The organism is Grylomicrobium aquisgranense (assembly GCF_033971865.1).
Taxonomy (GTDB): Bacteria; Bacillota_I; Bacilli_A; order Erysipelotrichales; family Erysipelotrichaceae; genus Bulleidia; species Bulleidia massiliensis.
Genome location: NZ_JALBUR010000012.1, coordinates 1 through 57,671 on the forward strand (window position 1 = coordinate 1; position 57,671 = coordinate 57,671).

Annotated in this window: 58 protein-coding genes (1 of these 58 running past the window's edge); 47 read left to right on the forward strand and 11 right to left on the reverse strand. The window is 45.8% G+C overall.

Going from position 1 to position 57,671, the window contains the following annotated elements:
• Window positions 1-180: 180 nt before the first annotated feature.
• Window positions 181-1,224, reverse strand: a complete 1,044-nt coding sequence (locus MOZ60_RS06045; protein ID WP_370595988.1) for a C40 family peptidase — start codon at window positions 1,222-1,224, stop codon at window positions 181-183.
• Window positions 1,225-1,438: 214 nt separating this feature from the next.
• On the reverse strand, window positions 1,439-2,563 hold the full coding sequence (locus MOZ60_RS06050; protein ID WP_370595989.1) for a C40 family peptidase: 1,125 nt from the start codon (window positions 2,561-2,563) through the stop codon (window positions 1,439-1,441).
• Between the two features lie 205 nt (window positions 2,564-2,768).
• On the opposite strand from MOZ60_RS06050, the gene dtd reads away from it, so the two are divergent.
• From dtd to MOZ60_RS06105, 11 genes are all read left to right on the forward strand, one after another.
• On the forward strand, window positions 2,769-3,215 hold the full coding sequence (dtd, locus tag MOZ60_RS06055; protein WP_277010100.1) for a D-aminoacyl-tRNA deacylase: 447 nt from the start codon (window positions 2,769-2,771) through the stop codon (window positions 3,213-3,215).
• Window positions 3,216-3,239: 24 nt separating this feature from the next.
• Window positions 3,240-4,103: a bifunctional 5,10-methylenetetrahydrofolate dehydrogenase/5,10-methenyltetrahydrofolate cyclohydrolase gene (locus MOZ60_RS06060; protein WP_370595990.1), complete on the forward strand. Its 864-nt coding sequence runs from the start codon at window positions 3,240-3,242 to the stop codon at window positions 4,101-4,103.
• A 4-nt stretch (window positions 4,104-4,107) separates the two neighbouring features.
• Window positions 4,108-4,311 carry a DUF951 domain-containing protein gene (locus MOZ60_RS06065; RefSeq protein ID WP_108774831.1) on the forward strand — a complete coding sequence of 68 codons (204 nt, stop codon included), beginning with the start codon at window positions 4,108-4,110 and terminating at the stop codon, window positions 4,309-4,311.
• Window positions 4,312-4,314: 3 nt separating this feature from the next.
• Window positions 4,315-5,415 carry a redox-regulated ATPase YchF gene (gene ychF, locus MOZ60_RS06070; RefSeq protein ID WP_370595991.1) on the forward strand — a complete coding sequence of 367 codons (1,101 nt, stop codon included), beginning with the start codon at window positions 4,315-4,317 and terminating at the stop codon, window positions 5,413-5,415.
• 127 nt (window positions 5,416-5,542) lie between these two features.
• The gene (locus MOZ60_RS06075) at window positions 5,543-6,097 is read left to right on the forward strand and encodes a TetR/AcrR family transcriptional regulator (protein WP_370595992.1); all 555 of its coding nucleotides are present in this window, start codon (window positions 5,543-5,545) and stop codon (window positions 6,095-6,097) included.
• Window positions 6,081-6,746, forward strand: coding sequence for a hypothetical protein (locus MOZ60_RS06080; protein ID WP_370595993.1), 666 nt, complete (start codon window positions 6,081-6,083; stop codon window positions 6,744-6,746). The genes MOZ60_RS06075 and MOZ60_RS06080 overlap by 17 nt, the downstream gene beginning before the upstream one ends.
• 72 nt (window positions 6,747-6,818) lie before the next feature.
• Entirely contained in the window at window positions 6,819-7,142 is a 324-nt protein-coding gene (locus MOZ60_RS06085) for a cyclic-di-AMP receptor (RefSeq protein WP_108774835.1), read from the forward strand.
• A gap of 35 nt (window positions 7,143-7,177) precedes the next feature.
• The gene (locus tag MOZ60_RS06090; RefSeq protein WP_370596032.1) at window positions 7,178-7,684 is read left to right on the forward strand and encodes a GNAT family N-acetyltransferase; all 507 of its coding nucleotides are present in this window, start codon (window positions 7,178-7,180) and stop codon (window positions 7,682-7,684) included.
• 47 nt (window positions 7,685-7,731) lie between these two features.
• Window positions 7,732-8,502, forward strand: a complete 771-nt coding sequence (locus MOZ60_RS06095; protein WP_370595994.1) for a hypothetical protein — start codon at window positions 7,732-7,734, stop codon at window positions 8,500-8,502.
• Window positions 8,503-8,752: 250 nt separating this feature from the next.
• Window positions 8,753-9,814, forward strand: coding sequence for a benzoate/H(+) symporter BenE family transporter (locus tag MOZ60_RS06100; RefSeq protein ID WP_108774839.1), 1,062 nt, complete (start codon window positions 8,753-8,755; stop codon window positions 9,812-9,814).
• Window positions 9,815-9,822: 8 nt separating this feature from the next.
• Entirely contained in the window at window positions 9,823-10,401 is a 579-nt protein-coding gene (locus MOZ60_RS06105; RefSeq protein ID WP_370595995.1) for a phosphoribosyltransferase family protein, read from the forward strand.
• A gap of 153 nt (window positions 10,402-10,554) precedes the next feature.
• Here MOZ60_RS06105 and lnu(C) read toward each other — a convergent pair whose 3' ends face one another.
• Together lnu(C) and MOZ60_RS06115 are read right to left on the reverse strand one after the other, a co-directional pair.
• Window positions 10,555-11,049, reverse strand: coding sequence for a lincosamide nucleotidyltransferase Lnu(C) (gene lnu(C) / locus MOZ60_RS06110; protein ID WP_019543803.1), 495 nt, complete (start codon window positions 11,047-11,049; stop codon window positions 10,555-10,557).
• 23 nt (window positions 11,050-11,072) lie between these two features.
• On the reverse strand, window positions 11,073-12,110 hold the full coding sequence (locus MOZ60_RS06115) for an IS1595-like element ISSag10 family transposase (RefSeq protein ID WP_002837184.1): 1,038 nt from the start codon (window positions 12,108-12,110) through the stop codon (window positions 11,073-11,075).
• 513 nt (window positions 12,111-12,623) lie between these two features.
• On the opposite strand from MOZ60_RS06115, the gene MOZ60_RS06120 reads away from it, so the two are divergent.
• Both MOZ60_RS06120 and MOZ60_RS06125 read left to right on the forward strand, forming a co-directional pair.
• The gene (locus MOZ60_RS06120) at window positions 12,624-13,868 is read left to right on the forward strand and encodes a transglutaminase domain-containing protein (protein WP_370595996.1); all 1,245 of its coding nucleotides are present in this window, start codon (window positions 12,624-12,626) and stop codon (window positions 13,866-13,868) included.
• Between the two features lie 14 nt (window positions 13,869-13,882).
• Entirely contained in the window at window positions 13,883-14,392 is a 510-nt protein-coding gene (locus tag MOZ60_RS06125; protein WP_370595997.1) for a hypothetical protein, read from the forward strand.
• Between the two features lie 19 nt (window positions 14,393-14,411).
• On the opposite strand, the gene MOZ60_RS06130 is transcribed toward MOZ60_RS06125, so the two are convergent.
• The 3 genes from MOZ60_RS06130 to MOZ60_RS06140 all read right to left on the reverse strand — a co-directional run bounded on the left by MOZ60_RS06130 (window position 14,412) and on the right by MOZ60_RS06140 (window position 18,802).
• Window positions 14,412-15,503 (reverse strand): DHHW family protein, encoded by a 1,092-nt coding sequence (locus MOZ60_RS06130; protein WP_370595998.1) that lies wholly within the window; start codon window positions 15,501-15,503, stop codon window positions 14,412-14,414.
• Window positions 15,504-15,514: 11 nt separating this feature from the next.
• Entirely contained in the window at window positions 15,515-16,903 is a 1,389-nt protein-coding gene (locus MOZ60_RS06135) for an MBOAT family O-acyltransferase (protein ID WP_370595999.1), read from the reverse strand.
• A 714-nt stretch (window positions 16,904-17,617) separates the two neighbouring features.
• Window positions 17,618-18,802, reverse strand: coding sequence for a CCA tRNA nucleotidyltransferase (locus tag MOZ60_RS06140; RefSeq protein ID WP_370596000.1), 1,185 nt, complete (start codon window positions 18,800-18,802; stop codon window positions 17,618-17,620).
• A 63-nt stretch (window positions 18,803-18,865) separates the two neighbouring features.
• On the opposite strand from MOZ60_RS06140, the gene ispF reads away from it, so the two are divergent.
• The 6 genes from ispF (at window position 18,866) to MOZ60_RS06170 (ending at window position 24,270) form a co-directional block, all read left to right on the forward strand.
• Window positions 18,866-19,342, forward strand: a complete 477-nt coding sequence (ispF, locus tag MOZ60_RS06145; RefSeq protein WP_277654891.1) for a 2-C-methyl-D-erythritol 2,4-cyclodiphosphate synthase — start codon at window positions 18,866-18,868, stop codon at window positions 19,340-19,342.
• A complete protein-coding gene (locus tag MOZ60_RS06150) occupies window positions 19,343-20,557 on the forward strand; it encodes an HD domain-containing protein (protein ID WP_370596001.1) in 1,215 nt (404 codons plus the stop codon).
• 87 nt (window positions 20,558-20,644) lie between these two features.
• The gene (locus MOZ60_RS06155; protein WP_370596002.1) at window positions 20,645-21,028 is read left to right on the forward strand and encodes a hypothetical protein; all 384 of its coding nucleotides are present in this window, start codon (window positions 20,645-20,647) and stop codon (window positions 21,026-21,028) included.
• A 93-nt stretch (window positions 21,029-21,121) separates the two neighbouring features.
• Complete coding sequence (rpoE, locus tag MOZ60_RS06160; RefSeq protein ID WP_108774845.1) at window positions 21,122-21,469, forward strand: DNA-directed RNA polymerase subunit delta; 348 nt, start codon at window positions 21,122-21,124, stop codon at window positions 21,467-21,469.
• A gap of 111 nt (window positions 21,470-21,580) precedes the next feature.
• A complete protein-coding gene (gene fba / locus MOZ60_RS06165) occupies window positions 21,581-22,450 on the forward strand; it encodes a class II fructose-1,6-bisphosphate aldolase (RefSeq protein ID WP_108774846.1) in 870 nt (289 codons plus the stop codon).
• A 410-nt stretch (window positions 22,451-22,860) separates the two neighbouring features.
• Window positions 22,861-24,270 carry a PTS sugar transporter subunit IIC gene (locus MOZ60_RS06170; protein WP_370596003.1) on the forward strand — a complete coding sequence of 470 codons (1,410 nt, stop codon included), beginning with the start codon at window positions 22,861-22,863 and terminating at the stop codon, window positions 24,268-24,270.
• 122 nt (window positions 24,271-24,392) lie between these two features.
• Here the strand turns inward: MOZ60_RS06170 and MOZ60_RS06175 are convergent, their stop codons facing one another.
• From MOZ60_RS06175 to MOZ60_RS06185, 3 genes are all read right to left on the reverse strand, one after another.
• On the reverse strand, window positions 24,393-25,190 hold the full coding sequence (locus MOZ60_RS06175) for a LytTR family transcriptional regulator DNA-binding domain-containing protein (protein WP_370596004.1): 798 nt from the start codon (window positions 25,188-25,190) through the stop codon (window positions 24,393-24,395).
• A 319-nt stretch (window positions 25,191-25,509) separates the two neighbouring features.
• A complete protein-coding gene (locus tag MOZ60_RS06180; protein ID WP_370596005.1) occupies window positions 25,510-25,812 on the reverse strand; it encodes a nucleotidyl transferase AbiEii/AbiGii toxin family protein in 303 nt (100 codons plus the stop codon).
• Window positions 25,796-26,437, reverse strand: coding sequence for a DUF6088 family protein (locus tag MOZ60_RS06185; RefSeq protein ID WP_370596006.1), 642 nt, complete (start codon window positions 26,435-26,437; stop codon window positions 25,796-25,798). The genes MOZ60_RS06180 and MOZ60_RS06185 overlap by 17 nt, the downstream gene beginning before the upstream one ends.
• Before the next feature lie 609 nt (window positions 26,438-27,046).
• Here MOZ60_RS06185 and MOZ60_RS06190 point away from each other — a divergent pair.
• The 21 genes from MOZ60_RS06190 (at window position 27,047) to MOZ60_RS06290 (ending at window position 50,757) form a co-directional block, all read left to right on the forward strand.
• A complete protein-coding gene (locus MOZ60_RS06190) occupies window positions 27,047-27,352 on the forward strand; it encodes a hypothetical protein (protein WP_108774853.1) in 306 nt (101 codons plus the stop codon).
• Between the two features lie 95 nt (window positions 27,353-27,447).
• Window positions 27,448-28,302 (forward strand): MurR/RpiR family transcriptional regulator, encoded by an 855-nt coding sequence (locus tag MOZ60_RS06195; RefSeq protein ID WP_370596007.1) that lies wholly within the window; start codon window positions 27,448-27,450, stop codon window positions 28,300-28,302.
• A 52-nt stretch (window positions 28,303-28,354) separates the two neighbouring features.
• The gene (murA, locus tag MOZ60_RS06200; protein WP_370596008.1) at window positions 28,355-29,632 is read left to right on the forward strand and encodes a UDP-N-acetylglucosamine 1-carboxyvinyltransferase; all 1,278 of its coding nucleotides are present in this window, start codon (window positions 28,355-28,357) and stop codon (window positions 29,630-29,632) included.
• A gap of 87 nt (window positions 29,633-29,719) precedes the next feature.
• Window positions 29,720-29,923 (forward strand): 50S ribosomal protein L31, encoded by a 204-nt coding sequence (gene rpmE / locus MOZ60_RS06205; RefSeq protein WP_108774856.1) that lies wholly within the window; start codon window positions 29,720-29,722, stop codon window positions 29,921-29,923.
• A 113-nt stretch (window positions 29,924-30,036) separates the two neighbouring features.
• Window positions 30,037-31,233, forward strand: coding sequence for an RNA polymerase sigma factor RpoD (gene rpoD / locus MOZ60_RS06210; RefSeq protein ID WP_370596009.1), 1,197 nt, complete (start codon window positions 30,037-30,039; stop codon window positions 31,231-31,233).
• Window positions 31,234-31,250: 17 nt separating this feature from the next.
• Complete coding sequence (prfA, locus tag MOZ60_RS06215) at window positions 31,251-32,333, forward strand: peptide chain release factor 1 (RefSeq protein ID WP_277645627.1); 1,083 nt, start codon at window positions 31,251-31,253, stop codon at window positions 32,331-32,333.
• Window positions 32,330-33,181: a peptide chain release factor N(5)-glutamine methyltransferase gene (gene prmC, locus MOZ60_RS06220; RefSeq protein ID WP_370596010.1), complete on the forward strand. Its 852-nt coding sequence runs from the start codon at window positions 32,330-32,332 to the stop codon at window positions 33,179-33,181. The genes prfA and prmC overlap by 4 nt, the downstream gene beginning before the upstream one ends.
• A 50-nt stretch (window positions 33,182-33,231) precedes the next feature.
• Complete coding sequence (locus tag MOZ60_RS06225; protein ID WP_370596011.1) at window positions 33,232-34,233, forward strand: hypothetical protein; 1,002 nt, start codon at window positions 33,232-33,234, stop codon at window positions 34,231-34,233.
• A gap of 15 nt (window positions 34,234-34,248) precedes the next feature.
• A complete protein-coding gene (gene glf / locus MOZ60_RS06230; protein WP_370596012.1) occupies window positions 34,249-35,370 on the forward strand; it encodes a UDP-galactopyranose mutase in 1,122 nt (373 codons plus the stop codon).
• Between the two features lie 521 nt (window positions 35,371-35,891).
• Entirely contained in the window at window positions 35,892-36,308 is a 417-nt protein-coding gene (gene tnpA, locus MOZ60_RS06235) for an IS200/IS605 family transposase (protein WP_370596013.1), read from the forward strand.
• Window positions 36,309-36,327: 19 nt separating this feature from the next.
• A complete protein-coding gene (locus tag MOZ60_RS06240) occupies window positions 36,328-37,521 on the forward strand; it encodes an RNA-guided endonuclease TnpB family protein (RefSeq protein WP_370596014.1) in 1,194 nt (397 codons plus the stop codon).
• Between the two features lie 235 nt (window positions 37,522-37,756).
• A complete protein-coding gene (locus tag MOZ60_RS06245; RefSeq protein ID WP_370596015.1) occupies window positions 37,757-38,956 on the forward strand; it encodes an ATP-binding protein in 1,200 nt (399 codons plus the stop codon).
• Window positions 38,957-39,069: 113 nt separating this feature from the next.
• Window positions 39,070-39,303: a DUF1653 domain-containing protein gene (locus MOZ60_RS06250; RefSeq protein WP_370596016.1), complete on the forward strand. Its 234-nt coding sequence runs from the start codon at window positions 39,070-39,072 to the stop codon at window positions 39,301-39,303.
• Window positions 39,296-40,477 (forward strand): MerR family transcriptional regulator, encoded by a 1,182-nt coding sequence (locus MOZ60_RS06255; RefSeq protein ID WP_370596017.1) that lies wholly within the window; start codon window positions 39,296-39,298, stop codon window positions 40,475-40,477. Before MOZ60_RS06250 ends, MOZ60_RS06255 begins: the two co-directional genes overlap by 8 nt.
• Window positions 40,478-40,542: 65 nt before the next feature.
• Window positions 40,543-41,454: a glucose-1-phosphate thymidylyltransferase RfbA gene (gene rfbA, locus MOZ60_RS06260; RefSeq protein ID WP_370596018.1), complete on the forward strand. Its 912-nt coding sequence runs from the start codon at window positions 40,543-40,545 to the stop codon at window positions 41,452-41,454.
• A gap of 3 nt (window positions 41,455-41,457) precedes the next feature.
• Window positions 41,458-42,489 carry a dTDP-glucose 4,6-dehydratase gene (rfbB, locus tag MOZ60_RS06265; RefSeq protein ID WP_370596019.1) on the forward strand — a complete coding sequence of 344 codons (1,032 nt, stop codon included), beginning with the start codon at window positions 41,458-41,460 and terminating at the stop codon, window positions 42,487-42,489.
• Window positions 42,486-43,409, forward strand: coding sequence for a dTDP-4-dehydrorhamnose reductase (gene rfbD, locus MOZ60_RS06270; RefSeq protein WP_370596020.1), 924 nt, complete (start codon window positions 42,486-42,488; stop codon window positions 43,407-43,409). Before rfbB ends, rfbD begins: the two co-directional genes overlap by 4 nt.
• A gap of 1 nt (window position 43,410) precedes the next feature.
• Window positions 43,411-44,019: a dTDP-4-dehydrorhamnose 3,5-epimerase gene (gene rfbC / locus MOZ60_RS06275; RefSeq protein ID WP_277007098.1), complete on the forward strand. Its 609-nt coding sequence runs from the start codon at window positions 43,411-43,413 to the stop codon at window positions 44,017-44,019.
• Window positions 44,020-44,138: 119 nt separating this feature from the next.
• Window positions 44,139-44,987, forward strand: a complete 849-nt coding sequence (locus MOZ60_RS06280; protein ID WP_370596021.1) for a hypothetical protein — start codon at window positions 44,139-44,141, stop codon at window positions 44,985-44,987.
• Between the two features lie 252 nt (window positions 44,988-45,239).
• Window positions 45,240-48,857 (forward strand): CAP domain-containing protein, encoded by a 3,618-nt coding sequence (locus MOZ60_RS06285; RefSeq protein WP_370596022.1) that lies wholly within the window; start codon window positions 45,240-45,242, stop codon window positions 48,855-48,857.
• Between the two features lie 502 nt (window positions 48,858-49,359).
• A complete protein-coding gene (locus tag MOZ60_RS06290) occupies window positions 49,360-50,757 on the forward strand; it encodes an RNA-binding domain-containing protein (RefSeq protein WP_370596023.1) in 1,398 nt (465 codons plus the stop codon).
• A 34-nt stretch (window positions 50,758-50,791) separates the two neighbouring features.
• Here the strand turns inward: MOZ60_RS06290 and MOZ60_RS06295 are convergent, their stop codons facing one another.
• Window positions 50,792-52,000 (reverse strand): HipA domain-containing protein, encoded by a 1,209-nt coding sequence (locus MOZ60_RS06295; RefSeq protein WP_370596024.1) that lies wholly within the window; start codon window positions 51,998-52,000, stop codon window positions 50,792-50,794.
• 131 nt (window positions 52,001-52,131) lie between these two features.
• On the opposite strand from MOZ60_RS06295, the gene MOZ60_RS06300 reads away from it, so the two are divergent.
• The 7 genes from MOZ60_RS06300 to MOZ60_RS06330 form a co-directional block, all read left to right on the forward strand.
• Window positions 52,132-52,302 (forward strand): hypothetical protein, encoded by a 171-nt coding sequence (locus MOZ60_RS06300; RefSeq protein ID WP_331348275.1) that lies wholly within the window; start codon window positions 52,132-52,134, stop codon window positions 52,300-52,302.
• A gap of 59 nt (window positions 52,303-52,361) precedes the next feature.
• Window positions 52,362-52,757, forward strand: coding sequence for a hypothetical protein (locus MOZ60_RS06305; protein WP_331348276.1), 396 nt, complete (start codon window positions 52,362-52,364; stop codon window positions 52,755-52,757).
• On the forward strand, window positions 52,747-53,484 hold the full coding sequence (locus MOZ60_RS06310; protein ID WP_370596025.1) for a DUF6036 family nucleotidyltransferase: 738 nt from the start codon (window positions 52,747-52,749) through the stop codon (window positions 53,482-53,484). Before MOZ60_RS06305 ends, MOZ60_RS06310 begins: the two co-directional genes overlap by 11 nt.
• A 259-nt stretch (window positions 53,485-53,743) precedes the next feature.
• Entirely contained in the window at window positions 53,744-55,261 is a 1,518-nt protein-coding gene (locus tag MOZ60_RS06315; RefSeq protein WP_370596026.1) for an MBOAT family O-acyltransferase, read from the forward strand.
• The gene (locus MOZ60_RS06320; RefSeq protein ID WP_370596027.1) at window positions 55,248-56,249 is read left to right on the forward strand and encodes a hypothetical protein; all 1,002 of its coding nucleotides are present in this window, start codon (window positions 55,248-55,250) and stop codon (window positions 56,247-56,249) included. The genes MOZ60_RS06315 and MOZ60_RS06320 overlap by 14 nt, the downstream gene beginning before the upstream one ends.
• Before the next feature lie 452 nt (window positions 56,250-56,701).
• Window positions 56,702-56,866, forward strand: coding sequence for a hypothetical protein (locus tag MOZ60_RS06325; protein ID WP_370596028.1), 165 nt, complete (start codon window positions 56,702-56,704; stop codon window positions 56,864-56,866).
• A 227-nt stretch (window positions 56,867-57,093) separates the two neighbouring features.
• Window positions 57,094-57,671 carry the 5' portion of an ATP-binding protein gene (locus MOZ60_RS06330; protein WP_370596029.1) on the forward strand. It continues 718 nt past the right edge of the window, so only the first 578 of its 1,296 coding nucleotides appear in the window; it begins with the start codon at window positions 57,094-57,096; the stop codon falls past the right edge of the window.

Here is a 57,671-nt window from a genome sequence, read left to right on the forward strand (position 1 = left end):
ATGCTAGCTACTGCTTTCGCTCTGGGTTATTCACCCTCGGCTGGTAGTTCACTTCGCTTGGCGACAAATACCCGCGGCCTGCCTCTATTGCAGGCTAGATGTGTGCCATGCCCGACACACTATGAAAAAGAGTATGTCCTGCTGCGGGACATACTCTTTTAATCTGCTGTGTGTGAATGATCAGCTGACTCTGTGGATCTGCATGTTGCCATTGGAGATCGCATACATGCTGCACTCCTTGACGCCATTGGAAGGATCCATGGCGTTGACGACCATGCCGTTGCCAACATAGATGGCAGAATGGCCGTTCCATGTGACAAGATCTCCCGGCTGGGCATCCGCTGCGGACACAAGCGTACCAGAATTTTCCTGACCATAGGATGTTCTTGGCAGGGAAATGCCGAACTGGCTGTAGACATACTGGGTGAAACCGGAGCAGTCAAAGCCGGTTGCCGGTGAGGTGCCGCCCCAGACGTATCTGGATCCGATCAGTGACGTGGCGAATTCTACGATGGAATTGCCGGAGCCTGTATTGACGGTTGTGGAGCTGCTGCTGATCAAAGAGGCAATCTGCTGTGCCTGCAGCTGGGCAGCTGCAGCAGCCTGTGCTTCGGCTTCTTCCTGTGCTTTGCGGGCAGCTTCATCCGCGGCCTGTTTTGCAGCTTCTTGGGCAGCGGCTTCTTCCTCAGCCCGGACAACCTCCACTGGCTTTTTCACCGTGACATCATAGGACACTTCGGAACTGTTTCCGGAAGTATCATAGAACGTCATGGTGCACGTGTATGTGCCTTCAGTATTGATATCTACGTTATCGGTTTCCTTGATGGCAGGCAGCTTGCCGCCGGTAGAGGAAACATAGCCGATGTTATCGCCATAGTTGAAGGCAGTGCCAAGATCCAGTGTGATGGACGGCTGTTTCAAAATGACCTGGGGCCCACTGGGAGAGACCATTTTGACTGCGGCATATTCGGTAAAGTCATAGCCGACAGTGGAATCACTGCTGCGTACCAGTGATACAGAAATGTTGACTTTCTGGATGCCTGGTTTTGTGCGGTCGAAGGTGTCGGTATAGATCGAAGAAGCGTCCATATTGATGTTGTTCAGGTTGACGGCGGCATCATAGCCGGCTCTTTCTTCGATCACTTTCTGTTTCAGGGTGGCCAGAGGATTCTGGTCATTCATATCAATTTCAAAGATGCGCAGGCTGGCGGTGTCTGTACTCACGGTTCCTGTGCTGGAATTATCAGCGTAAACCGGTGAGAAATTGAGAAGCAGGCAAACAGTGCCAGCTGCGGCTGCGAATACTTTTCTTGTTGTCACCATATTTGAAAGTCTAACCGGATCGTCCCTCCATTTCAAGTGAGCTGTGTGAAGGATTGGTGAAGAATAAGCCAAAACAGTCCACAAATACATTTTTACGGACTGTGATGTGATGACATCAGCCAATTCTGTGAATTAACATGTTCCCGTTGGTGATGGCATAGATGGAACATACTGCCACACCCTGGGTTGGATTCATGGCATTGACCATCTGGCCATTGCCAATGTAGATACCGGCATGTCCGTTATAGGTGACAAGATCACCTGGCTGGGCATCAGCTACGGACACAATGGTGCCGGCTGCTTCCTGGCCATAGGACGTTCTTGGCAGGGAGTAGCCAAATGCCGCATAGACATACTGGGTGAAACCGGAGCAGTCAAAGCCGGATGGGGATGAACCGCCATAGACATAGGCACTGCCGGCAAATGACAGGGCATAGTCCGCAATGGAAGAGCCGGTTGGATTGGCTGCCACATTGGCGGATACGGTTGTTGTGGCCATTGCCGCGGCAGCTGCTTCCTGAGCGGCCTGCTGGGCAGCAGCTTCCTCAGCTGCTTTCTGGGCTGCTTCCCGGGCAGCGGCTTCTTCGGCAGCCTTCTTGGCCGCTTCTTCTTCTGCTCTTACAACCTCGGCCGGCTTTTTGACTACCACGCTATAGGACACGGTTGTCTTCTGACCGCGCTCATCAATGGCTGTTACGGTGCAGGTATACGTGCCTTCGGTATTGACGTCCACGTTGTCGGTTTCCTGAATGACTGGCAGGGAACCGCTGGAAGTAGAAAGAATGGCAATATTGTCGGCATAGCTGAAGTTGGACTGGTAGTCTACCCTGACTTCATCCTGCTTCAGGACAACTCTGGGGGCACCGGTTGAAGTAACTGTGACGGCAGCGCTTGTTGTCCAGGCCTGCTGCAGGGTGCTTGTGGTATGCTCAGCGTTTGTGTAGACCGCGGGCTGCAGGGAGATGGAGACTGTCTGCAGGCCGGTGTGGTTCAGGCTGAGGCCTTCGACACTGATGAGGCTGGCAGAAGCGTCAATGTCATCTGCCTTCACAGAACCATTTGCTTTGACATAGCTGTCAATGGCCTGCTGCTTGAGTGTATCCATGGCATTGGCATCATTGATGTCAATGGAATAGACAGCCAGAGACTGTGTGGCTGTTTCATCTGCCGCAAAGACATGCAGCGGTGCTGCAAAGACCATCAGGCCGGCAGCCGCAAAGGGAATAAAAGCCTTTGCCATCCGTTTTTTTGTATTTGTACGCATGGCCGTAGTTAAGCACACAAAAAACATGCCTTGCAACAAAATCTTAAGATTTCACATGCGTCTCACACAATGAAAGCGGATTATCAGGACATACTCGCAGAATTGTCGTATTGCAAATATTCGAAAATCGGCTTGTGCCGATGGGCTTGAAAAAATGGCGTGTAAAGGTGAAAATTGACGCATGAGAACAGTGATACAGAGAGTAAGTGAAGCGTCGGTAACGATCGATGGAAGTGTCCATGGTGCTATTGGCAGAGGGTATATGATTCTGGTTGGCATTGCGGACAGTGATGATGAAGCAGTGATCAACAAGATGGCAGATAAGATTGCCAGACTGAGAATCTTTGAGGATGAAAACGGCAAGATGAACCTGAATCTTGAACAGGTGTCCGGTGCCATTTTGTCCATTTCGCAGTTTACGTTGTATGCGGACTGCCGCAAGGGCAACCGTCCTTCCTTTTCCAAAGCCGGCAGACCGGATCATGCGAAAAAGATGTATCTGTACTTCAATGATGTGATGCGCCGCTATGGCTTTGATGTGCAGGAGGGTATTTTCGGGGCGGATATGAAGGTGAGGCTGCTGAATGACGGTCCGGTGACAATCGTTCTCGATTCCGATACGCTCTGATGTATAATAGGGAACGGTTTGTGTATGGAATGCTGTGAAGGAAAGCTTTTGTATGGCAGTCTGCTGTCAGAGAAGCTGAAAAGACAAATGAAAGAAGAAGTGGAAGGATACCGTGCCAATGGGCTGCGGGTACCCCGTCTGGATACGATTCTGGTCGGGGATGATCCTTCTTCGCTTTCCTATATCCGCGGCAAGAAGAAGGCATGTGAGGTTGTCGGCATTGAGAATGTTGTCCACCATCTGCCGGCTGATATCTCGCAGAAAGGCCTGGAGGATGTCATCTTTGCCTGCAATCACAATGATGCCTGTGATGGCATTCTGTTGCAGATGCCTCTGCCTGATCATCTGGATGCCAATCATGCGATCTTCTGCATTGATGTTGGCAAAGATGTGGATGGTCTGACACCGCTGAATGTCGGCAGGCTGTATGCCGGGGAACCGTGTTTTGCGCCATGTACACCGCTGGGCATCCTGTCTATTCTGGATGCGATGGGATGTGCGATTGATGGTGCCAGGGCGGTTGTGGTCGGCAGATCGCGGCTGGTTGGCAATCCAGTCGCGCGCCTTCTGCAGGACCGCAATGCGACGGTGACCGTCTGCCACAGTCATACCCGCCGTCTGCGGCAGATTACAAAGGAAGCGGATATTCTGGTGGCAGCGGTCGGTGTGCCGCAGATGATTGATCATACGTATATCAAAGAAGGTGCCTGTGTTGTGGATGTGGGCATCAACCGTAGGGAAGACGGTCATTTGTGCGGAGATGTGAATACGGAGGATGTGCTGCCGTATGTGCATATGGTGACGCCGGTGCCAAAGGGTGTGGGGCCGATGACGATCTGTGCCTTGCTGATGAATACGATGCGTTCCTATCGGCTGAAAGTGGGATGATAATATGGAATATGGGCTTAATGATATTGTCGAGATGAAGAAGGAACATCCCTGCCATAAGGCAAAAACATGGAAGATCATCCGCATGGGCGCGGATATCAAGATCAAGTGTCAGGGATGCGGGGCTGTGGTCATGTTTCCGCGGCATGAGTTTGAGAAGAAGCTGAAGAAGGTTGTGGAACACGTTTCTTCAGAAGAAGGAGAGTAAGAGATGGCTTTAACAGCAGGTATTGTCGGACTGCCGAATGTGGGCAAGTCAACGTTGTTCAATGCAATTACAAACAGCCAGGTGCTGGCGGAGAATTATCCATTTGCGACCATTCAGCCGAATGTCGGTGTGGTGGAAGTACCGGATAAGAGAATGGATGACTTTGTTAACATGTTCCATCCGCGCAAGACAATTTATACGACATTTGAATTCACGGATATTGCGGGTCTTGTCAAGGGTGCTTCCAAGGGTGAAGGTCTTGGCAACCAGTTCCTTGCCAACATTCGTCAGACGGATGCCATTGTGCATGTGGTCAGATGCTTCGATGATGACAATATTGAGCATGTCGAGGGCAGTGTGGATCCGGTCCGTGATATTGATGAGATTAACATGGAACTCTGCCTGGCAGATCTTGATACCGTGCAGAACCGCATTGGCAAGGTTGCCAAGAAGGCACAGACCAAGGATAAGGAAGCGATGAAGGAGATGAATTCTCTGACCCGCTTCAAGGAAGCACTGGAACAGGGCAAGCCTGTCCGTCTGCTGGATCTGGATGAGGATGACAGGCTGAATCTGAAGAACTATGGCCTGCTGACAGGCAAGCCGGTGATCTATGTTGCCAATATGTCGGATGAAGAAATCGGGGATCCGGCATCCAACAAGTACTATCAGGCTGTCAAGGCATTTGCGGACAACGAAGGTTCTTCCTGCATTGCCATCTGTGCCAAGATGGAAGAAGAACTGTCCGGCCTTGATAAGGATGAAAAGAAGGCATTCCTTGATGACCTTGGCATTGAACAGTCTGGTCTGGATCAGATCATTCAGGCTGCATATCATCTGCTTGGCTTAAGAACGTTCTTTACGGTTGGTGAGCCGGAGTGCCGTGCATGGACGTTCCATGAGGGCATGAAGGCACCGCAGTGTGCGGGCATCATCCATTCTGACTTTGAGCGCGGCTTCATCAAGGCAGAAGTTTACAGTTATGAAGATCTGATGGAGTATGGCAGCGAGCAGGCTCTCAAGGAACATGGCAAGCTGCGTGTGGAAGGCAAGGACTATCTGATGCAGGATGGCGATGTCGTCTTCTTCCGCTTCAATGTTTAATCCACAAATTTGTCAGATTCTGATACCAATATGTACAGGGCAGCACAGCCTGCCTTTTTTTGTGCAGAAAGCTTGACGGTGATGCGGTACGGGCTATAATGAACAATGTTCAAGTTGAAAGGATCATATGAATCACAGCGTAACCAGCAAAGAAGAAATCTTATCTGTGTGCCGGGATATTGTCAGACAGGAAGGCATTCAGGGCGTCAATGCCAGAAGAGTGGCAGGGCAGCTTGGCATCGCCCTTGGCTCTTTGTACAACTATTATCCAGGCAAAGAGGCACTGGTGATGGCGAGCGTGGCTTCGGTATGGCAGGATATTCTCTCTCTGGATGGTATGCAGAATCTGTCTTTTGCGGATACGGTGGACCGCATTGTCCATGATCTTGCCAGTGGGCAGAAAAAGTATCCCAATTTCTTTGCCAGCCATGCCATGGTGTTTGGCACAAAGACGGATGCCAGAGCGGCGATGGGCAGGATGGAAGCCGGCCTGCAGCAGATGCTCAAGCGTGCCCTTGCCCAGGATCCTGCTGTGTGCAAAGAGATTGATCCGGATGGCTTTGTACAGCTGTTGATGGATCTGATCAATGGCATGGTGCTGCGGAATCACTTTAATGAGAAGATCGTGCTGGATGTTGTGAATGCATATGCATATGGAGGCAAGTATGGAAGAAAAAAGTGAGAAGTTCAGACCGAAGGCTATGGGCATCTTTGAGTCTGTGTTTGATGCGTGCTATCTGCTGTTTGACCTGGTGGCAGGCATTCTGTTTCTGAAGAATGCGGACGGCAGACTGGTGTTTGAGCTGTATGGAGCTCTGGCTCTGGTGCTGGGCGGCGGTGATGCCTTTCATCTGGTGCCAAGAATCAAGGTGAATCTGTTTGGTAGGAGTGAGAAGTCTGATTTCTGGCTGGGTCTTGGCAAAGCCATCACCTCAGAAACCATGACCGTCTTCTATCTGATTCTGTTCATGATCTGGACGGAGATGTTCCCTGCCTATCTGGCTTCGACAAAAGTGGTGTTTGTGCTGTTTGCCTGTGCCTTTGTGCGCATGGTGCTGTGTTTGTTCCCGCAGAATAACTGGTTCCATCCCGAAGGCAGTCTGCGCTGGTCTTTGTACCGCAATATTCCGTTTACCGTTGTCGGTGCCATCATGATGGTGCTGTTTTATCAGACTGGCATGACGCATATGACCTGGGCCATTCTGCTGTCTTTTGGCTGCTATCTGCCGGTGACCATGCTGGCAAGCAAGATGCCGCCGATTGGTGCTTTGATGATGCCAAAGACGCTTGCCTATGTGTGGATGATTGCCATGGGACTGAAACTTCTCTAGACAATTCTCACGCATTGGTCGCTCAATTACATATAACTAGTGCTAAAATAATCACAACAGGAGGTAAGAGAAATGAAACTGATCCTTGCTATTGTTTCTAATGATGATGCTTCAGCCGTTTCTTCTGCTTTGACCAAGAATAATTTCTACATGACCCGTCTGGCGACGACCGGCGGCTTTCTGAGAGCCGGCAATACGACGCTGATTGTTGGTACAGAGGACAATCTGGTTGACAAGTGCATTGAGGTGATTGGCTCAGAGGCAAAGCGCCGCACAGAGATTGTGCCGAGCACTGCCAGCTATGACATCGGCCGCTATGCTTCGTTCCCGGTTGAAGTACAGGTCGGCGGGGCAACGATCTTTGTCCTGGATGTTGAGCAGTTCAAGAAGCTGTAAGAAAGGAATGAGCGGGGAACCGCTCTTTTTATGTGATGGATTTCAGAGAAACAAGAACAGAAGATCTTGACGAAGTGATGCAGATCTATGCCCAGGCAAAGAAATGGATGAAGGAAGCTGGCAATCCGCAGTGGCAGGGAAGCTATCCTGCCAGAGAGGATATTGAAAAGGATATGGCGGCACATGGCAGCTATGTACTGGTGGATGAAGGACGGATTGTGGCCACAACTGCCATATTGTTCGGGGATGATCCGCATTATCATCAGATTCGGGGCAAGTGGCTGAATGATCAGCCGTATGGCGTGATTCATAGAACTGCTGTGGCAGACAGAGGAAAAGGATATGGCAGCGTACTGATCCAGTATGCTGAAAAGCTTGCCCGGGACAGAAACATTGCAAACCTGCGCATGGATACCCATGAAAGGAATGCAAGCATGCGTCATCTGATGGAGAAAAGCGGCTTTGTCTGGTGCGGGACTGTCTGGATGGATGATGGTTCGCCAAGAATAGCCGGGCAGAAGGTACTGGATGCACAGAAGTGAAAAGTCATGTACAATAAGACACAGCTAAATTACTGGAGTGTATTGACATGAATGATGAAACAAACAATGAAGAGATAAAGAAGGAAGATGATTCCGCCATGGCTGATGAGGCAGAATCTGAGGTGAAAGTGGAAGAATCTGCCGTAACGCCTGCAGAATCTAAGGCAGAGGCACAAGGAGCGGAGAATCCAGAAGCTTCGAAAGAAGGAAAGGCTGCGGAATCTCTTGAAGAGCCGGTGCAGAAAGAGGCGCCAAAGGAAGAAAAAGCGGCGGAAGATGCAGCCCGGAAGAAGAAAAAGGGTGTACCTTTTTGGGCGGCTATTGTGGTGATCATCGCATGTGTTGGTGTGCTGGCAATGGTGCTCAGACAGAATGGCAGTCTGATCATGGATCCCGAAGACTGGGGCATTGGCGGCAGAAGAAGCTATATCTATGTGCAGCTGAAGAGTGCTTCCCAGGCTGATAAGAGTGCCAACTTTACCTTTGCTGTTCCTGACAGTATCAATGGTGTTTCCAACAAGGAATACTGGATCGTCAAGGATTACATCTATGATGTGCGCTATACCGATGATGATGGTACGGTTGAGTACATTCTGCACAAGTGTGAGCGCAATGATCTTGAAACAGCAGATACCAATACATACCGCCAGTCCAATATCGTGGATGTTGATGGCATTGAAGTCACAGAGAAGGGACAGGATGATCTTGTCCAGAGTGCAACCTGGTCAGCGCATGGCTATTACTATCAGATTCTGACCAGAGATGACAACAAGCTGGATGCGAATACGATTGCCACGCTGATCGGACAGATTGGATAAGACACAATTGATAAACAGTGCGCAGGCATGCCAGATGACATGCCTGTTTTTTCTGATGTCCGGCGGATCTGTGAAAAGATTTTTCAAGATTTTCATTTTTTCAGAAATAGCTTGTACATATCAGAAAATGATGTTAGAACAAGGTATCATTTCGAAATGCTTTCCAGTGTGTTTCGGAATGTTTTTTGCTTTGTGGGCTTCAGGTCATCCTTGGATGAATGAAGATAGATGAAAGGGGATATATCACACTATGAGCAGTATTATCACGGATATACTGGCTGTCATTGGCGTGGTGCTGAATGGTCTGCCGCAGGGCCTGCTTGCACTGAGCCTTGGCTTTGCCAGCATTCCAACCGCATTGGCATTCTTTGTTGGTGCCATTGGCAACACTGTCACCCAGAATGTTGCGCCGATTTCCTTCCAGGCAGAGACGATCACGTATGCCGGCAAGGCTGGCAAGAACCGGTCTGAGGCATGCACGATTATCTTCATTGGCGGCGTCATCATGGCCATTGTCGGCCTGACCGGCTCTTTGACAAAGATCGTGGACTTTATCGGCAGCGATATTGCCAATGGCATGATGGCTGGTGTCGGCATCATGCTCTCCAAGACAGCCATTGACATGATCAAAGAAGACAAGATTGCCGGCGGTGTTTCACTGGCAGCAGCCATCATCACGTATGTCATTGCCCGCAACAGCTCCAACGTCCTTGTCTACACGATCCTGATCTCGGTTGTGGCTTCTTGCATCGCATCTGCCATCTTTGAAAAAGGAAAGCAGAAGACCATCACTGTCGTGGATGATAACTTCAAGCATCAGAAGTTTGCCATCAATAAGAACGTGATCTTCGGGGCCCTTGGCATTGCCTGCCTGAACATTGGTTCCAATATTTCCTTTGGCTCCATCACTGCCAGCATGGCAAGCACTGCTCACTATAACGTTGACCAGCTGACTTTCATCTCTTCACTGGCTGATATGTGCTCCTCCTTCTTCGGCGGTGCACCGGTTGAATCCATCATCTCTGCCACGGCAGCTGCTCCGCATGCTGTGTGGGCAGGCGTTGCCATGATGGCCGCCATCGGCATCATCCTTCTTTCCGGCTTACTGCCAAAGATCGGCAAGTATGTACCGTCTTCTTCCATCGCCGGCTTCCTGTTTGTACTGGGTGTCTTCAAGACCGTTGCCCTGGATGCGCCGGCTGCTCTTGCTACAGCACCGGCAGTTGGTGCACTGACGATGACAGTCACAGCAGTTACCAATCCGTTCTTTGGCATGCTGGCAGGTGTAGCAGCCAGATTCCTTGGTCTTTGAGGTGGAAAATGCAGACCTATACATTGCATGTGGCAGGTGTCACAAGACAACTGCCAGTCATTGGGATCAGTGATGATACCGCCATTGCCAGTTTTGTGATCATCAGTGATACGGAACTGATTCAGGCTGCCGCAAAGCAGCTTGTTGAAAAGATTCAGGAAAACGGTCCGATTGAACAGCTTTTGACTGCTGAGGCAAAGGGGATTGCCCTGGCATATGAGGTCAGCCGGCTGCTGGGGTTAAAACAGTTTGTGGTGGCCAGAAAGAGTGTGAAGAGCTACATGCAGAATGTGGTATCACATGAAGTGAAGTCCATTACCACTGACAAACCGCAGATGCTGTATCTGGATGGCAATGATGCAAAGCTTCTGAAAGGAAAGAGAATCTGCCTGATTGATGATGTGATCTCCACTGGTGAATCTCTGCAGGCCATTGAGGACCTTGCCATCAAGGCAGGGGCGCAGCCTGTGTGCAGAGCAGCGGTACTGGCTGAAGGAGATGCGGCCAAAAGAAAAGACATCCTCTTCCTGGAGAAGCTGCCACTGTTTAAGAAAGGCAGCAATGGTGTTTTCCAACCCATAGACTAACATTATTACAAGTAGAAGGCATTGGGTCTTCTGCTTTTTTATAATTGATTAATGAATGAGAATATTTCAAAAGGCTATGTCACAACAAACAGTTGATAAATAGCCATTTTTATAGGGGAGTATCAGAACTCCCCTACAAACTGTTATTTGCAGTTATCTATACTCATTTGGAATTTCGATATGAAGTGTCTCACACAATAACTTCACATCATGTGCATCATTTTCATCAAACTCGTATCCCAGATGGAACATTACTTGACTATATGGTTCAATACAGGAAACCTCTATTTCCTCAATTCTTCCTTTACCCGAAAAAGTTTCTACCGGAAAACAATCCCCATCATAAAGAATTTCACCTTCGTCCGTATATTCAAAACAATGCAAATCAATAATTCTGTTTTTCAAATCTTCCCATACAGTATGGTTCAATGTTGTATATTCCATCTTAATCTCATAAAAGCCATTAGCTTTCATTATTTCTATAAAGTTCTGATAATCGTTCTTTTCTACAAAAATGTCAATATCATTATGGGCTCTTGACTGATATCCAAGAAGAGCATCTACACCCCAGCCACCATCAAGAAAGACTTTAATCTCCGCATCTATTGCAAATTGAAGAATCTGTTTTACATCTGTTATATTGACCATCTTATCATCTCCACAAATTCTAATTAGGCGACCAGAGGAACTGCTGGTCTGTTTGATAAATCTCTGCATTTAGCAGTTTTCAATGTTGCCAAAACGAAAGTTAAGAAGATGTTCCTTTTCTCCATGTCGCTTTCTTTGGCGTAATTTACAAGGTTATTCCACACAAGATAGTTGTTCAGATACTTGGTAGAAACACCGTTAAAGCCACGCATAAACCTCTTTAGCTGGCTATGGTAGCTATTGATATGTTGGATATTATAAATGCCTTTCTTGGCTTTGCCAGTCTTTAACTGCACAAGGTCAATGCCATTGGCATTTGTAAATCTCACATAGGAGTTCATCTTGTCCGTAACAAGAGTGGAATTGGTCTTAATCCTACCATCATAAATATGATGTAAATCTCTTGTAGAAACTCTACCAGTATTCGTAATCTTGGAGATAGACAAGCCATTCCTATTAACCGCACAAGGAACACATACCTTTTCTTGGGACAAGCCTCTGATATGTGTAGAATGACCACGCTTATGAGCCTTGCGTGGCATAGCAAATGTCTTACTCTTGCTATGATTGCCCTTGTACGAGATGGCGAAAAAAGTTTCGTCAGCCTCAATAATGCCGTCAAGGGTAACATCGTCTGCCATATTCTGAAGTGCATCCAAAATCTTGTGTCTCCAAAGGAATGCGGTGTTTCTGTGAATCCCACAAGCAACAGCAGTCTTACGAATGGATAAGCCATTCATCATACAATCAATGTACTGCTCCCACACGGACAAGTCTTTTCTTGTACCAGACACAATGGAGTTCGTAGCAATCACGAAGGACTTGCCACAATCCTTACATACATATCGCTGTGTGCCATCTTTACGATGACCATTGCGAACCACATGGATACAGCCACAAAGAGGGCATACACGACCATTTGCAAAGCGTTCCTTTGCTACGAAATCTTCAATATTCAAAGACTTTACAAAGGCAGGACTTAAAAGCATTGTTTTAAGGCTTTCCTGCTCTGCGACAGTCAACTTACCGATAATATCTAATGCGTCTTTGATAGTAGGCATATCCAATTACCTCCTTCGGTGGTACTGTTTCTTACTATTATTATACGCTATTTCTCGTCAAAAATCAACCATTTGTTGTGACAGAGCCTTTCAAAAAAAGAAAGAAATAATTTCTGCAATGGGTAATTTAAGGAGCACTGGCTTTTGACGTGTTGTGCCTATCAAGATTCAGAACATTTCTTTGAAATCTGGAGGTATTGCAGCAGTTTAACTGCGTAGAACATTCATTTCAGGTTTTTACCTGCCGTTTAAAGACTATTCTGTGTTGATCCCATAGGTTCATTCAATTGTTTATCAAATCTATAATGCTTGGAGTATCCATTCAAAAAATGATGATTTGATCAAAGATTGAATTCCTTTCCGAAAGATGATGAACAAAGCCCGCTATGCAAAAAACAATTTATCAAGTAGTGCTAGAAAAGTGCTGAACTGATCATGTATCTTCACGGTATCTCTGATATGAAGCTCTATTAGGCATTTTTATATACTTTCGTACAGAAAATCCAAATTTAAATGATATTTGAGCTGGATTTATTTGGTAATATTTATTACATGGGTAAGAAAAAATTGAAGAAAAGTGTGGTAATCAGTATTGCTGTGATCTGTGCTACAGCAGCTTCTGGTGTTGGATATCGTGTTTATGCATTGGAAAATAAACGCAAGCGTGAAGCAGAAAAGCAGAGGGTGATAAGTGAATTGGAATGTACTCTTAATGGTGATGGAATATTGGAGTATGGAAAAGAGACAGTTGACTCTCTGACTCTAGTTACTGTGTCAGATTATGCAGATGATGGACAGAAGATTACTGTAACCGCAGCTCCAGTAGAAATTGATGGATCTGTAGTCGGTACACAGAAAGTAACATATACGTTAAGTACGGTAGATGCTTACAATGATGAAGTCTCAAAGAAATTTGAGAAGACAATTGAAGTGAAGGACACACAGGCTCCTGCAATTTCACTTTCTCAGGATAGCGTTACTCTTGAATATGGCAGCAGTTTTGATCCTAACTCAGTTGTTTCTTCTGTACAGGATCCGGTCGATGGTGATCTTGAAAAGGTAGATCAGGAACCTGAAACACCAGATGTTTCAGGTAATGGATGGTATACAGTCACCTCAGATGTAGATACATCAGTGCCAGGAGAGTATTCAGTGACAGTTCATGCGGTTGACAAGAATGGGAATGCTGCTGAGGACAAGCGTGCTGCAGTCACTGTACAGGATAAAGTCAGTACAGCCTCCAGCCTGCAGTCCAGTCAGGCTGTCACCAGCAATGCATCGCCTGCTGGATCTACCGATACATTTTCGGTGAGCACTCCGGGCGATACGGGCAATGCGACTTTGAACTCTTTGGCAGATGATATACTTTCTGGAATTATCAATGATTCGATGTCTGATCGCGAAAAATGTTATGCAATTTACCAGTGGACTGAGAATCATATCCGTTATACCGGTGGCTCTGATCACAGTGATTGGGTTTCAGGCGGTATTACCGCATTAAGTACAAGACGCGGCGACTGCTATGCTTTCTACAGTGGAGGCAGATCCTTGCTGACAAGAGCGGGTTTTCAGACTATGGAGATGAAATTCCCAAATAATGGGCATTACTGGGTAAAGGTATATATTGATGGAAGCTGGCTGAACTGGGATGCTACCACGGGCTGGGGTACTGAGCGCTTCCTGTGGACGGATGATCAGCTTCATAATTATTCTTACTATAATGCATCGTCTGGTGAAACGATTTATTACTATTTTTAAGAAGGGGAAAAACAATGAAAGCTAAAATATTGAATGCAGTTATCATGGGCGCAGTTTTAATGAGTGGCTGTGGCAGTGCTGCAGCTTCAGAACCGAGTACTCCTGCCAGCTCAACGGCAGTGACGCTTGATGATACAAGCGCATTAGTTGACGGTAATGTGATTTCACTTAACGACAACATGGGAGATGTGAAAAAGAAGGTTGGTAAAGAAACCAAGATGACAGAAACAGAATCCTGTGTTTATAACGGTAAGGAGAAGATTTATGAATATGATCAGTTCACAATCAAAACATATCCTAAGGACAACGAGGATTATGTAAGCTCAATCACTATTAATTCCAAGCATGACAAAGTCTCTGGGAATGTTCAAGTGGGTAGTCAAACTTCAGAGATCGAATCCGAATACCCGAATGCTGAAAAAACGCCATCTGTATATATTTTGGATCAAAATGATTATGGTCGCTCCTATTCATATGCAGATAGTACTGTCACCTCAATTGAACTTTATGTTATTGTGCAGTAACCGTTGAATGGAGAAATTATCAGTGCAAATTCTTTAGACTGGTATCGGATCCAAATGTATCTATTCCATAGATCACGTAAATATCTGTAGAGTTTGCTGAATCAATCATGGCGCTGACTGCATCATGTGTGTACCGAAGGTCTACAACCTTGATTTCCTGATACTCTGTGACAAGATAAGGGATCAGTATGTTTGCCATACTGTCTTTGATAATAATTGCTGTTTTTTCGTTATTGACAGATGTTTTGATATCGATGAAACCATGATTTCCACTCAGATAATACTGGTATTGATCTTTTTCATTTAGTTTGTTGCTGTCGTAAAGACTGCTGAGTGCATCCCCATCATCAATTGTTACAGATACATTCACATTATTCTGTGGAATAATATTCATGATGGGATCTGGCTTTACCCAGAAAGCTCCAGAGCGTGAATACATTGTTCCTTTAAAAGAGTTGCTCACCTGTTTGTATGAAAACAACTGAGGCTCTTTTTTTAATACTGTCTGGCTGATTGCTTCATAGCCCAAATACGCGCCTTTTTCGTTCCAGTGATGGTCTGTATGAAAGTATGTCGCTTCTGAGTCGATTAAGGTATCCATTGGAATCATCTGCTGTTTTTGTAACTGCTGAGCGATATCAGCCAGGATTGCATTTTCATCAAGATTCCAAGCACCATAGGGCAGTTCAGAAGATAAAGCATAAGCAGCGTTTGGCACCACCATTACATTGATAGGTTTGCTGATGCTTTCTGAGAAGGCGTTGATATATGAACAATTTGCAACAATGATGCTTTGTGAAGTTGATTGATAGGCTTGAATCAGATATTGATCTTTGCCAAAGTAGACATCATTGTTTTCAATACTGCCTGTCACCCTCCGAATACCTGCCTTTATTGAAATCAAAGCGTTGCGAAATGGAAATTGGTCAGTCTCATAATTCTCGAATTGTTCGTCAAACGAACCATCGATAGTAAAAACAGGTTTTTGAGCTAGACTCCTGTTTTCTTGTGAAGAATATAAGGAGTCGGGGTTGAAGGCGTTGGCTACTGAAAACATGAGGATAAATGTCAGAAAGACAGTAATAATTTGTTTAGCTTTATTCTTTGTCATTTTTCACCTGATTAAAAACGGAAGTACAAGAATGGATTGTAAGTTGAGCTGATGATATATGCAGTTGAGGCTACAAGGCCTGCAATGATCAGGGCAGGAGATAATGCCTGGTAAATACGGCTGTCTTTTATTTTCAGATGTTTCAGCATCGGTGTGGAGGCGATGAAACATGTGATAATCAGTAAAAAATTATCTCTCAGATAATAAAGAGCAGCGCTATTGATAAATTTACCTGTACTGCCAAACATTGCAGAAAGAAATGATAGTGCCTGAGACAAATCAGTGAAATTAAAGAATACAAATGCTATCACAATTACGATCATTGTATAGAGATGTCTGATAACATGCGGCGCTTTCTTCAATATCTTCAGCAGAAACAGTTTCTCCATAATGAGAAGCAGTCCATTGATTAATCCCCATAAGGCAAAGTTCCAGGATGCACCATGCCATAGTCCTGTCAGAAACCAGACAATGATGATATTTAAAAATTGCCTTGGAAGTCCTCTCTGATTGCCTCCTAAAGGGATATATACATAGTCTTTGAAAAAAGAAGACAGAGAGATATGCCATCTGCGCCAAAAATCAGTGACAGATTGTGCAATGAACGGATAGTTAAAATTTTCTTTAAAATCAAATCCAAGCATTTTTCCAAGCCCGATGGCCATATCAGAATATCCTGAAAAATCAAAATATAGTTGGAACATGAAACAGATGCTGACAAGCCAGCTTGAGACAACAGTCGTTTCATTGGAAGGAAGAGAAGAGATACTTGTGCTGATACTGCCTATTGTATTGGCCAGCAGAACTTTCTTGCATAATCCACATACAAATCTCGTTATTCCATCCGCAAACGAATTTTCAGTGATTTTTCTGTCTGTTAACTGAGGTTCAATATCTGAATACCGGACAATAGGACCGGCAATTAACTGAGGAAACATTGAAACATACGTACCAAAATTGACAAATGATTTTTGAGGCAAGATTTCTTTTTTGTATAGATCTATTGGATAGGTCATAGCCTGAAAAATATAAAATGAAATGCCGATCGGCAGCTCAATATCCAATTGCTGCAGATGCAGCCCTAGCAGCAGATTGAGATTGTTGATAATAAAGCCTGCATATTTGAAAAAGCCAAGCAGGCCAAGATCAATAATCAATGTAATGACAAGAATGAGTTTTTCCTTCTGATGATTATTGATGCTTCCGATGAGAATCCCGCTCAGCCAGTTGATGAAAATTACTGCCAGCATGATGATAACAAATTTGGGTTCTCCCCAAGCATAAAACAGCAATGACACCAAAAAAAGCACAATGTTACGCGCTTTTAATGGAGTTATAAAATATAGCGCAAGAACAATGGGTAGATAGATAAAAAGAAAAGTGATACTGCTGAATACCATATAGTCTCTTCCTAATTAAATGTTAACATCGACCATAGTTTAAAGAGATGTGAAGCAGAAATCCACTCTTTCTTATAAAGAATTCTTTAAGTATGTTTAATGTGATCAGATTTTACCAGAGTGGTTTGATAGTATCTTACTGACAATGTGAAACATGCGGCATGTATGAACAACTGATGTAAGTATGACATAGTATTAGACAAACGCTGAACTGATGGTGCGTTTTCCAATATCAATGAAATCGGATTCATAATGAGAATCGTTTTCTACAGACTTTTCAGAAAAACTGCTCTTTGCAATAACACACATAAATAGTATGCGGTTACCTATATGCATAGGATAAACGGTGAGCCTTTCAGCAAATACTAACCAGTGAATAGAGTGGTATTAAGGATCCATGCTTATCATTTGAATTGCTGGGCAAAGGCCTACATACACTAATGCTGTTTTCTGATGAATGAAACCCCATCTTATTTCTGACGTATGAGATCATCATTGTTGTCATACAGACAGCCATGGTTGTGATACAGGCTGTATCACTTGGATCAAATAAGGATTCAAAAAAATAACCGCCGACCCCTGAAAAGTTTGCGGTTATTTTAGCGAACGAAGGGACAACCGTCACCGGCGGTCCTTTTGCATGCAATATGATAGCTGATTGGCAGGGCGGTTTCAAGAATAGAAGCCTGCTGCATTCATGATTGAAAATCACGACTATTTCTGGTGGCTGTGGTACTTCTGTGCTTCCTGCAGCAGAAGTTCCTTTTCATTCGGGATTTCTTCATGCATGACTTTTCCCAGCAGGATGCGCAATGTATCACCGATGGCAATCCCTTTGATGCCGATTTTGATCAGATCTTTGCCAGTGATATGTAATTGCGACAGTTTCCAGCAGTATGCATCATTGGTAAGACGGGCGTACTGCTGTTTCTTTTCTGCCAGTGACATTTCCGGGTGCAGTGCTTTCTGGAAGGCAAACCAAGTATCTGTATCCGTCTGCATTCTTCCTAATACCTGTCTGAATTGAATATCGCTGGTGGCTGGATCGTCAGCAGTATTGAGCAGGTCTGTGCATGTGGCGATGAAATGGTTGGAATACTTCATCCGTTTCAGAACTTTTCTGGCCTGCATTCTGTCCTGCAGGGCATACAGGATCAGGCTCATGCGGATATCTGCACGCCTGGTTGTTTCCTCATCGAGGCGCTGATGCAGCAGCTTCCAATTGTCATCACGGATGGTTTTGATTTCCGGCAGGAAGACTTCAATGACTTCTCTGTAATCCTCCAGAATGTCAGCGCATCCTTTGCTTTTCAGGATCCCTGTGAATTCTTCATTGATGCGTTCCATGGAGACATAGGACAGTGTATCTTTCTTTTCCAGCAGTACTCTTGCCGTATCTGGATCAATGGCAAAGGAAAAGCGTGCCGCAAAGCGCAGTGCCCGTAAGATGCGCAGGGCATCTTCTTCAAAGCGCTTTTCCGGATCACCAATACACCGGATGATTCCTTTTTTCAGATCTTCTTTTCCACCGAAGAAATCAACAAATCCCTGATCTGGGTGGTAACACATGGCATTGATCGTAAAGTCTCTTCTCTGACAGTCTTCTTTGAGCGCACTGGTGAACTCGACATGATCGGGGTGCCTGTGGTCCTGGTAGGGAGAATCTTTGCGGTATGTCGTGATTTCCACAGGCTTGTGGTTAACCATGACGGTCACGGTACCGTGCTGAATGCCGGTTTCAATCAGATGAAAGTCGTGAAAGACCTGCTTCATCTGATCAGGAAGGGCATTTGTTGTGATGTCATAGTCATGGGGAATTTCTCCTCTGAGACTGTCACGGACAGCGCCGCCGACAACATAGGCCTCAAATCCGGCATCATTGAGCTTTTTCAATAGCATTGTGACATATTCTGGAAGATTCATAGCAGTATAATTATATCGAAAGAAAACGGGAGAAAGACAATGAGAATTGGACAAAGCAGTGATATTCATCAGCTGGCTGCGGGAAGAAAGCTGATATTGGGCGGTGTGGAGATTCCGCATGAGAAAGGTCTGGTGGGGCATAGTGACGCCGATGCGCTTGTGCATGCGGTGGCGGAAGCCATTCTTGGTGCTCTTGCTTTAGGAGATCTTGGCAAGTGGTTTCCGGATACGGATCCCAAATGGGAGGGCGTATCTTCTTTGATCATTCTGAAGGAAGTGGCACGCATGATGCAAAAGAAGGGATATCACATTGGCAATGTGGATGCGCTTGTCATGATTGAGCGGCCTAAGATGGCGCCGCATATCATGAAGATGCGTGAGAACATTGCATCCTGCCTGCATACGGATATTGACAATGTATCAGTGAAGGCAACCCGTGGTGAGAAGCTTGGCTTTGTTGGCAGAGAAGAGGGTGTGCTGGCCCAGGCGGTTGTGCTGCTGGAGGAAAACAGGTGAATGTTTGCCAGAACGAATGAGATGAAGGTGCTGCGGGATCCTGTGCATGGGTATATTCATGTGGAAGATCAGGTGGTCTGGGATCTGATTAACAGCATGTGGATGCAGAGACTCAGGAGAATTCATCAGCTGGGCGGTGCTTACATGGTGTATCACTGTGCAGAGCATTCCCGCTTCTCCCATAGTCTTGGCGTCTATGAGATTGTGCGCAGAATGGTCACGGAAGTGCCGGATCTGTGTGCTGCATTGAATGAGCGGGAGAAGCTGACCGTGATGTGTGCGGGTCTGTTGCATGATATCGGCCATGGCCCGTTCTCTCATGCCTTTGAGTCAATTTCGCGCACATCGCATGAGGTGATTACCTGTCGGGTGATTGAGCATGATCCTGAGATCCGCGGCATTCTGGAAGGCTGTGCGAAGGGATTAAGCCGTGATGTGGCAAATGTCATCCGTCATAAGAGTGCCAATCCGCTGCTGTCACAATTGATTTCTTCCCAGCTGGATGCGGACAGGATGGACTATCTGCTGCGGGATGCCTACTTTACAGGTACCCGCTATGGTACGTTTGACCTGGAACGCATCCTGCGTACACTGCGGGTCAAAGATCAGCAGATGCTTGTCAAGGAGAGCGGTGTCTATGCCGTGGAAAATTACATCATGGCCAGGTATCACATGTACTGGCAGGTGTATTATCATCCGGTCGCAAGGGCATATGAAAGCATGCTTTCGGCGCTGTTTGCAAGGCTGCGTGATCTCAAGGATCCTTCTGATCCAAGCATCATTCCGGAACTGAAATCATTGGTGGCAGATCAGAAACTGTCTCTGGATGAATATTTCCGGCTGGATGAGTCGACCTGCAGCTATGGCTTCTTATGCCTGGAACATCATCCGGATCCGATTGTGTCTGATCTTGCGTCCCGGATATTGAACCGGCATCTGTTTGGCTATGGGGACTCCAGTTCTGTGCATAATCGCAGAGTCCGTGCCAATCTGACACATTTGCATCTGGATCCTGATTATTATTTCCAGAAGGACGAAGTCAGACAGCGGCCGTATGTGCCGTATAGTGAAAGTGCTGGCTCCATCTTTGTGCTGATGCAGGATGGCAGTGTGCGTGAGCTGGCCAATGCGAGCAACATTGTCTATTCGTTAACGCATGGTCCGGGGCGTGATGAGAAGAAGGTCTTCTATCCCAAAGAAGCAGAAGCAGATTGAAATATGTTCATGAGGGAAAGGCGGCATCATAAAGAGCCGTCTTTTTATATGTTCATGTGAATTGACAAAGTGCTCTGGCGGCTTAAAATGACACCCATGAAAGTGCATGTAAAGCTGATTCAGCAGGATCTGCTGGCAAAAGAAACACGTATCATTGCGGATACAGACGCATTGTTGAAAGAAAACAGGCTGTCCTATTTTGAAGGAAACCAGTACCGTCATGATATTTCTTTTCTGGAAGATGAGATTGTTCTGCAGCGGCGGGGAGATTTTTCTTCCCTTACCAGGATTTCCCATCTGGGCAATGGCACAAGTGAGGTTTCTTCGCCATATGGTGTGATGAAACTGGATGTGCAGTTGTGTGATTACAGGCAGGAAGCAGGCCGGTGGATGGTGGAATACAAGGTGATGGATGGCACAGATGCCGCGAGTCATCTCAGACTGATCTGGGAAATTGTGTACCCTGCTTAGAATTGCGTTGACATGGGCAACAGGATGCTTTACAATTCACGCGCTGTTTTAAAACTGGAGCTGCAGAAAGTGCAGCATCGGGGAGGCTGAGGTATGAGTGCAAGAGAAACAATGACGGATGTGGCGTATGGCTACATGGAGAAGCGGAAGAAAGAGATTGAGTTTCTGAAGCTATGGCAGGCGGTATGCAAGTCCATGGATATTCCGGAGGATAAGCAGAGAAGGAAGAAGAGCCAGTTTTATAGTGAACTGATGCTGGATAATCGCTTTGCATCACTGGAGAATAACAAGTGGGATCTGCGCAACCGCAGAAAGTTTGATGAGATTCATACGGATACATCGGATATTGAGCTGGATGATGACGATGACGAGGTGGATACAGATGACCAGGATAACAGCCTCGATATCAGTGATCAGGATAGTGAAAATAATAAGTATTGAGAGGAATTGGGAAAGCATATGGGGTGTGCTTCCCCTTTCTTTTGCAAAAGCTTTCCATTTGCGTGAGAAAACGATAAAATGGTAATGCAAAAACTAGGAGGAAAATTGATTATGGTAATGGTTTCTGCAACAGAAATGATCAACAAGGCTCATGCAGGTCATTATGCGATTCCGGCGTTCAATACGAACAATCTGGAGTGGACAAAGTGCATTCTGACTGCTGCTGAGGCAATGAAGTCTCCGGTAATCATCCAGTGCTCTGAGGGTGCCGGCAAGTACATGGGCGGCTTCAAGGTTGTCGCTGACATGGTCCGCGATCTGCATGATTCCATGGGTATCACGGTTCCGGTTGCTCTGCATCTGGATCATGGCACATATGAGGGTGCCAAGAAGTGCATCGAGGTTGGCTTCACATCTGTTATGTTCGATGGTTCTCATTATGACATCGAAGAGAACATTGCCAAGAGTAAGGAAATCATTGCTCTGGCACATTCCAAGGGCATTTCCGTTGAGTGCGAAGTCGGTGGTATCGGCGGCACTGAGGATGGTGTAACTTCTCAGGGCGAACTGGCTGATCCGGCTGAGTGCAAGAGAGTTGCTGATCTGGGCGTTGACTTCCTGGCTGCTGGTATCGGCAACATCCATGGCAAGTATCCGGCTAACTGGGCTGGCCTGAACTTTGACAGACTTGATGAGATCAACAAGGCTGTTGATGGCAAGCCGCTGGTTCTGCATGGTGGTTCTGGTATTCCTTATGAGCAGGTTCATAAGGCTGTTACCCTGGGTGTTTCCAAGGTTAACATCAATACTGAGCTGCAGCTGGTCTTCGCTGATGCTACAAGAAAGTACATCGAAGCTGGCAAGGATCTGGAAGGCAAGGGCTACGATCCTCGTAAGCTGCTGAAACCGGGCCAGGATGCGATCGTTGCCAAGGCTGAAGAGCTGATCAAGGCTTACGGTTCTGACGGCAAGGCTGAGTAATTACAGCTGAAAGTATGAACATGAGCAGGCTGAAATGCCTGCTTTTGTTGTGGGAAATCAGTGAGACAGAGAAGGAATACGTGCTTAGAGTAGCGCATGTCTGCAACAACGATGCAGTGCATGAAAAGTGAGTATTTATGCGTAAATGTGGGGGATCGGAATGGTGAAAAAAGAGGCGTACAGAAGGGGAAATATATGAAATTTCGCATCAAAATTGCCATTTTTGCAGGTTTTGACTCAAAAATACAAATTTGTTACAAAAAATGTCACAAAAATGAAGAAAACTAAGTGTCACATAATTTACACATAAATGAATTTACTGGCAAGAATGTATCAAAATGTGGTCATGAGGTTGCAAGCGTTTTCAGAAGGCCTAGAATAAAAAGCGTTGAAAGGGGACTTCGATAATTATGAATGAGAAGTTTATGAACGGACTCCTCACCGTAGCAGGCAAGATGCAGTCGAACAAGGTTCTGTCCGCCATTAAGGACGCCTTCATCGACAACATGCCGATCGTCATCGTTGGTGCATTCTGCACACTGTTCCAGTGGGTAGTATTCCATCACGATCCGGCAGGATCCACGACAGTTTATCTGTCGCTGGCTAACATCCCTGGCCTTGCATGGTTGGAGAATCTCACACCGATTGTTACAACAGCAAACTATGGCTGCATGAATTTCATGGCTGTCAATGTCTGCATTCTTGTGGCAATGCACTTTGCAGAAAACCTGGGACGCCATGGTGACAAGACTGTGCCGGTTCTGGCGCTTTCTTCCCTGGTTACTCTGATGAGCACTTCCATCACTGCTACTGCCAAGGCTTCTGATGTTGTTACAGCAAGCAATGGTGCACTGGAGCTTGCCAAGGGTGCTGCTGAGGATACAGAGATTTCCATCGCAGCTGGTTCCGGTGTCCTGCAGTCCTTCACGGATGCAAACGCATTGTTCGTAGGTCTGCTGGTTGGTATTCTGGTAACGCTGCTGTATGTCAAGCTGGTTAACTCCGGCAAGGTTACAATCAAGCTGCCTGATTCCGTACCGCCGAATGTCAGCGCATCCTTCGCTGTACTGTTCCCGGTTGCTATCTGCATCCTGGTTGTTGCCATTGTAGGCTTCATCTTCAATAATGTTATCGGAACAAACATCTTCAAGGTTATCGCAGCAATCATGGCACCTCTGAAGGCGATCATGACTGGTCTGCCTGGCTATCTGCTGGTTGTCTTCCTGATGCAGCTGTTGTGGTTCTTCGGAATTCATGGGCCTAACGTTATGTCCGCTGTTACAACAGCATTCATGACACAGGCAAGTGCTGAGAACCTGGCCATCTATAATGAGATTGGTAAGCCTTATCTGTCCGCTGGCAATTACAGCATCATCTGCAATGCCTTCGGTTCTACATTCTTCTCTATGACTGGTTCCGGTATTACCGGCGGCCTGATCATTGCGATCATGCTGTTCTCCAAGAGAGATGATTATAAGGCAATTGCCAAGTTGGCTATTCCGTGCGGCATCTTCGATATCAACGAGCCGATCATCTTCGGTATTCCTATGGTTATGAACCCGCTGTTCGCAGTTCCGTTCTTCTGCGCACCGTTGCTCTCTGTCATCATTGGTTATGTGCTGACAAAGATTGGTTTCTGCCCGATCATGGTAGTCGATGCACCGTGGACCACTCCGCCTGTACTGCTGGGCTTCCTGGCTTCTGGTGGTAAGCTGATGGGTGCTCTGTCTCAGTTGATCGCCTTCGCTTCTTCTATCCTTCTGTATACACCGTTTGTTATTGCAGCAAACAAGGCACCGAGGGAAGAGGCTGCAGCGTAAGCTGAACATAACAATTGAAAAACAGTTCTGTGTGATGCAGAGCTGTTTTTTTTTAATGCCTGATGGAAAAGGAATCACACAGATGCTGCGTGTGATTCCTTTGGCGTGTATATGGTTTGTGCTCAGCGCTTGATGGAACTGTTGCTCCAGTCCGCAAGTTCCTTCTTGATAATCATGTATTTCTTTTCTGGTACCGGGATGATATCTCCATTGTCCATCAGCAGCTGATATCTTGTCAGCTGGCGGATATAGAAGGGATTGACCATGATGGATCGGGATACCCGCAGAAAGCTGCTGCCATAGTTGGCATCAAAGCTGCGCAGACGGTCAATGGAAATGATATTGCGGTTAGGCAGGTGGATCATCGTGTGCGTTGATCTGTCTACACTTTCCATCCAGGATATGGATGAAACCGGATAGTAGAAATAGTAGTCATTCAGGCCGCGGATCAGCACACGGTCATCTTTGAGCGGAAAACGGTCAAGGGTTGTTTCATCCATCTGGAAGGAAAACATCTTTGAGGATGTGTTGATTGGCTCAGCAATGCTGGATTGATGAAAGACAATCCTGGCAATACCATTGCGCATTGCCCAGATGACATGAATACGAATCATGACTGCCGAGGAGAAATTGGACGGCTGGCTGAACATCATTCGGAATTCGGTCATGATGCTTAACGCAGAAGGAGCAAGTTCAGTTGCGGTACTGGTGATGCCTGAAATCTGTCCATGCATTGGATGGACGGCTTCTGCCAGCTTCTGATACACTTCCTTCCGTCCATGAAAAATCTCTCCTTCATGCATACCGATCCAATAGACATCCTCAGCCAGACAGGCACATGTATTTGTTACATTCACATCCATCAGATCCAGAATGTACTGCATTGTACGATGGATGAGTTCTTTTCTGTTCATACTCATAATTGCCTGCAGAAAGTATACGACGTAAGCAGATGATTTGTACATTTTTTGCAAAAAAGAATTAATTTTTCATTTTGCTTTGATATCAATGAAAGAGGAAATTGAACACACTTACATTTTCCTGCACAGACTATATGCATCATCTTGTCAATTGCCCCGCCCCTAAAGGGACGAGGCTTGTAACTGCCTCCACCAGTACAAATGTGCTCTTTTGAGCCTCCTGGTTTCTGTAAGCGAGGATTACACCTCCTATGGCGTTACATCGCCGGATGATTGACAACACCCGTTTGATAGCACTTCGGTATACCGAAGCCTTAACTTAACTTATTGACACTGTTTCCGCAGGCTCGATCAGTTCAATTTTATCGATTTGCTGACTTTGTGTCAGTTTTTCATCAATTGCTATATCAATGTCTTCGGAAAAACGTTTGATCACCTTATGGCATTTCGATAGGGAAGTTCCACCCTTAAAGACGATAAAAGGAAGCCGCTTGGCAAGGCCCCTGAGGATCAGAGTTACATAATAGTCTTTCTCAGCAACAGCAGGTAAAATACCATACTTCTCTGTTGTCAAGTTAATCGCTGTTAGAAATTCAGCTCGATTGTTATGCAGATATTCCATTCAGTAACCCCGCTTCATACATGTTTTTGTAAATCTTATCTGGATAATATTTAAGGTATGGCTTAAGACTATTAAAGTTCATTCCTTTTGCTTTCATGTAAGATATTAACTGATTCTGCAGCCTGGGCCCATCGATCTCAGAAACCTCATCCACTTCTTTTATTAAATCAAGAAACTGCAGTTCTAAAACATTTTCTTTTGTAATGATTGTATAAGGCTTTTTCAGTATAACCCGGACATTACCAATTGTTGTGTTTCTGTATTTTGTGGTTGCCTTGTTTGTAAATACCTCATAGGTCATAGGAACCTGTGTAGTGATTCCAATTTTGTTTGCAAATAGGAGCCCGCCAAGATATCCACAGCATCCATTTTGATCATTCAGATATTTGATTCTGATTACATCATCAACAGAAAGTGTAGATCCTGATTTAAATATTGATTCCCTGGGAATGTAGTAAATCCCAGTATCAAAGCGTTTAATCAGTCCTTTGGTGGTGAGCTTCTTTAATTGCTGACGAATTGTTACATCATTCATTCCTGGGATCATGATCTCAGCCAGAAGGATCGGCTCATTCTCCTTGAAATTACTTTTCAGAAATTCATACACCTGTTCACCTTGTGTCATAAGCCCACTCTCCTTTACTATAAATTAGAAATATTATATATCTAATTTGTAGTCTAATTCAGAGCTGGACAATTTTCAAGCGAAAGGAAAGTCTCTATCACTTTTACATTGAAGATTTCTGCAGGGATGAGATATTTTGCTGCACCTATCGGGCAAGTATCACAAGAGACAATCGAACACTATATTGAAAAACAAGGCTAATAGTAAAACCGCCCCATAAAGGGGAGTGGCTTCTACCGAATTATTTATTTGTGAAACCGCTTAAATAAATCTGAAATTTGTGAAAAAAGTGCGTCATTTCTTGAATTTGGTTGGTGATTCTCCTTCTGCATCTTTGGTTTATCTGAAACCGACGTATAATAACGAAGAGTCTTTTGCTGAGGAGCCAGCTTCCCCCGAATACAGTATTGACCAAGTTGTTTGTACTGTCCTCACCCCAAATAGAAATTCGGTTGGCTCTGAGAAAGGCTCATGGAAAATGCGGCTTTCCCCCAATGTGCCGCATTTCATCCGGTCTGGCTTCTTCCCAAGCCAGACATTTTAATTATGTTGAAAGCGCTGCGTTTTGCCTATAAAATAGGATACAAGTGTTCCTGGAGGTAGTATCGTATGGCAAAGGCAAATCGCCGCAAGCGGCTCAGCAAAGAAGAGCTGAAAGAGGAAAATGACAGAATCCGCAGTGAACTGGCACAGACCACGGATGCGGAGGGACAGAAACGGATTACGGATCTGTTAAGCAAGGAAAACTGGTATGCGTATCTGTTGTGTGCATTTCTGCCGCCGGTAGGTATCTGGTATGTCTGGGCAAAGCGTGACAAGCATCATCTGACAATGCCTGCCATGGTAACCTGGACGATGATTGCAATTATTATCATTGTCCGCTGGATTACATATTTCATTGGGCTGAAGGGCTGAGCATCCATACGGATGCTTTTTTTGGATGGTGCGCGCAGGAAGGTGGAGACAATTTTCATTTTCAAAGTCTTCATATTCCGTTTAAAATAGGTTATATGCTTGTAAGAGATAAAGTTAAAAACCGGGAGAGGTTTACGCCGGCTGAGAATCAGATATCGGATTATATCCTGGATCATACACGGGAAGTCATTGAAATGCCGCTGGATGATCTTGCCAAAAAGCTGTATGTCTCCAAGAGTACTGTTATCCGTTTCTGCAAGAAGCTTGGTTTCCGCGGCCATAAGGAGCTTTGCGTACAGCTTGCCCGGGAAATGAATTCTTTCATTGCCGGGGATGAGGTCACAAATGCTGTCATTCAGCAGAATGATTCTGCAGATGGCATTGCCCGTCATATCCTGTCTTTGAAGTACCGTGCCTTGACGGATACATTCAATGATCTGGATCTTTCCAAGATGGAGGAGGCAGCAGATCTGATTGCCCGGAATCATAAAGTTGTGATCTATGGCAATTCCACAGACTATCCGGTACAGTTGGAACTGGCTGCCCGTCTGCGCAGCATCAATTGTGATGTACGGCTGCCGATTCTGCCCAACACCGATCTGATTGAGGCAGCTTCCTGGCAGGATGATAATGTGGCGATCATGCTCTGCTACAATGGAAATTCATCTTCCCTGCAGTCGGTATCGGAAATTCTGCGGCAGAAGAACATTCCGATTATTCTGCTGACCGGTTATGCCCATACCGGCCTGCAGAAGAATGCCACAATTGTACTGCACTCTGCCTTCCATGCCGAAGGTACAGGCGTGCGGGCACTTGGCAGCTGGGAAGGCATGGGCCTGCTGGCTGATATCCTGTATGGCTTTGTGTTTGCCAGAGACTATGAAGCCAATATGCAGGGGCTGAAACAGCAGGAGGCAATGCTAAAGAACGCTGGAAAAGTTGCACAGTAACGCCTTTGCAGTACAATATGTCTGCTGCATTTGAGGCGGAAAGGAAAATCATATGCCAGAAGTAATCAAGATTGAAGGGGGACACCGGCTCAATGGAGAAGTAACGATCTCCGGCAGTAAGAATGCGACGGTTGCCCTGATTCCGGCGGCGGTGCTGGCCAATGGGCCGGTAACCATCGTTGGTGTTCCGGAAATTGCGGATGTACGCAATCTTGCGGAAATACTGAAGATACTGAATGTACAGGTGGATCAGCCCCATGCGGACCATCTGATTATAGATCCTACCCACATGCAGAATGTGGATCTGCTGGATGATGCGGTCACCAAGCTGCGTGCTTCCTATTATTTTATGGGTGCCTTGCTTGGCAAGTATCACCATGTCAGAATGAAGATGCCGGGCGGCTGCTATCTCGGCCCCCGTCCGATTGACCTGCATCTCAAGGGCTTTGAAGCACTTGGCGCAACGGTCAAATATGAAAAGGGATGCTTTGAAATCGATGCGGATGAGCTTGTCGGAGACAAGATCTTCCTGGATATTTCTTCCGTTGGTGCCACCATCAATATCATGATGGCAGCTGTCTATGCCAAGGGCAGAACGACGATTGAAAATGCAGCCAGAGAACCGGAGATCATTGATGTGGCAACCTTGTTAAACAAGATGGGTGCCCACATCCGCGGTGCCGGCACCAATGTCATTACCATTGACGGTGTGACGTCTTTGTCCGGCTGTTTCCATGAGATCATCCCGGACCGCATTGAGGCTGGAACGTATATCATTATTGCGGCTGCCATGGCGGAAAAGATGAAGATCAACAATGTCATTCCCCATCATCTGGAAGCCCTTCTGCTGAAGCTGGAAGAGATGGGCGTAGACATGGATGTAACGGTGGATTCGATTACAGTGCGCCACAGTGATCATCTTAAGGGAACGGATATTACAACACGTCCGTATCCGGGCTTTGCTACGGATCTGCAGCAGCCGCTGACATCCCTGATGACCCAGGCAGAGGGTGATTCACATGTGGAAGAGACGATCTATGTGGAGCGCTTCAAGCATTGTGAGCAGCTGTGCCGGATGGGTGCCAATATTGATGTGCATCAGGGCGAGGCTGTGATTCATGGGCCGACACCGCTGTATGGCACCAAGGTGGCCGCAACCGATCTGCGCTGCGGGGCTGCCATGGTTGTGGCAGGTCTGCTGGCAGAGGGCACAACTACGATTTCCAACATCTATCATATCGACCGCGGCTATGATCACATTGATGACAAGCTCAATGCCATGGGTGCTAAGGTATGGCGTGAAAAGGTTGCGGATGACGAAGAAGACTGACTTGATTTGTCAGTCTGTGGATGGTAATATACTGTCGCAACTTTCTTTACGCACGCGTAGAGGCGTAAGGCAGAAGGGAGAATGAACATGAAAGAAGGAATTCATCCGAAGTATTACAAGGCCAAGGTAATCTGCACATCCTGTGGTGCTGAGTTTGAGACAGGCTCCACATTGCCGGAGATCAGAGTTGACTCCTGCAGCAATTGCCATCCTTTCTATACTGGCCGTCAGAGATTTGCTCAGGCTGCTGGCCAGGTAGAGAAGTTCAACAAGAAGTACGGCCTGAAGTAAGATGGACACAACAGACAGCTGATGGATGTCAGCTGTTTTTTGTTTGCGCTTTTTTGTGGGGAGGCAAAGATCCTGTTTTCATTGTAAAATAGAAAGGAACAGGAGATATTGTCATGGTGAAAGAGGAAACAAAAAAGACGCTTTTATCATTGGATGAAATCAAGAAGTTGTTTGCCGAAAAAGCCGCAAAGAATGAGGAAATCAGTGAGAAGGACATCATGGAGATGGCCGAGAAGAATCATCTCAGCGAGGATGAGGAGGATGATCTTTTCAACTGGTGCCAGCAAAATGATATTTTCCTGAATGATGAGGAAGATCTGTTCTCGGATGATGACGGGGATGATTCTTCTTCTGATGAGGATGAAGATGAGGGGGATGAATCTTCTGAGGAAGACGAGGAAGATGATGAAGATCATGATGTGGCTGCCCCGTACATTGAGGAAAACCGCTCTCATGGTGTTGGCGATGCCGAGCGGCAGTATCTGCGCCAGATCGGTCAGATTCCGCTGCTGACAGCACAGCAGGAAAAGGACGCTGCCAAAGCCATGCAGGAAAATCCGGTGGATTCTCAGGCATATAAAGATGCCAAGGATCTTCTGATCTCGAGCAACCTGCGCCTTGTTGTATCCATGGCCAAGCAGTATACCAACCGCGGCCTGTCCTTCCAGGATCTGATCCAGGAAGGCAATCTCGGCCTGATCCGGGCTGTGGAGAAGTTTGACTATACCAAGGGATTCCGTTTCTCTACATATGCAACATGGTGGATCCGCCAGTCCATGGTCAGGGCCATTGCCGACCAGTCGCGCGATATCCGTATTCCGGTCCATATGACGGAGCAGATCATGCGGGTCAACCGTGCCCAGCGCAGTCTGATGCAGGAATTGAACCGGGAACCTACTGTGGAAGAAATTGCCCGTAAGCTTGGCAATGGCATGACGCCGGAACGGGTGCGTGAGATTCAGGGCATTGCCCAGCAGCCGGTCTCTCTGGAGACACCGGCTGGTGAAGAGGAAGACAGCACGCTGAGTGATTTCATCGAGGATAAGTCTGCTGTCAATCCGGAAGAATACATGAACGACCAGGCGATGAAGGACATGGTGGCTGATATGCTCAAGTCATTGCCGCCAAGGGAAGAGATGATCCTGCGGATGCGCTTTGGTCTGGATGACGGCCGGCCCAAGACCCTGGAAGAGGTTGGCAAGGCGTGTGATGTGACCAGGGAAAGAATCCGGCAGATTGAGGCCAAGGCTCTGCGTCGGCTGCATCGGATGCATGCCCACCGCACGGAGCTGGAAGATTTGAAGAATTAAGAGTCAGGAGAATGTGAATGGATGCCGTAAAGGAAAAACTGGCAGAGATGGCTGGCAGATATGATGAGATTGCCCGGGAAATGATGCAGGATGACATTGTTTCGGATCCTGCGAAGCTGACAAAGCTGAGCAAGGAACAGGCAAGGCTGGAAGCACCGGTACAGGCATATCATCAGCTGTGTGATCTGGATGAACGGCTGCAGCAGGCAGACGAGATGGCAAAGGAAGAAGATCCGGAGCTGAAGGAAATGGCTGCCAGTGAGAAAGAAGAATGTGAAAAGCAGAAAGAGGAGCTGCTGGCTCATATCCAGAAGCTGCTCATTCCGCATGATCCTTCCGATGACTGCAATGCCATCATGGAGATCCGCGGCGGTGCCGGCGGTGATGAGGGCAATATTTTTGCCGGCGACTTGTTCCGGATGTACAGCCGCTATGCGGAAAGCCAGGGCTGGAAGGTACAGGTCATGGAGGCATCCGAAGGAGAGGCAGGCGGCTTCTCTCAGATTGTCTTTTCGATCAAGGCAAAAGACGGCGGTGTGTATGGCAGTCTGAAATGGGAAAGCGGGGTGCATCGCGTGCAGCGTGTGCCTAAGACCGAATCACAAGGCCGTATCCAGACAAGTACGGCTACGGTCTACTGCTATCCGGAAGTGGAAAAGAGTGACTTTGAGATTGATCCCAATGATCTTGAGATTGAGACGCACCGTTCTTCCGGTGCCGGCGGCCAGCATATCAATAAGACCGATTCGGCTGTGCGTATTGTGCATAAGCCCACCGGTATCACGGTAAACTGCCAGGAAGGCAGATCCCAGATTGAAAACCGGGAGACGGCCATGGCCATTATCCGCTCTCGTGTGTATGAATATGAACGGGAAAAGGAAGAAGCCAAGGCCGGGGCTTTGCGCAAAGCTAAGATCGGTACGGGTGACCGCTCTGAAAAGATCCGTACCTACAATTATCCGCAGAACCGGGTGACGGATCACCGCATTGGCCTGACCATTACCCAGCTTGATCGGATCATGGAGGGGAAGCTGGATGGTATTATTGCCGGCTTAAAAGCTGAGGAAGAGAAGAGACTGCTGCAGGAGGCAAAACTGTGACATTTGAACAGGAAGTCAGAAAATATGAGAAGCTGTGTGACCAGAATGATGTGCCGCGTGAAACGGTAATGGCCTATCTGGTGGAGCTTTCACAGCAGGAGCGCTATAACCTGTATGCCAATTTCAGGGAAGAGATGCCGGAAGATCTTCGCAATAGCTTTGAAGCAGGCATGGCCAGAATTCTGAAACAGGAACCAATGGCCCATGTGCTGGGGTATTCCTGGTTCTATGGGTACAAGTTTATTGTCAATGAGGATGTGCTGATTCCCCGGCCGGAGACCGAGGAATTGTGTGCCAACATTCTTGCCAGAATGGATCAGTATTTCGCAAAGAATGAAACCATTCACTGTGTGGATGTTGGCACAGGCTCCGGTGCCATTGCCATCACGTTATGCAAAGAAGAACCGCATGTGCATATGATGGCAACCGATATTTCCCAGGAAGCACTGGTGACGGCCAGAAAGAATGCACAGATGAATGAAGCCGATGTGCAGTTTATGGCAGGCGATATGTTGCAGCCGCTGGTTGAGAAGAACATCCGGGTGGATGTGCTTGTATGCAATCCGCCATACATTCCCCAGGAAGAGAAGATGGAAAAGTCAGTGGTGGACTTTGAGCCGCATGTGGCATTGTTTGGCGGTGAGGATGGCCTGAAATTCTATCGGGAAATCTTTGCGGATTGCCAGAAGGTGCTGAAAGATAAAGCCTTCATGGCCTTTGAGATGGGCTGGGACCAGCGTGAGCGGATGTCACAGCTTGTGGAGAAGACACTTCCTGGCTGGAAGTATGAGATTCTGAAGGATATGAATGGCAAGGACCGCATGCTGTTTGTCTACAGGAATCTGTAATAGGATGATACAATCATCCCGGGATATAGATATATAAGGAGGCGGGGTTCATGACATCAAATGGAAAGCGCATTTGTAAAAACTGCGGCTTTGAAGTGCCGGCGGATATGAAGCAGTGTCCGCACTGCGGCTGGCTGCTGGATGATGAGGATGACTTTGTGCTGCCTTCTCTGGATGAAGATCAATCAGCACAGAAAAAGCAGACGGTTCAGTTCCATCAGCGTGTGGAAAGAGATGAAACATATGAGCGGCCTTCGCAGCATGCATCGCGCTCTTATCCACAGAACAATTCCTATGATGACTACTATGGTCAGTATCAACAGACATCTCATAGACCAAAGCCCCGTCATGCCGAGCCGGGTGCCTTTACGGATCTGGATGTCAAGGATCTGCCGATTCAGGAAACAGCAGAGATGAAGAAGCTGGAACAGGAAGAGGCAATTGAGACAAAGCAGTATGATCCCAGCCGTGAACAGAGAAGGTCTCTGGAGGATACGCTGTTTGATCCCGATGAACATGAGGAAGAAACAGAAAGAAAGACAGCCCCGAAGAGCAGACAGGAACCGGAAACACATCACAGGAACAATAAGAAACATCATTCTGTGCTGCCGGCCATTCTGTTATTCATTGTCCTGACTCTGGCACTGCTGGCTGGCGGTATCTATCTGGTAGATCATTTCACTGGCGGCAGTATTGTGTCAGATCTCAAAGGCAGGCTGACCAATAAGACTGCGGCCGTAACAGCTGCACCGAAGGAGACAGTGGAAGCCACTGCCGCACCGACCGTGACACCAGCACCGACGCCTGCACCAACTGCAGCAGCAACAGCCAATGCACATGAGGGCTATGTCGGTCATCTGAAGGTGACTGCAGATGCCGTCAGGATCAGAGACAGTGCTTCTCTGTCTGGCAATGAGGTTGGTTCTGCAACAACAGGACAGGAGTATGAAGTCATCGCCACGGCCCAGGCCGATGGCTATACATGGTACCAGATTGGTGAGAACCAGTGGATGCCGAGTGATGGTACCTGGGCGGAATATACGCAGTATTAAGAATGAGGGGATAAGATGAAACAGTACGATTATCTTGTTGTTGGCGCTGGTCTGTATGGTGCCGTATTCGCACATGAGGCAAAGAAAGCAGGCAAAAAGGTCCTGGTCATTGACCGCAGGGATCAGATTGCAGGCAATGTGTATACCAAAGATGTCAAAGGCATCCACGTCCATCAGTATGGCGCGCATATCTTCCATACCAACAATCAGACAGTATGGAACTATGTCCAGCAGTTTGCCACATTCAACCGCTTTACCAACAGTCCGGTAGCCAATTATCATGGTGAGCTGTATTCTCTTCCGTTCAATATGTATACCTTCAATAAGATGTGGGGTGTTGTGACACCGCAGGAAGCGTATGAAAAAATAGAGGAGCAGAAGAAAGCTGCCGGCATCAAGGAGCCGAAGAATCTGGAAGAGCAGGCTATTTCTCTGGTGGGTACTGACATCTATCAGAAGCTGATCAAGGGTTATACAGAGAAGCAGTGGGGACGCGACTGCAAGGATCTGCCGGCATTCATTATCAAGCGTCTGCCGGTGCGCTTCACCTTTGATAACAACTATTTCAATGCCCTGTATCAGGGTATTCCGATGGGCGGCTATACAAAAATGGTTGCCAATATGCTGGATGGCATTGAGGTCCGTCTGCATGAGGACTATCTGAAGAACAAGGAACAGTTTGATGCACTGGCAGATACTGTGATCTATACAGGACCGATTGATGCCTACTTCAACTACAGCCTGGGTACACTGCAGTACCGCTCTGTCCGCTTTGAGACAGAACTGCTGGATATGCCGAATTTCCAGGGCAATGCGGCTGTCAACTACACAGACAGAGAGACACCATGGACAAGAATCATTGAACATAAATGGTTTGAGTTTGGCAAGGATGATGAGGGCAGGGATATTCCATGCACCGTCATTTCCAGAGAGTATTCCTCTGAGTGGAAGCCGGGCGATGAGCCTTACTATCCAGTCAATGATGCAAGAAATTCCGAGCTGTATCAGAAGTATCGTGAACTTGCCGATCAGGAAAACAACATTGTCTTTGGCGGCCGTCTTGGCGAATACAAGTACTATGACATGGATGCTGTCATTGCCAGTGCTTTGAACAAAGCAGATGAAATCCTGCTTTAACAAGAAAGAACCGCAAGGTTCTTTTTTTAATCTTGCTATGTCATCAGATGTCTGCCTGCATACATGTGATCCGCCGGATCCTGAAAGATAACAAACTATTGGCAAAGAATACAACTGCTGAGCGGTCATAAATCCGGCTGCAAAAAAATACAACCGGATTTATGACCGATTTCGTTTGTGTTTACACGCAATAACAATTGAATCATGGGTTTTTGATCCATCTCAACCTGATTTATGCCATGATTTTCAGGTGAAAATTCAAAAATACAGTTGGAAAACAATCGCGAATTTGGTTGCAAAAAAATACGGTTGAAAATATACGCAGATTCATTTACCCTGAAAGTACAATGGATTGGAGACGACCATCATGAAAGAGACAAAACAACTGGAGTTTAAGAAGTATGCCGAGAATTCTCCCTTACTTGTAGGGGAGATGAATCGGCCTTTTTGAACTATGTGTACTATACATATTTGCTTGATAATAATACATATATTCGGATGATATATACTATACTATATGTATGAAAGATGACAGATATATACATGCGCGTACCTGCGTATACAACATCCACTATCACATTGTCTGGTGCGTCAAATACAGGCGTAAAGTGCTGACACCTGATATAGAAAAGTCACTGCAGCAGATCTTACACGATGTGGCCGCGGAGAATGGCTTCTCACTTGACCAGTGCGAGGTTGATGAAGCAGACCATGTACATTGCTTTGTGACCGCCCCTCCAAAGCTGTCAATTACATTTATTGTCAAGCACCTGAAAGGAACATCAGGTCTGCGCCTGTTCAAATTGTATCCAGAGCTCAGAAACCAATTATGGAGAGGACAGTTGTGGAATGGCTCTTATTTCATTGAAACGATAGGATCTGCGAGCGAAGAAAATGTAAAACGCTATATCGCTCATCAGCAGAATGTTCAACGCTAACTGGAAAGGAGCAGCAGGTATGTCGAATAGCACAAATGCAAAGAAAAGAAAACCGGGACAGTGTGCCTCTGCAGATGTTGATCGCATTGCATTGCGCTTTTGCGGCATGCCGACATCTGCGCAAATGGAGACGTTAAACCAGACACTTGGCGCCTGCAGATGGCTGTATAATCGCATGCTGTATGATCGGTCTGCATGTTATAAGCACACAGGTGAGTCATTAAATCTGACGCCGGCATGGTACAAACATCTGTCATGCTGTCAATGGCTGAAAGAGGTTGATTCGCTTGCGCTTGCAAACGTGCAGCTGCACCTTAATAGAGCGTTCGGCAACTTCTTCAATGGCAAATCTGCCTATCCGAAGTATAAAAGAAAAGCTGATCATTATGATTCATACACAACAAATATTGCTTCCAAAGGCGCAACCAATCTGCGTTTTCGGATGGGCAAAAGAAAAGCAGGCTTTCTCACCCTCCCTAAGATTGATGGAGAAATCAGGGTAAGAGCACATCGTACGGTGCCAGCACACGGCGTACTGAAGTCTGTTACTGTCACCCATGAGCCTGATGGCAAATACTATTTTTCACTCCTGTACGAAGTGCCACATGAAGAGATATGTCATGACATCGATCCGGACAATGCAATCGGGCTGGATATGTCTATGCATAACTTTTGTGTCGATTCCAACGGTAAGCATATCGATTATGGCAAACTATATCATGCTATGCAGAACAGAATTGCCAGAGAGCAGAGAAAACTGTCTCATATGGAGAAAGGATCTTCCAACTATCATAAACAGCGGGTAAAAATCGCAAAGCTGTGTGCGAAAGCCAAGCATCAGCGCAGCGATGCCTTACACAAGCTGTCACGACAGTTAGTGGATACCTACGACATGATCGGAATAGAGGATCTGAATATGAAGGCAATGTCACAGTCTTTGCACTTCGGAAAGTCTGTTGGCGACAAGGGATGGGGCATGTTTACCAGCATGCTTGCTTATAAAGCACAGAGGGCTGGAAAGCGCGTCATCAAAGTGGGAAAGTTCTTTCCCAGCAGCCAGATGTGCCATGAATGCGGGACATTGCACAAACTCACCAAAGATTTATCTGTGCGTGAGTGGACATGCCCTGACTGCGGACATCATCATGACCGTGATGAAAACGCAGCGCTGAATATCAGAGATGAGGCAGTGCGGATCTACTGCACATGCTGAAATAAAGCAACAACAACCGCTGGGACGGCGGGGATAGCCTGAAACCACTGCATGGAGAACGCAAGACCATGCAGAATACCTACAGCAGAATGCATCGCGCCTCATGGGAAACTGTGAGATACGTACACATTCCTGACAGTCTGGAAACACAGGAAAAAAGAAAAGTGGCCTGTGCCACTTTGAAGCTCGGTTACTTGTAGCCGAGTAGTTCACATCAGATATTACGAATGCATTCTTGAAGACCGTAAGTGCTTTTGCCAATTACGATGGTGGAAAGATTGTTTTCGGAGTGGATGATCATGGTGATGTCGTTGGTTTGGATGATCCGGTACAAGCCTGTCTGGATATCGAAAACATGATTAATGATTCGATTCATCCACAGCCTCCATACGAGTTGTCCGTTCAGGAGTCAGATAAAACAGTGACACTTGTGGTCAGGTCAGGAAGAAATACTCCGTATACATATAAATCCAAAGTGTATAGAAGAAATGACACGGCCACGATTGAGGCTGACAGTCTGGAACTGAGCAGACTGGTCCTGAGGGGTGAACACATCAATTTTGAGGACCTCCCGGCCGAAAAACAGGATCTGACGTTCAATACTCTTGAGAGACTGGCAAAGGAGAAAATCGGTATTACATCGTTAAATCGGGATGTATTGAAAACGCTGAATTTATACAGTGACGGGGAAGGATATAACCATGCCGCTGAGATTCTGGCGGATGAGAATGGTTTTCCTGGCATTGATATTGCCAGATTTGGGGAAAGCATCAATGTGATTCTGAAACGCGCGGTTATTGAGCATCAATCGGTTATTGATGAGCTCGGGAAAGCAATGGAAATATATCGTGATTATTATCAATATGAAGAAATTCACGGGATGGATCGAATCAAAATCGAAAAAGTACCTGAAGAGGCATTCAGAGAAGCAGTTGCCAATGCACTGATTCACAGAACCTGGGATATCAATGTCAATATCCGGATAATGATGTTTGATGACCGGATTGAGGTATCATCGCCGGGAGGGCTGCCACCCGGTCTTTCCAAAGAGGAATATCTGAGGGGGAGTGTTTCAATACTGAGAAATCCAAAATTGGGGAATGTATTCTATAGACTGAACCTTGTAGAAATATTGGGAACAGGCATTCTGAGAATCCGGGAAGCATATGAAAACAGCATCCAGAAACCGGCTTTTGAGGTTTACGAAAACTCAATTCATGTCATTCTGCCGGTCATCAGCAAGGAAAAGCTGTCTGCAGATGAAAAGATTGTCTATCAGATTCTAAGCAAAACAATGCCAAAATCAATCAGTGAAATTGCGGCTGCGGTTCCGTTTGGCAGGTCAAAGACAGGCGGGCTGTTAAAAGCAATGGCTGAAAAGCAATATATCACAATTGAAGGAAAAGGCAGGGGAACGAAATACAAGATTGGCTGATAACAGCTAACAGCAGTAAGAACGCTGTATTTTGGCAGTGTATCTTCTGTCTATACATGCATACTTAGCTTGCAGTACATTTCTTTTACCGATATGCATGCTATGATACTGATATGCGGGAACTTGTTAAAAACAGAGTATACAGACACTTCAAGGGTAAGTACTACTATGTGCTGGATGAAGCCGTTGATACCGAGACACGTGAGGTGGTTGTGATTTATCGTGCTTTATATGGGGACTATGGTCTGTTTGTACGGCCTGAGTCGATGTTTCTGTCTGAGGTGGATCATGTCAAATATCCGGATGTAAAGCAGAAATACCGCTTTGAGCTGGTGAAAGATGACTAAGAAGGGCTTTTATTCATCGGGTGAATTTGCAGCGCGAGCACATGTGTCGTTACGTACAGTACGCTACTATGACCGCATCGGCCTGCTGTCTCCTTCTGCCCATTCTGATGCTGGCGCACGGTTATACAATGATGCAGATCTTGGCCGCATGCAGCAGATTCTTCTGTACAAGTATCTTGGCTTTTCTCTGGATGATATCCGAGAGATGACGATGGCAGGTGCTGATCAGCACTTCCTGTTGGAGACAATGCGTGTGCAGCAGAAACTGGTGCAGGAAAGAATCGGACAGATGCAGGCAGTTGCAGAAGCATTGTCTTCAACCATGTCCGCATTAAAGAAGGGGCAGGAAGTGGACTATGACCACATGCTGGCCCTGATTGACAGTGATGCCATGGAGCGCAGCCTGAAAACACAGTATCAGAATGCGGCCAATATCACCGCCCGTATTCGTCTCCATTCCCTCTATTCCACCAATCCTTTGGGCTGGTTTGTGTGGCTGTATCAGCAGGCATCCATTCAGGATGGCATGAAGATCCTGGAGATTGGCTGCGGCAATGGTGCCCTGTGGCAGCAGAATCTGTCTGTTCTGCCGCCGCATGTACAGATTGTACTGTCGGATATTTCAGCCGGTATGATTCATGATGTGCAGAACCGCTTCCGAAATGATGCCCGATTCTCCTGCATGGTGTTTGATGCAGCGCATATGCCGTTTGATGACAATTCGTTTGATCTTGTCATTGCCAATCACATGCTGTTTTATTGCGATGATCTTTCACAGGTGCTGCAGGAATGTGCCAGGGTACTCAAGGTGAATGGACATCTGGAGGCCAGTACGTATAGTTCCAGGCATATGAAAGAGATCACAGAGCTTGTGCAGTCATTCTCGCCGCAGATTGTGCTGTCCAAAGACAAGCTGTATGAGAAGTTTGGCTTGGATCATGGTGCCCAACTGCTGTCTCCTTATTTTCGGGATATCGAGAGAAGAAAATATCAGGATTCGATTGTCCTGCATGAGGCGGAGCCTTTGATTGCCTATATTCTGTCATGTCATGGCAATCAGAATCAGCTGTTGCTGGACCGCTACAAGGAATTTCACGACTATGTGGTGAAGATGACAGCGGGTGGTTTTACGATTACAAAGGATGCCGGTGTGTTTCTTGCCGTAAAAAAGTAAAAATTATGCTTGAAGGTGACCTTGCGTCACCTTTTATACTCCCTGTGTGATGAGGAGGTACATGTATGAAGGGTATTATTCTGGCAGGTGGTTCGGGGACCCGGCTGTATCCATTGACACGGGTGACATCGAAGCAGCTGCTGCCGGTGTATGACAAGCCAATGATCTTTTATCCGCTGAGCACATTGATGCTGGCAGGGATCCGTGATGTGCTGATTATTTCCACGCCGCATGATATTGGCAACTTTGAGGCATTGCTGGGCGATGGTTCTCAGTTTGGCATGCATTTCAGCTACAAGGTGCAGGAAACACCAAATGGTCTGGCCCAGGCATTTGTGCTGGGTGAAGATTTCATCGGTGATGACTGTGCGGCCCTGGTGCTGGGAGATAATATCTTCTATGGCAACCACTTTGGCCGGATGCTGAGAAAGGCTGTGGGGGACGCGGAACATCTGGGCAAGGCAACGATCTTTGGCAAGTATGTATCGGATCCGGAGAGGTTTGGCATTGCCGACTTTGATGAGAAGGGACATGTTTTGTCTCTGGAAGAAAAGCCGGCCCACCCCAGGAGCAACTATGCGGTCGTCGGCCTGTATTTCTATGACAATCGCTGTGTGCAGTATGCCAAACAGTTGAAGCCTTCTCCCCGCGGTGAGTATGAAATTACGGATCTGAATAAGGTTTATCTGGCACATGATGATCTGGATCTGCAGATTCTTGGCAGAGGTTTCTCCTGGGTGGATACCGGTACGGTGGAATCCATGGCAGAGGCAGCCAATTATGTGCGTTCCATTGAGCATATTCAGGGCATCCGGATTTCGGTGCCGGAGGAGATTGCCTACTATAACAAGTGGATTGATGAGGAACAGCTTCTGAAGATGGCAGATCTGTATGGCAAGAGTCCGTATGGGGCGTATCTGAGAAGTCTGGTGAGTGGTTCTGTGCAGGGACCGATTGCAAAAAGAGAGGGAAAATAAACTATGAAAATGATCGTGACTGGCGGAGCGGGATTCATTGGCTCCAACTTTATCTTCTATGAAAGAAAAGCACACCCGGAGGATGAGATTATCTGTCTGGACAAGCTGACCTATGCCGGCAATCTGAAGACTCTGAAGGATATCATGGATGCTCCGAACTTCAAGTTTGTGAAGCTGGATATCTGTGACCGTGAGGGTGTATATAAGCTGTTTGCGGATGAAAAGCCGGATGTGGTTGCTAACTTTGCGGCTGAGAGTCATGTGGATCGCTCGATTGAAAATCCTGAGATCTTCCTGGAGACCAATATCATTGGCACCAGTGTGCTGATGGACGCCTGCCGCAAGTATGGCATCAAGCGTTATCATCAGGTGTCTACGGATGAAGTATATGGTGATCTGCCGATCAACCGTCCGGATCTATTCTTTACGGAAGAGACCCCGCTGCATACTTCTTCTCCGTATTCTTCATCCAAGGCTAGTGCTGACCTGCTGGTCAATGCCTATCACAGAACCTATGGCCTGCCGACAACGATTTCCCGCTGCTCCAATAACTATGGTCCTTACCAGTTCCCGGAGAAGCTGATTCCGCTGATGATTGCCAGAGCTCTGGCCGATGAGCCGCTGCCGGTGTATGGCGAGGGTCTGAACATCCGCGATTGGCTGTATGTGGAAGATCACTGCCGTGCCATTGATCTGATTATCAGAAAGGCAAATGTTGGTGAGGTTTACAACATCGGCGGCCACAATGAGATGCGCAATATCGATATTGTAAAGATTATCCTGAAGGAGCTTGGCAAGCCGGAATCTCTCATTCAGCATGTGACGGACCGCAAGGGCCATGATCAGCGTTATGCCATTGATCCGGCCAAGATTCACAGGGATCTGGGCTGGCTGCCGGAGACAAAGTTCGCCGATGGCATCAAGAAGACGATCAAGTGGTACCTGGACAACCAGGACTGGTGGAAGGATATCATTGCCGGTGACTATCAGAATTACTATGAAGAGATGTATGGCAAGAAGAAGGTAATTGGATGAGAGTATTTGTAACAGGTGTTTCCGGCCAGCTTGGCCATGATGTGATGAATGAGCTGGCAAAGCGCGGCTATGAGGGCATTGGTTCTGATATTGCCCCGGCCTATGCTGGTGTGCAGGATGGTTCTGCTGTTACTGCCATGCCGTATGTGGCAATGGATATTACCGACGCAAAGGCAGTGCATGATACGCTGATGAACATTCATCCCGATGTCATTGTCCATTGTGCAGCATGGACAGCCGTGGATATGGCTGAGGATGATGACAAAGTCGCCAAGGTCAGAGCTGTCAATGCCGGCGGTACCCAGAACATTGCCAATGCGGCAAAGGAACTGGATGCCAAAATGGTCTATATTTCTACAGACTATGTGTTCAATGGACAGGGCACCGCGCCATGGCAGCCTGACTGCAAGGACTATCAGCCGCTGAATGTGTATGGCAAGACAAAGCTGGAAGGTGAGCTGGCCGTTGCCAATACACTGCAGAAGTACTTCATTGTCCGCATTGCCTGGGTCTTTGGCAAAAACGGCAAGAACTTCATCAAGACGATGCTGAAAGTTGGCAAGACACATGATGAGGTCAGAGTTGTCAATGATCAGATCGGGACACCGACCTATACGTATGATCTGGCCAGACTGCTGGTGGATATGATTGAGACTGACAAGTATGGCTATTATCATGCGACCAATGAGGGCGGCTATATTTCCTGGGCGGATTTTGCCAAGGAGATTTACAAGGATGCCGGCTTCAAGACAAAGGTCATTCCGGTGACCACAGAGGAATATGGTTTAAGCAAGGCGGCCAGACCGTTCAACAGCCGTCTTGACAAGAGCAAGCTTGTTGAAAATGGCTTTACACCGCTGCCGGACTGGCGTGATGCAGTCAAGCGCTATATTGATGAATTAGATGTGGAGAGTTTGTAAGATGGGACAGATCAAAGTAGAGAAGAATGTTGGCGGCATTGAAGGTCTGTGTGTGATTACACCAACCGTACATGGAGATGCCCGCGGCTATTTCATGGAAACATACAATGAGAAGGATATGGAGGAAGCTGGCTTCCACATTAACTTCGTTCAGGATAACCAGTCCAAGAGCACCAAAGGTGTGCTCAGAGGTCTGCATTTCCAGAAGCACTATCCGCAGTGTAAGCTGGTCAGAGCTGTCAGAGGCACGGTGTTTGATGTCGCTGTTGATCTGAGACAGAACAGTGCCACCTATGGCAAGTGGTATGGTGTCACACTTTCCGAAGACAACAAGAAGCAGTTTCTGATTCCGGAAGGATTCGCCCATGGCTTCCTGGTACTGTCAGATGAGGCAGAATTCTGCTATAAGGTCAATGACTACTGGCATCCCAATGATGAAGGCGGCATGGCCTGGAATGATCCTGAGATCGGTGTCGAATGGCCGCAGCTCAAGGGTACCTACAACGGTACGCCTAGTGCGGAAGGATATACCCTGGAAGATGGCACCCCGCTCAACCTGTCAGACAAAGACCAGAAGTGGGCAGGCCTGAAAGATACATTCAAGTTCTAAGATACAAAGTCAGGATGAAGGTCCTGGCTTTTTTGATGGAGTCAACATAAAAGAGACGATTCTAAAATCGTTTCACAATAAAAACCTGTATCCTGTAGAATGTTGGTGAGGTACTCACCATGGAAGAAAAAATATTTGATCAGCTTGGATATGCAAATCAAAATCTCTCCTTTACGGTATTGGAGAAAAAGCTGAAAGAAACGGTTGGCATCAGGAAATTGACCGTTGATATTCTGAAGGTGCTAGGTCTGTACAGCGATGAAGAAGGATATAACAATGCGGCTGGTCTGCTTGCGGATCATAATCGCTTTTCTGGCATTGAGATTGTGAGGTATGGGAAACAGACCAATATCGTCAAGGAGCAGGTTTCTGCAGCTGGTGTTTCTATGCTGTCCCAGTATGAGCAGGCATTGATGATGTATCAAAGATACTATCAGGAAGAAGTGATTGAGAAAATCCTGAGAGAGAAAAGAGAACTGGTTCCTGAGACGGCTTTTCAAAAGGCAGTTCTTTATGCGATTACTCATCATGACTGGCGTGATCAATCAAACATACAGATTGCAATGTATGATAACTGCATCAATATTGCATTTACCGGCAGTTCTTCATTTTCATACCATCCGGTTCTGACCTCTGTCTTGTTTCATATGCACGCTATTGATTCCTTTGACAAAGATTTTCAGAGAATCCGCGTGACATATAAGAATAGAAAGCAGATACCTGTCTTTGAAAGCAAAGATCAAATGATCCAGATAATTCTGCCTGTGATTGATGAACATCCTGACCTGACGTTTACTGAAAGCAAGGTTTATCAGTCTCTAGATAACCATCAGCTTGTTTCCAGCAGTGAGCTTGTTTCATCCACCGGTCTGAGTAAAGCAACGGTGATCCGCGCTTTGAATGTATTGTCTAATCGATACCTGGTTGTCAAAACAGGGCAAGCAAGACGAACAAGGTATCAGATCTGAAAAATCCACTATTTTGAAATTCAGAGTGAAAAGCGTAAGAAAGAGCAGATGAAACCTATGGCTGAGTACTTAAAAAACATCAATCGATAATCTCATAATGGAGATTATTGTAAAGTGCAAGTAAATCACCATTCTATCTATTGACACTGAATTATTGGACAGGATAGAGTTCTTGTATACAGTACCTGATCAGTACGCGGTCTGATTCTGTTGAAGGAATCAGCAGTGCTCGAACAGGTTGGGGGGGAGACTATGTCTAAGAAGAAAATTACTTCTGCGGCAATTGCCGCCATTATCACAACTAGCGCTGTAGCACCAACTGTTTCAACAATGATTCAGGTTCACGCAGATGATTCTGTTGACACAGGCAATGAGCAGGCAAAAAACATTGAGACAAGTGAAGATGCCAAGAAGGAAGTTGAAGCTGCAGAGGCTGGTGAGAAGGAATATCAGCAGGGTGCAGCTGAGTCTGCAGAAAAGTCTGCTGCGGCCAAAGATGCCAAAGAAGCATCTGAGAAGGCAGCAGATGCTGAAATTGAAAAGGACAGCAATGCCAAGTCTGCTTTTGACAAGGCTGTAACAGATGCGCAGTCTGGTGCAGAGCAGGCCGCTGCGGATGAACAGGCTGCCGCAGATGCTAAGACTGATGCAGGCAAAGCTGTTACTGATCAACAACAAGAAATCAGCAAGCAGGCTGAAGTGACACAGAACGCGGGAGAGGCTGCAGCCGAGGCAGAGAAAAACAATGCCTCACTGGATGACGTGCTTGATGCTGAATCAGAATTTGAGAGCAAGACAAAGGATTCTACTGCTGCTTCAGATGCTTTGAACGCTGCCCAAAAGACTGCTGAAAGTGCAAATACAGCATCCACGAATGCTGTTCAGGCAGTCACAGATCAAAGCAAGACAGTTGATAGTAAAACAGCAGATACAGCTTCCAAGAGTGCTGCGGCAGACAGTGATGCAGCTGCTGAAGCTCAGGCAAAGAAGATCTATGACACGGTTGCTTCTAAGAATGTTGAGGACAGTGATGAGTATAAGGCAAGAAAAGCTGTTTACGATAATGCCGTTACTGCTTTAGCTGCTGCTGAAGCTAACAGAAGTGCTGCTGTCAGTGCAAAGGTAGACGCTGATAAGAACCTGAGTGAGAAACAGGCTGCTCAGACAAAGGCAGAATCTGACTTAACAAGTGCCAATGCAGCTTTGGACAAGAAGAATGCAGAGATTGACAGTGCCCAGAAAGCAGTCACAGAAGCCCAGGCAAAAGCTGATGCAGACAATGCAGCAAGTTCTTCTGCTGCAAATGATCTGAAAGCGGCTCAGGCTGAGCTGACAAAGCTGACAACAGAAAAGAGTAATCTTGAAGCAGATCAGAAGAACAAGGAAGCAGCCAAGAAAGCTGCTGATGATGCGGTAACAGCTGCCCAGGCAGATGTTGATAAGATCAACCAGCAGATTGCAACAATTGACAGTTCACTTGGTTATTTCGAATCTCTTGGAGATGATGGCAAGTATGCGGTTGAACTTCTGAAAAAGGCGATTAGTGATCCAACAAGCTTCTATTCCTACGCAGACATTGATGATGCATCCCGCCAGAAACTTGCAGCAGCTGGCGTTACAAAGATCGGAGACAGCACAGATGCTACCTCGCTTGAGAACATGCTGAAGGCTCTTGATTATATTGACAAGTGCAATGAAATCAGGAAATCTAATGGATTGTCTGAGTTGAAGGTTTCTCCGTATCTGATGGCAACAGCACAGGCTAATTCAAACGTAGAAGCATTTTCAATGACGCTTAATCTTACTGGACATTACATGTATTATTACGGAGCCAGAACGTATGGTGAAAATGCAGCCTGGATGTGGTATGAGGGGGCAGATGCCGCCTATCAGGGCTGGTATGATGATGAAAAAGCCGTTTTTGATTATATCAACAAGAATTATTTCAATAATCAAAAAGAAGCACATAAGAAGGCAGATGCGGAAGAAGTTGAGAATTATGTCGATTCATTAACCGACAAGCAAAAAGAAGAAATCGCAGCAGCAGGTAAATTCGGCAGTTCAAATAATGTTCAGGTTGGACATTATCTTAACTTGGTTACAAGCAATTATAGCTTTACTGGTGTTGGTGTTAATCAAAGAGCAGATAGTGGCTACAACCATGCCTGGAATACCGCTACGCAGGACTTCGATATTGACAGGTCCAACTATTCCGGTGTTGAAGATTATATGAAATACTCCTCTGTGGGTGTTACAACGACTGAAGCGATGCGTAACTCCATTAAGGCGTATCAGGCATCACTTGATTCCAGAACACAGGCTGCCAAAGCTAATCTTGCCAAGGCTCAACAGACTTTGCAGGACGCATTGAGCAAGCAGACTTCTACTGGTGCGCAGGTTGCTGCTGCCGTACAGGCGGTTGTGGATGCGCAGAAGAAGTTGGATGCACAGACACAGGCTGTGGCGGATCAGCAGGGGAATGCAGATAGGCTTGCGGCTGTGGCTGCGCAGTCCGCAAAGGATCTTGCGACAAAGCAGACTGCATTGAGTCAGATGAACAATACATCTGAGTCTAAGGCTGTCAGTGATGCACAGGCTGTTCTTGCCCAGGCAAAGACAGCTGCAAGTGATGCTAAGAAGGCTGCTGATGATGCAGCAGCTAAGGTGACAGCTGCAGAAACAAGTGTTTCCAATGCAGCAGATGCTAAGAACAAGGCACAGGCGAATCTTGAGGCTTTGAATGCGGATCTTAAGACAGCAAAAGCTGCATATGAGGCTGCCCAGGCTAAGGCAGCAGCCTCTAAGAAGGCATATGAAGATGCCAAGGCTGACCTTGCGGTAGAACAGAGTAAGCTTGATGATCTTAAGAAAGCGGCTGAAGAGGCTAAGGTGGAAGCTGATAAGGCAAATGCGGCCGTTGCGGATAAGACAGCTGCTTATCAGGCTGCTAAGAAAGCTCTTGAAAGTGCAGAGAAAACACTGCAGTCTGTCAAGAATTCTTATCAGAATGTTGTAGATGCATGTGCAAAGGCAAAAGAGGAATCCGAGAAGCTGACTGTACTTGAAAGTGAGCTGACTGTTCTGGAGAAAGCTGCTGAAAAGGCAGAGACTGATTATCAGTCTGCCAAGGCTGCTAAAGAAGCTGCTGCTGATAAGCTGGCAAGAGCGAAGAAACTGGTATACAACGGTCTTCAGACTACTGAAATCACGGATCAGGACTTTGCTTATCTCAACCAGAGCATTGCGGATCTGATTGATGCTGATCAGAAGGCAGCTGAGGCAAAGAAGGCTTATGAGACAGCTCAGAAAGCTGCAGATGAAGCGGCTGCCAAGGTTGCTGAAGGTACTGATCTTTACAACAAACATCGGACCTATGTAAATGCGGTTGCAAAGTACAATAACCTGCTTCAGCTGGAACAGGATGCACGCACCATTATCTATGATGGTATCAATACGGATGGTTCCATGACATTTGAGACCAAGGCTGATCTGGATACATTCAATGAAGCACTGGTCGATGGTAACAAGATCAATGAAGGAACGGATTATACAGTAAAAGCTGGTTCCACAGAGCTGACCCTTACAAAGTCCTTCCTTAATTCTCTGGCTGAAGGTGTACATACCCTGACCATGGTTTCTGACCACGGTTCTGCATCCTATGACTTTACAATCTCCAGAGCAAAAGCCACTGATGAGAACAGCACTTCCAATAGTACTGGTAAATCAGCAGGCACCAAGGCAGTCACATCTGTTCAGACTGGTGTGAGCTCTGATCTTGCCGGATATGAGATTGCATTGATTGCATCTGCTGCAATTGCATCATTCTCTGTATTCAGCCTTGCTTCCAGGAAGCGGAAGCACAGTAGCTAAGTCTGCTAACGCATATCACTGTATCAAAAGCAGGATCTATGATTTGTAAGACTCGTTCTTTCAGTCATAGATCCTTTCTTATTGGCCGCACAGCCCCTCTTCATTTTGCATTAATTCTGGAATGCATTCTGGTAACAACGACTGTCTCAATGAAAAGACTGATGAATAAAACTTTGATTGACACGTCAATAATTGACAGAGAAATTGCTTTTGCAATGAACAAGTGCTTCTGATATGGTGATATGAAAAAATGTCTGCTTTGGGGCAGGCACTCATCACTGTGCATTTGCAGCAGCCTTCTTGATCATCATGATACGCTTGCAGAACAAACGGTATGATTCGTTGATTTGCTTGTTGCAAAACGATTTGTAACGATTCGCAAATTGATTCGATTCGAATGTGATGATCAGATTGAAATATGGCCTGACTGTCTTTTTGCTGCTTTATTACAGTCCATATATGTCATACTTCTTGTAGGTGTTAGATGATGGATGCTAGAAAAGTGATTAGAGAGATCCAGCTGTGTGAGCAAGAGCTGAAATGGTATAAATGTACAGAGAACTGGTTTGATCCTGTTGAGCTTGGTGAATACATCTCTGCAATTGCTAATAGTGCTGCCATAGAAGGAAGATCCTATGGCTATTTCGTATGGGGAATCAATGATCAGACGCATGAGGTTACCGGTACAAGGTTTAATCCGAATTGTGATGTGAAGAAGGAACCGTTAAAGCATTTTCTGGCAAGACAGTTGTCTCCGGATCTGAATTTTCGCTTTGAAGAGAGTGAGAAAAATGGGAAGAAAGTAGTATTGCTTGTTATTCCTGCCGCTAAGATTGTGCCTGTTGCTTTTGGCCGTGAGCGTTATATCCGAATTGGCTCCAGTAAAGAAAATCTGCGCAGATATCCTGAGAAGGAATCTTATTTGTTCGATATCCTTCGTCATGGCAAGCCGACAATTGAAAATACACCATCACAGTTTCAGGACCTCTCGTTTGAGAAGCTGCTGATCTATTACGGGGCAAAAGGAATCAAACTGAATCCGAAAACATTTAAGAAGAATCTGTCTTTCTATACTGAAGATGGAAGATATAATATGCTGGCTCAATTGCTTTCTGATAATTCTCATATGCCGTTGCGGGTATCCATTTTCTCTGGGCCAAGTAAAGCAGACAAGCTGTATTCTGTCAGAGAGTTTGGCTACCAGTGCCTTTTGTACACATTGGATGAGGTGCTGCGCTATGGAGATGTGTTAAACATCATTCAGGCTGATGAGACAAACCGTGTGGTAGAGAGAAAAGATGTCCCCCTATTTGAAAATGCAGCGTTTCGTGAGGCTGTCATCAATGCGTTTGTTCATAATCTCTGGGTATCTGGCAATGAGCCAATGATTAGTGTGTTTTCAGATCGGATTGAAATTTTGTCCCGCGGCACCATTGATGGTGCACAGACAATGGAAGGCTTCTTTGCAGGAGAATCTGTACCGGTGAACAGAAAGCTGTCTGAAATCTTTCTGCAACTGCATATCAGTGAGAAGACAGGAAGAGGTGTTCCTGTCATTACAAAACTGTATGGCAGAGAGGCTTTTGAATTCAGAGAAAATTCTATTGTTGTGAAAATTCCGTTTCATTGGATCAATGTGATGGGTGAAAAGAGTGAAAATAAGCAAAAGAGTCCTAAGAATGAACGCGATAGAAATGATCATGTAAACGTCCATTTATCACAAAATCAGCAGAAGATTCTGAATGAATTAGAACAGGAACCTGGTATGACAAAACAGCAGTTAATGAAGGCAATCGGGGTTGGCAAGACAACAATTGACAGGGGCATTGCTTTTCTTAAAGAACATGGACTGCTGGAACGAGTTGGATCTAATAAGACGGGCTATTGGCACGTATTATAAGAAAGAAAATGCCTGCTATTGGGGCAGACATTCATCACTGTACGCTTGCAGCAGCTTTCCTGATCATCAGGATGCGTTTACAGAACAGGCGGTATGATTCGTTGATTCTCTTATTGGAAATGTTGGTTGTGGACTGGTATTTGACAAGCTGGTTGCCATATGCCCTTGGCAAACCATCCAGAGCATTGAAGTCATATCTTTTGAGGTCAATGTAATCCAGCAAAATCTCATGGGAGAAGTTTCTGGCATTAAACAGTTTGCATGACTGGCTATGATACTGTTCAAAGATTTCATTGTCATCCACCAGACAGCCAAGTCCTGTACCAGTATCAAAGACAGGTGCACATTGCAGCCATCTGCCAGTATTGGCATCCACCAGAATGCCAAGATTCTGGTTATGGCGGTCGGTGTTCATCATCAGATAATCCATGACCAGCATGTCAGAAAGGCGCTGCTTGCCATCTTTGATGCCATGGCTTTCCAGAGCGCGGATATAGTCATCATACTGGAATTTCTTGGCATCGGAATGCACACTGTTCAATACGTCTCCGGCGGTAACCAGGTCCACATCTTCATTGGTCATAGCCGGACAGACAGAGACCAGGTTGTTTTCATATATTTCGTTGTTGTAGGGAACTGCCTGGATGCCAAGCTGATGGGCTATGCGGCATGCCAGCCATTCATTGACGGGTTCCTGCTGATAGAAGGGGGTTCCGCCCTTGAGCAGAAACAGATTGCCATTGCGCCTGAACCATGCTTTGCGGTGATAGCCGCAGGTTGTATTATTGGGCGTGTGGCGGGCATTGTGGCCGGCTCTGGCTCCAACATTGGAGAACATGGCAAGGCCAAAACCCTGCTGATCAAAGGAGCGGTGGAAGAAGTTGACTTCTTTCCAGGTAATTGGATCATCCTCTGCTTTACGCCAGAAGGTATCAGAGACAGACAATGCATATTCACGCTCCAATAGTTCCAGGGGATCTTTGATCTCCAGTCTTTCCTCCAATTGCAAAAGGCCAACCCGGTATCCTGGGATCCCACGCCAGCGGTACCAGTGGTTCAGCCTGTGCAAAGAGATCGTGCCATCTTCGTGGGTCACACCCACTGGCAACAGATCTGGATTGATGATTTCCACGTCCTCTCCAAAGGCATGGCGGCCAAAATCAAAGCTGCCCTGCAGGACGGGTTTGTCTTTGTGCATCAGCACATAGACGGTATTTTTCTTCTTAAATGTAAAGAGTGGCATATACCAACATTGTAGCGGAAATAGAAGACAATTTGTCAATGAAAATGGTGATTTTGCACATTAGGTGATGGCCCCCTGCTTTTCATCAGAATAGGATTCTGTCAGAATGATATTGGTAAGGGAGCATTCGTATGGAACAGGAAGAAACTGAGCAGAAAACGTCAGATTCAGCATCTTTAAATGAATTGCTGAAGATTCTGGAACAAAGCGAAGAAGATGTGCGCAATGGCAGAGTGGCACCATTCAGTAAGACAATACAGAGCCTGGGAGAAGAACTGCAGAAAAATCTGTCATTGTGGTAGTGCAATGCATTATCATATTCATACAAAAACAGAATGATTTTGGAAAGGAGGACACAGGCATGAGTAAAGAACTGAAAGTTTGCTGTTCAAAAGAGTTTGATTGGTTTAAATCAGAGACCTGCCACGAATTGAAACGGCTTGGTGATGCAGATTTTATCTATGCTGTATTGCATGAGAACCGGATTCCAAATTGCTGGAAGGAAGGAAAGTGTTTTGAGTCTTTGTACTATTACAGTATGGTCAAGTATCTGTTTCGCATTCATCATCTTTCGTATGAGATGCCATACAAAGATCTTGAGCATATTAAGCTGAAGAGTGTTTGTGTTCCTTCCGGGGCTGTCATGTGGGATGCTCATGATCCGGCAATGAAGATGTGTCATAGATGCATTGATCAGGCAATTCCTGAGTTTATGGAGCATAACATTGCAGAAGGAGATATCCGTGATGTCGCATGATTTTTCCAGAGATACAATTGATAACTATCTTCGGCAATTGGGAAGAGCTTATCGAAAGCTTGCTGGAAAGACTGCGCATGCAGAAATTGTTCTGATCGGCGGCAGCGCCATTATTGCTAATTACAATTTTCGTAATGCTACAACTGATATTGATGCATTGATAGAAAAGGGATCACTGCTGCATGATGCTATCAGAAGCGTGGCAAATGAAAATGATCTGCCTGTAGACTGGATGAATTCGGATTTCATGTATACATCTTCATACAGTGACCAATTACGCAGATACAGCAGATATTACAAGACTTTCTATAATGTGCTGGAGGTGCGCACTATTTCCGGAGAATATCTGATTGCTATGAAGATGAGAGCATATCGCTACTATAAGCATGATATCAGTGATGTGATTGGTATCTTTATGGAACAATATGAGCAGGGCAATCCATTGTCCTATCAGAAGGTAATGGATGCATATCAAAAACTATATGGTTCATTAGACAATCTTCCTGCAAATATAAAAGATCAGATCAAGCAATATTCTTCAATGACGGATGATGAACTGGAATCAGAGTATCAGAGAGATCAGGCTGCAGAAACCCAGGCGGCAAAGGAATTGAAAGAGTTATTAGCAGATCAGCCGGATTTTTCGGATGAAAGCATTGCAAATACACTATCAAAAGATGCATTTGAGCGTGTAATCAATTCATCAGATGATAAGAATGAGCGGTGAAAGCCGCTTTTTATCATGGCTTCTCATTTCTGTGTTCTCATTTTCATGAAAATCTTCTCAGTTTCATCGCTAATGAAACTGAGAGTAAAATTATGAAATTGATAGATTTGTGCATTGCTTATTCTGAATGTGTCAGTTTGATGAAACTTAAGAGAATCTTAAGATCTCGATATTGCATGACAATAGATATGACAGTATGATCGCAACTTGGAAAACGTGCTATGTCTGTAAGGCATGACCTGTGGAAGGAGGTTTGCACATGGCATATACAGATCTGATCTACCTGCTTTTATTTCTGCCATGCTGTATATTGATCTATCAGCTTGTACCGGTACGATTCCGCAAGTATGTACTGTTATTGTTCAGCTGGATGTATTTCATTCTTTGCAGCAAGAAACTGATCATCTGTCTGTTAGCCACAACCTTGTTTGTCTATCTCATGGGTCTTGTCATTGACAAGGCCCCAAAGAAATCCAGAACAAGAAAAGCATTGTTTATCCTTGGATTATTTGGATTGTTTGGTACTTTGCTCTATGTGAAATATACAAATTTCTTTATCCGGATTATCAATGATCTTGGTCATCATTCTCTTTCTGCTCTGACAATTGCCGCTCCAATTGGCATTTCCTTTTATACGCTGGAAGCAGTGAGCTATTTAACAGAAGTATACTGGGGCAGAGAGAAAGCAGATCATGATTTCTGTTCGGTTGCACTTTTCCTGAGCTTTTTCCCACAGATCATGGAAGGTCCGATTGCAAGGTATCAGGATACCGCAGCACAGTTAACCAAAGGCGAAGGTGTTCATCTTGCTGCACTGCAGGCAGGCTGTGTGAGGATCCTGTGGGGATTATTCAAGAAGATGGTCATTGCAGACCGGCTGAATACAGCTGTGAATGTGTTGTTTACCAATTACACAAGTTATACCGGAGCAATGACAGCTGTATCAGGGATCTTCTATGCAGTGCAATTGTATATGGAGTTCTCTGGGGCTATGGATATAGTCATTGGCTCGGCACAGATGTTTGGCATTACATTGCCGGAGAATTTCAGGCAGCCATTCTTCTCACAGTCTGCGGCAGAGTTCTGGCGCAGATGGCATATTACCCTTGGTGTCTGGTGTAAGACATATCTGTTTTATCCGGTAACGACTTCCAAGCTTTGCATGAAGTGGAACAAGTATGGCAAGAAGAAGTTTGGCAAATACATAACCAAGATCGGTATCTGTGCCATGTCTTTGACACCGGTGTGGCTGTTCAATGGCATCTGGCATGGACCGCAGATGAACTATATTTTCTATGGCATTTACTACCTGGTCATCCTGATGATCGGCGAAATGCTGGAACCAGTCAAGAAGGCATTCTACAAGAAGACTGGCTTCAATAAGAACAATGTGTTCTGTCATACATTCCGTATTGTACGCACCTGGGTGATTCTGTTTACTGGTGAGATGTTCTTCCGCGCCAATGGTTTAAGAGCTGGTCTTGCTATGTTTAAACGTATCTTTGAGAATTTTCATCTTTCTGCCCTGTGGAATGATGGCGGACTGATGTCATTGAATCTGGATCATCATGACTATCTGGTGATTGGCATCGGCATCCTGGTTGTCTTGATCTATGACATTCTGAAAGAGAATAACATCGATGTCTATGATGCTGTGAGCAGGCAGAAGGCACCGGTGAGATGGGCTTGTGTGTATCTGCTGTTGTTTGCGGTGATTATCTTTGCTGCCTATGGCACAGGTTACGATAAGGTAGGGTTAATCTATGCAGGGTTCTGAGAAGAAAAGCACAATAAAGAAGATCTGGCTGCGCTGTATTGCTTTTTTTGTGATCCTGGGGGTATTGCTCAGTGTGGTATCAGAAGGATTTCTGTATACGGCAATAGAAACACAGGATTCCAATGTTTTGAAGCGCAATGGTGCTGAGGCAGATCTTCTGACACAGGATGAAGACAGTATTGATGTGCTTGTATTAGGGGACAGTGAAGCCTATTCAACTTTCTCACCATTGCAGGTGTATCACTATACAGGCATCACTTCCTATGTGGCAGCCCAGCCGTTACAGAATATTGCAGAAATGAAACATATGCTTACCGTGGCATTATCTACCCAGCATCCTAAAGTGGTGATGCTGGAAACGGATGTCTTCTATCGTGATATTGGTTCTGTTACCGGCATGGAAGATATTCTGGAAGAAAGCCTGAATACATTGTTTCCGGTATTTCAGTATCACAATATATGGAAGATGCTTGGTGCAAGTGACTATACAACAAATACTTCCTGGAAAGGATACTGTCTGAATAAGGGTGTGAATGCCTATACTTCATTGGATTCGTATATGACAGCCAGCACGCAGCAGAAGAAATTATTCTGGCTGAATCTGGTTGTTCTGAAACAGATCAAACAGGAAGTGGAAGATGCCGGGGCACAGCTTGTTCTGTTCAGTGCGCCTTCGCCAGTAAACTACAATATGGCAAAGCATAATTATCTGAAATCTCTTTCCGAAGAATGGGATATTACATATATTGACTGTAATACGATTGCGGATGAGATTGGCATAGACTGGAGTAAGGATACAAGAGATGCCGGTGATCACCTCAATGATTCTGGTGCCTGGAAGGTGACAGATTATCTGATCAGTATCCTTGAAACGATGGATCTGCCGGATCATAGAGGTGATTCTGATTACAGCAGCTGGGATGAGATGGCAGATCAGTTCCTGGATCAGGTTAATGAAAATATCAAGCAAATCAATTCGCAGACGTGAGGTGCATGGGAGATCATGCATCTTTTTTGATGAGAGGAAAGATTGCCGTGTGAGTGATCGCATGGAGAGACAGGTAGTGAATGAATAACGACGATTTTCGGGAATGTTTACAGATTTCAAAAAGTGTAGACATCTATCTGACTTCGCAATGTTTTGATAACTCTGCCGATTTACATGATTTGTATCCTGGATCAGCAGAATCATCAGAAAAATCAGCAGATTGACAGCAGAATATCCTGCCTCATATGAGACAGGTGTGACTGTTTCTTTATAACAGCGGTTTTGCAAAATAGTTGCTCTAATGATGCAAGCAGTTGCTTTATCTAAGAAAATAGTTGCTCTCATTTCGATTTTGTTGCTGTAATTACCAATCGTTGGATTATTAACAAACGAGATATTCTATTGTCAGGAAAAACCCAGTATGATTCATATATCAAAGGAGCATAGAAAAAATGAGCATTGAGAAATATGATGCGCTGTGGATGTCCAGGGTATACCGGGATCTTGCTATTTCTGAAGAACAGATTGCATCAGGAGAGACAAGACCTGCACAAGAGGCATTAGCAGATCTAAGAAAGAAATTGGGACTTTTTTCTTCAGATATAAAGAGAGATTGAAATATTGTGCTGCGATGTTCCTTGATATCTGCTTGCAAAACAGCAGATATTTTTATGTGGGAGGATATCAGACTGTGCATTAGCAAATGAATTTCAGTTCTAAAACGTCAAAAATATGAAGTATTTCATATTTTTGACGCTAAAAAGATGAAATACTTCATGAAATATACGCATTATGATACCTGATAATGATAGAATACAAATAAAGAAAGTCAGGGGCCAGGCATATGTATCGGAAATTTTATGAAGTAATTAGAAAATGGGAACAGGATCAGATTCAGAAGCCTTTGATGGTGATTGGGGTCAGGCAGGTTGGTAAAACCTGGCTGATCAAGAAGTTCTGCCAGGATGTATATCATGACTATGTCTACATTAATTTAGAGGAGAGGAATGATATTGCGTCGGTTTTTGATGGCAGTCTTGAGCCTGAAACCATTCTGATGAAGATTTCGCAGCTGCTTGGCAGAGTGATCGATGAAAAGACGCCGGTGTTCTTTGATGAGATCCAGTGCTGCGAGCGGGCTGTGACGGCCATGAAGTATTTCTGTGAGTCAGAGAAGAATTACCGGATTCTTTGTGCCGGAAGTCTGCTGGGTGTGAAAATACGGCGTTTCCAGAGTTCTTTTCCGGTTGGCAAGGTTCACATTGTACAGATGTATCCTCTTGATTTTGAGGAATTCCTGCTTGCCTGTGGAGAGCAGCTGCTGCGGGATGGCATACGTGATGCGTATTCTTCCCGGAAGCCTCTGGCACAGGGCATTCATGAGAAGGCACTTCATTTGTATCAGGATTATTTATATGTGGG

Coding starts and splice junctions, on each gene's coding strand:
- MOZ60_RS06050 (WP_370595989.1), bottom strand. CDS start 2,563: ATGGCAAAGGCTTTTATTCCCTTTGCGGCTGCCGGCCTGATGGTCTTT.
- dtd (WP_277010100.1), top strand. CDS start 2,769: ATGAGAACAGTGATACAGAGAGTAAGTGAAGCGTCGGTAACGATCGAT.
- MOZ60_RS06060 (WP_370595990.1), top strand. CDS start 3,240: ATGGAATGCTGTGAAGGAAAGCTTTTGTATGGCAGTCTGCTGTCAGAG.
- MOZ60_RS06065 (WP_108774831.1), top strand. CDS start 4,108: ATGGAATATGGGCTTAATGATATTGTCGAGATGAAGAAGGAACATCCC.
- ychF (WP_370595991.1), top strand. CDS start 4,315: ATGGCTTTAACAGCAGGTATTGTCGGACTGCCGAATGTGGGCAAGTCA.
- MOZ60_RS06075 (WP_370595992.1), top strand. CDS start 5,543: ATGAATCACAGCGTAACCAGCAAAGAAGAAATCTTATCTGTGTGCCGG.
- MOZ60_RS06080 (WP_370595993.1), top strand. CDS start 6,081: ATGGAAGAAAAAAGTGAGAAGTTCAGACCGAAGGCTATGGGCATCTTT.
- MOZ60_RS06085 (WP_108774835.1), top strand. CDS start 6,819: ATGAAACTGATCCTTGCTATTGTTTCTAATGATGATGCTTCAGCCGTT.
- MOZ60_RS06090 (WP_370596032.1), top strand. CDS start 7,178: ATGGATTTCAGAGAAACAAGAACAGAAGATCTTGACGAAGTGATGCAG.
- MOZ60_RS06095 (WP_370595994.1), top strand. CDS start 7,732: ATGAATGATGAAACAAACAATGAAGAGATAAAGAAGGAAGATGATTCC.
- MOZ60_RS06100 (WP_108774839.1), top strand. CDS start 8,753: ATGAGCAGTATTATCACGGATATACTGGCTGTCATTGGCGTGGTGCTG.
- MOZ60_RS06105 (WP_370595995.1), top strand. CDS start 9,823: ATGCAGACCTATACATTGCATGTGGCAGGTGTCACAAGACAACTGCCA.
- MOZ60_RS06115 (WP_002837184.1), bottom strand. CDS start 12,110: ATGCCTACTATCAAAGACGCATTAGATATTATCGGTAAGTTGACTGTC.
- MOZ60_RS06120 (WP_370595996.1), top strand. CDS start 12,624: ATGATATTTGAGCTGGATTTATTTGGTAATATTTATTACATGGGTAAG.
- MOZ60_RS06125 (WP_370595997.1), top strand. CDS start 13,883: ATGAAAGCTAAAATATTGAATGCAGTTATCATGGGCGCAGTTTTAATG.
- MOZ60_RS06130 (WP_370595998.1), bottom strand. CDS start 15,503: ATGACAAAGAATAAAGCTAAACAAATTATTACTGTCTTTCTGACATTT.
- MOZ60_RS06135 (WP_370595999.1), bottom strand. CDS start 16,903: ATGGTATTCAGCAGTATCACTTTTCTTTTTATCTATCTACCCATTGTT.
- MOZ60_RS06140 (WP_370596000.1), bottom strand. CDS start 18,802: ATGCTATTGAAAAAGCTCAATGATGCCGGATTTGAGGCCTATGTTGTC.
- ispF (WP_277654891.1), top strand. CDS start 18,866: ATGAGAATTGGACAAAGCAGTGATATTCATCAGCTGGCTGCGGGAAGA.
- MOZ60_RS06150 (WP_370596001.1), top strand. CDS start 19,343: ATGTTTGCCAGAACGAATGAGATGAAGGTGCTGCGGGATCCTGTGCAT.
- MOZ60_RS06155 (WP_370596002.1), top strand. CDS start 20,645: ATGACACCCATGAAAGTGCATGTAAAGCTGATTCAGCAGGATCTGCTG.
- rpoE (WP_108774845.1), top strand. CDS start 21,122: ATGAGTGCAAGAGAAACAATGACGGATGTGGCGTATGGCTACATGGAG.
- fba (WP_108774846.1), top strand. CDS start 21,581: ATGGTAATGGTTTCTGCAACAGAAATGATCAACAAGGCTCATGCAGGT.
- MOZ60_RS06170 (WP_370596003.1), top strand. CDS start 22,861: ATGAATGAGAAGTTTATGAACGGACTCCTCACCGTAGCAGGCAAGATG.
- MOZ60_RS06175 (WP_370596004.1), bottom strand. CDS start 25,190: ATGAGTATGAACAGAAAAGAACTCATCCATCGTACAATGCAGTACATT.
- MOZ60_RS06180 (WP_370596005.1), bottom strand. CDS start 25,812: ATGGAATATCTGCATAACAATCGAGCTGAATTTCTAACAGCGATTAAC.
- MOZ60_RS06185 (WP_370596006.1), bottom strand. CDS start 26,437: ATGACACAAGGTGAACAGGTGTATGAATTTCTGAAAAGTAATTTCAAG.
- MOZ60_RS06190 (WP_108774853.1), top strand. CDS start 27,047: ATGGCAAAGGCAAATCGCCGCAAGCGGCTCAGCAAAGAAGAGCTGAAA.
- MOZ60_RS06195 (WP_370596007.1), top strand. CDS start 27,448: ATGCTTGTAAGAGATAAAGTTAAAAACCGGGAGAGGTTTACGCCGGCT.
- murA (WP_370596008.1), top strand. CDS start 28,355: ATGCCAGAAGTAATCAAGATTGAAGGGGGACACCGGCTCAATGGAGAA.
- rpmE (WP_108774856.1), top strand. CDS start 29,720: ATGAAAGAAGGAATTCATCCGAAGTATTACAAGGCCAAGGTAATCTGC.
- rpoD (WP_370596009.1), top strand. CDS start 30,037: ATGGTGAAAGAGGAAACAAAAAAGACGCTTTTATCATTGGATGAAATC.
- prfA (WP_277645627.1), top strand. CDS start 31,251: ATGGATGCCGTAAAGGAAAAACTGGCAGAGATGGCTGGCAGATATGAT.
- MOZ60_RS06225 (WP_370596011.1), top strand. CDS start 33,232: ATGACATCAAATGGAAAGCGCATTTGTAAAAACTGCGGCTTTGAAGTG.
- glf (WP_370596012.1), top strand. CDS start 34,249: ATGAAACAGTACGATTATCTTGTTGTTGGCGCTGGTCTGTATGGTGCC.
- tnpA (WP_370596013.1), top strand. CDS start 35,892: ATGAAAGATGACAGATATATACATGCGCGTACCTGCGTATACAACATC.
- MOZ60_RS06240 (WP_370596014.1), top strand. CDS start 36,328: ATGTCGAATAGCACAAATGCAAAGAAAAGAAAACCGGGACAGTGTGCC.
- MOZ60_RS06250 (WP_370596016.1), top strand. CDS start 39,070: ATGCGGGAACTTGTTAAAAACAGAGTATACAGACACTTCAAGGGTAAG.
- MOZ60_RS06255 (WP_370596017.1), top strand. CDS start 39,296: ATGACTAAGAAGGGCTTTTATTCATCGGGTGAATTTGCAGCGCGAGCA.
- rfbA (WP_370596018.1), top strand. CDS start 40,543: ATGAAGGGTATTATTCTGGCAGGTGGTTCGGGGACCCGGCTGTATCCA.
- rfbB (WP_370596019.1), top strand. CDS start 41,458: ATGAAAATGATCGTGACTGGCGGAGCGGGATTCATTGGCTCCAACTTT.
- rfbD (WP_370596020.1), top strand. CDS start 42,486: ATGAGAGTATTTGTAACAGGTGTTTCCGGCCAGCTTGGCCATGATGTG.
- rfbC (WP_277007098.1), top strand. CDS start 43,411: ATGGGACAGATCAAAGTAGAGAAGAATGTTGGCGGCATTGAAGGTCTG.
- MOZ60_RS06280 (WP_370596021.1), top strand. CDS start 44,139: ATGGAAGAAAAAATATTTGATCAGCTTGGATATGCAAATCAAAATCTC.
- MOZ60_RS06285 (WP_370596022.1), top strand. CDS start 45,240: ATGTCTAAGAAGAAAATTACTTCTGCGGCAATTGCCGCCATTATCACA.
- MOZ60_RS06295 (WP_370596024.1), bottom strand. CDS start 52,000: ATGCCACTCTTTACATTTAAGAAGAAAAATACCGTCTATGTGCTGATG.
- MOZ60_RS06300 (WP_331348275.1), top strand. CDS start 52,132: ATGGAACAGGAAGAAACTGAGCAGAAAACGTCAGATTCAGCATCTTTA.
- MOZ60_RS06305 (WP_331348276.1), top strand. CDS start 52,362: ATGAGTAAAGAACTGAAAGTTTGCTGTTCAAAAGAGTTTGATTGGTTT.
- MOZ60_RS06310 (WP_370596025.1), top strand. CDS start 52,747: ATGTCGCATGATTTTTCCAGAGATACAATTGATAACTATCTTCGGCAA.
- MOZ60_RS06315 (WP_370596026.1), top strand. CDS start 53,744: ATGGCATATACAGATCTGATCTACCTGCTTTTATTTCTGCCATGCTGT.
- MOZ60_RS06320 (WP_370596027.1), top strand. CDS start 55,248: ATGCAGGGTTCTGAGAAGAAAAGCACAATAAAGAAGATCTGGCTGCGC.
- MOZ60_RS06325 (WP_370596028.1), top strand. CDS start 56,702: ATGAGCATTGAGAAATATGATGCGCTGTGGATGTCCAGGGTATACCGG.